The organism is Streptomyces hyaluromycini, assembly GCF_002217755.1.
GTDB lineage: Bacteria > Actinomycetota > Actinomycetes > Streptomycetales > Streptomycetaceae > Streptomyces > Streptomyces hyaluromycini.
In genome coordinates this window covers 989088-1044532 of record NZ_BCFL01000016.1, presented here as the reverse complement: position 1 = coordinate 1044532, position 55445 = coordinate 989088, and the positions used below count along the sequence as shown (strand labels likewise).

Here is a 55445-nt window from a genome sequence, read left to right as displayed (position 1 = left end):
TGACGAACTCGGTCTCGATCCAGCGGGTGTGGACCGTGAAGGGGTCCTCGGAGCCGGTGAGCTCGGGGGCGAACGCCGGGTCCCGGACGACGACGCGGTGGAACGGGATGGCCGTGGCCATGCCCTCCACCTGGAACTCGTCCAGGGCGCGGGCGGCCCGCTGCAGGGCCTCGGCGCGGGTGCGGCCGGTGACGATCAGCTTGGCCAGGAGGGAGTCCCAGGCGGGGCCGATGACCGAGCCGGCCTCCACGCCCGCGTCCAGGCGGACGCCGGGGCCGGAGGGGGCGTCGAAGCGGGTGACCGTGCCGGGGGCGGGCAGGAAGTTGCGGCCCGGGTCCTCGCCGTTGATGCGGAACTCGAACGAGTGACCGCGCAGCTCGGGGTCGCCGTAGCCGAGTTCCTCGCCGTCGGCGATCCGGAACATCTCGCGGACCAGGTCGATGCCGGCGACCTCCTCGGTCACCGGGTGCTCGACCTGGAGGCGGGTGTTGACCTCTAGGAAGGAGATCGTGCCGTCCTGGCCGACCAGGAACTCGCAGGTGCCGGCGCCGACGTAGCCGGCCTCCTTGAGGATGGCCTTGGAGGCGCGGTACAGCTCGGCGACCTGGGCCTCGGAGAGGAAGGGCGCGGGGGCCTCCTCGACCAGCTTCTGGTGGCGGCGCTGGAGCGAGCAGTCACGGGTGGAGACGACCACCACGTTGCCGTGGGTGTCGGCCAGGCACTGGGTCTCCACGTGCCGGGGGCGGTCCAGGTAGCGCTCCACGAAGCACTCGCCGCGGCCGAAGGCGGCCACCGCCTCACGGACGGCGGAGTCGTACAGCTCCGGGACCTCTTCGAGGGTGCGGGCGACCTTCAGGCCGCGTCCGCCGCCGCCGAAGGCCGCCTTGATGGCGATCGGCAGGCCGTGCTCCTCGGCGAAGGCCACGACCTCGTCGGCACCGGAGACCGGGTCCGGGGTGCCGGCCACCAGCGGGGCGCCGGCGCGCTGGGCGATGTGCCGGGCGGCCACCTTGTCGCCCAGGTCGCGGATCGCCTGCGGCGGCGGGCCGATCCAGGTCAGGCCCGCGTCCAGGACCGCCTGCGCGAACTCGGCGTTCTCGGAGAGGAAGCCGTAGCCCGGGTGGATGGCGTCCGCGCCTGCTTCGCGGGCGGCGTTGAGCACCTTCTGGATGTCCAGGTAGCTGGTGGCGGGGGTGTCACCGCCCAGGGCGAACGCCTCATCCGCGGCGCGGACATGCAGAGCGTCCCGGTCCGGGTCCGCGTAGACGGCCACGCTCGCGATCCCGGCGTCCCGGCAGGCCCGGGCCACGCGGACAGCGATTTCGCCACGGTTGGCGATGAGCACCTTGCGCACGATTGAGGCTCCCTCCTTGAAACAAGCCGAGTTTAGGGACTGCCGACACGGCACTTCGACCCGTCCCCGGTGGTGAGCTTGCCCACACGGAGCGTGATGCGAGGCTCACCCGACCCGCGAAATCCCTTGTCGCACCTCAGTACGCAGGACTCCTTCGGGAAACCCTAGCTCCGTCATGTGGTCAAGGTCTCTGTGAGAGCGTGCCGCGCCCCACTCCGTTTCTTTGTTGAGTCCCTACGAATGGCCCAACGTTTCTTTGCTGCCGACCGGACCCTTGTCCCGCGGTTTACCCGTTAGTAGCGTTCGCGATGTCTTGAACGTACTTCAAGTAACACCGGCTCGGTCGAGCCGTGATCGAAAGTGGGTGGGACCCGGTGGTGCGCAGACCGGTGGCGTGGGTCGTGGCGGTCATACTCTTCGTCGAGGCATTCGGGATCGCGGCACTCAACTGGTTCATGGGAGTGGTCGTCGACCGCCAGGACATGTCCCTGGCCGGCCTCGACCCGGACAGGATGTCGATGTCCGCGAAGGCGGGCGCCGTCGTCTTCGGGCTCTACTTCGCGTTGTGCGGCCTGGTGGCCCTGCTGGTCGCCGTACGCAACCGTGCGCCCGCCGGCCTGGGCCGGGTGCTCCTGGTCAGCGTCGCGGTCGTACACGGCCTGCTGGGCGCCTTTGCGTGGGGCCTGATCGGCTGGACCGCGTTCCTGTACATGGTGGTCGTCCTCGCGCTCGTGGTGCTGCTGCTGATGACGTACGACCAAGTGGCGGACGGGGCCGGTGGTGCCGGGGCGGCGGGCGGCGACGGGGGCGGGGCCGGTTCCGGCTCCGAGAGCGCCCCGGAACCGGAGCCCGAGCCGGAGGCGAAGAACGACACGCCGCCCGCGGCACCGTTCACTCCGCCGGCGCCCACAACTCCGTGATGCCGACGCCGAGCTCCGCCAGCAGCCGGCGGACCAGGGGCAGGCTGATGCCGATCACGTTGCCGTGGTCGCCGTCGATGCCCTCGATGAACGGCGCGCTGCGGCCGTCCAGGGTGAACGCTCCCGCGACGTAGAGGGGTTCGCCCGAGGCGACGTACGCGGCGATCTCCTCGTCGGTGGGCTCGCCGAACCGTACGACGGTGGACGCGGTCGCCGACACCCAGCGCTTGCTCGCCGTGTCCCACACGCAGTGCCCGGTCTGCAGGGTGCCGACCCGGCCGCGCATCGACTTCCAGCGGGCGGTGGCCTCCTCGGCGTCCGCCGGCTTGCCGATGGCCTGGCCGTCGAGGTCCAGCACCGAGTCGCAGCCGATCACGATCGCGCCCTGGACGTCGGGGCGGGCGGCGACGACGGACGCCTTCGCCTCCGCGAGGGCGAGGGCCAGGTCGGCCGGGGTGGGCGCGGTGACGGCCTCCTCGTCGACACCGCTGACGATCACCTCGGGAGCGAGGCCCGCCTGGCGCAGCAGGTTCAGCCGGGCGGGGGACTGGGAGGCGAGGACGAGTCTGCGCATGGGGGCAGCGTATCGGTGCGGGCCGACAGGGGGCCGCTCACCTCACGCCGAGCACGATCATCAGCACCACCATGACCAGGGCCAGGAAGATGCCGAGCCGCCGGAGGGTGTTCTGCATGTCCTGCAGGTCCTTCGGCGGCTCGTCTTCGGGGTCCGACCACAGCATGTCACTAGCGTGGGGCTTGGCCGGGGTGGGCGCCTGAGTAGGGGTACTCAGATTGGTGCCCGGGGTTCCGCTTGGGTGCGCCCACGCGGCGGAGCCGCATATCGATACAGCCCCGCGCCCCTGACTTTGTTGCCCTTAGGCCGGCCAGTAAGTGCGGGTCCATGCGCTCGGGCTCGGCTGGGGCAGCCGTTGGCGGGCGATGCGGCCCGGGTCGGACCAGGCGTCCTTCGCTGCGGGAGTGCCGTCGGGGACGGCCGCCACGGCCGCTGCGCGTGCCCTGACGACCGCCAGGGCGGCGGCCAGCTCCTCCGGGGTCGGGTTGCCCCGTATGACCTTGATCGTCACAGCGGCTCCTTACAGGGGGATGTTGCCGTGCTTCTTCGGGGGCAGGGACTCGCGCTTGGTGCGGAGCTGGCGCAGGCCCCGTACGACGTGGCGCCGGGTGTCCGACGGCATGATGACGGCGTCGATGTAGCCGCGTTCGGCCGCCGTGTAGGGGTTGAGGAGGGCGTCCTCGTACTCCTGGATGAGCTGGGCCCGGGTGGCCTCGCCGGTTCCGGCGGCCTCGGCCTCGGCGATGGTGCGGCGGTGCAGGATGTTGACGGCGCCCTGGGCGCCCATGACGGCGATCTGGGCGGTGGGCCAGGCGAGGTTGAGGTCGGCGCCCAGGTGCTTGGAGCCCATGACGTCGTAGGCGCCGCCGAAGGCCTTGCGGGTGATGACGGTGATGAGGGGGACGGTGGCCTCGGCGTAGGCGTAGATCAGCTTGGCGCCGCGGCGGATGATGCCGTCGTGCTCCTGGTCGACGCCGGGCAGGAAGCCGGGGACGTCGACGAAGGTGATGACCGGGACGTTGAAGGCGTCGCAGGTGCGGACGAAGCGGGAGGCCTTCTCGCTCGCCTTGATGTCGAGGCAGCCGGCGTACTGCATCGGCTGGTTGGCGACGATGCCGACCGGGTGGCCCTCCACGCGGCCGAAGCCGGTGACGATGTTCGGCGCGAACAGGGCCTGTGTCTCGAAGAACTCACCGTCGTCGAGGACGTGTTCGATCACCGTGTGGATGTCGTACGGCTGGTTCGCGCTGTCCGGGACCAGGGTGTCCAGCTCGCGGTCCTCGTCGGTGACGGCGAGGTCGGCCTCCTCGGGGAAGACCGGGGGCTCGGAGAGGTTGTTGGACGGCAGGTACGACAGCAGCTGCTTGACGTACTCGACGGCGTCCTTCTCGTCGCCGGCCATGTGGTGGGCCACGCCGGAGACGGAGTTGTGGGTCCGGGCGCCGCCCAGCTCCTCGAAGCCGACGTCCTCGCCGGTGACCGTCTTGATGACGTCCGGTCCTGTGATGAACATGTGGGACGTCTGGTCGACCATGACCGTGAAGTCGGTGATGGCGGGGGAGTAGACCGCGCCGCCGGCGCAGGGGCCGACGACGAGCGAGACTTGCGGGATCACGCCGGAGGCGTGGGTGTTGCGGCGGAAGATCTCGCCGTAGGCACCGAGGGAGGCGACCCCCTCCTGGATCCGGGCGCCGCCGGAGTCGTTGATGCCGATGACCGGGCAGCCGGTCTTCAGGGCGAAGTCCATCACCTTCACGATCTTCTGGCCGTAGACCTCGCCGAGGGCGCCGCCGAAGACGGTGAAGTCCTGCGAGAAGACGGCGACGGGACGGCCGTCGACCGTGCCGTACCCGGTGACCACGCCGTCCCCGTAGGGGCGGTTCTTGTCCAGGCCGAAGTTGGTGGAGCGGTGCCGGGCGAACTCGTCCAGCTCGATGAAGGAGCCCTCGTCGAGGAGCAGCTCGATCCGTTCACGGGCCGTCAGTTTGCCCTTGGAGTGCTGCTTTTCGACCGCGCGCTCCGAACCGGCGTGTGTCGCTTCGTGGACACGGCGCTGGAGATCCGCGAGCTTTCCCGCGGTCGTGTGAATGTCGATCTCTTCCGGCTCGGACATCGGGATGCGGCTCCCTGCCTGCTCAAAAGGGGGGACGGTTACTCATCCGTAGCGTAGTGGGGCGCCTACCAAACGGCAGTGCGGCGTACAACACACCTAGGGTGACTTGCATGACGTCCCGAGATGCAGCAGATGCGAACAACAATCGTTGGTCCGACCTGGACCGTCCACCGCTGAACGCGGCGGGGCTGGGCAAGGCCCTGGTGCGGGACGGCGGCAACGGGGGCCTGTACCGCGACATCGAGGTCGTGGACCGCACCGGCTCCACCAATTCCGACCTCGTGGCGCGGGCCGTCGCGGGAGGCGTCGACGAGGGTGTGGTGCTGGTCGCCGAGGAGCAGACGGCGGGGCGTGGCCGGCTGGACCGGCAGTGGACGGCGCCGCCGCGCTCGGGTCTGTTCTTCTCGGTGCTGCTGAAGCCGGCCGAGGTGCCGGTGGCCCGCTGGGGCTGGCTGCCGCTGCTCACGGGGGTGGCGGTGGCGACGGGGCTGGCGCGGGCGGCGGGCGTCGACACGGCGCTCAAGTGGCCGAACGACCTTCTGGTCACCGTGGGTGACACGGAGCGCAAGACCGGGGGCATCCTCGCGGAGCGGGCCGGCGAGGACGGTGTGGTGGTCGGCGTCGGCATCAACGTCACGCTCCGTGCGGCGGAGCTGCCGGTGCCGCAGGCGGGGTCGCTGGCGCTGGCCGGGGCGGTGAGCACGGACCGGGAGACGTTGCTGAGGGCGGTCCTGCGGTCCCTGGAGGACTGGTACGGGCGCTGGCGCGAGGCAGGCGGCGATCCGGCCGCGAGCGGGCTCCAGGAGGCGTACGCGGCGGGGTGCGCGACGCTGGGGCGCTCGGTGCGGGCGGAGCTGCCCGGGGACCGGTCGCTGGTCGGGGAGGCGGTGGCGATCGACGGCGACGGGAGGCTGGTGATCGCCACGGGCGAAGGGGTTCAGGAGCCGGTGGGGGCGGGGGACATCGTGCACTTGCGGTCGGCGTGAGGGTGGTGCGGGTGGGCTGGGGCCGGGGGCGGGTTCGCTCACCGGCGCTGGCAGGGTGCCTCCCCCAGAGGGGGGATCCCCAGCGCCCACCCGTGCCGCCCTGCGGCACGCCTGTCCGCAGCTATGTAGGACGCGGCTGGGCAGTGCCCCGTAAGGGGCGCGGGGAACTGCGCGGCCAGCCCCCGCCCACCCGCACCCGGAACTCGACCCTTCACCCCTGAAGTCGGCTTACCTCACGAAGTGAGCTACCGCACAGCTGCCGTAGAGTTGAGGCCGGTCGGTATGCGACCGCGGTAGATCGGAAGGGCAGCAGGCGTGACCGTCGACGACACGGGCTCCGGCGCGGGCGCGGACGCCGCCGACTCCGGCGAGGATCCTCTCGCGCTGCGTCTCGAAGGCCTGATCCTCGGGGCGGAGCGCCGCTACACCCCCTTCCAGGCGGCCCGCAGCGCCGGTGTCTCCATGGAGCTGGCGTCGAGGTTCTGGCGGGCGATGGGCTTCGCCGACATCGGGCAGGCCAAGGCGCTGACGGAGGCCGACGTGCTGGCCCTGCGCCGGCTCGCCGGCCTCGTCGAGGCGGGGCTGCTCAGCGAGGCCATGGCCGTGCAGGTGGCGCGGTCCACGGGACAGACCACCGCCCGTCTGGCCGAGTGGCAGATGGATTCCTTCCTGGAGGGCCTGACCGAGCCGCCCGAGCCGGGTATGACCCGCACCGAGGTCACGTACCCGATCGTCGAACTGCTCCTGCCCGAGCTGGAGGAGTTCCTCGTCTACGTCTGGCGCCGCCAGCTCGCCGCCTCGGCCGGCCGGGTCGTGCAGGCCACCGACGACGAGGAGATGGTCGACCGCCGGCTGGCCGTCGGCTTCGCCGACCTCGTGGGGTTCACCCGGCTGACCCGGCGCATGGAGGAGGAGGAGCTCGGCGAGCTGGTCGAGGCCTTCGAGACCACCGCCGCCGACCTGGTGGCGGCCCGCGGCGGCCGGCTCATCAAGACCCTGGGCGACGAGGTCCTGTACGCCGCCGACGACGCCGGTATCGCGGCCGACATCGCGCTGCGCCTGGTCGAGACCATGGCGAACGACGAGACGATGCCGGAGCTGCGCGTCGGCATGGCCTTCGGCACGGTGACCACCCGAATGGGCGATGTCTTCGGCACGACCGTGAACCTCGCCTCCCGCCTCACCTCGATAGCGCCGCGCGACGCCGTGCTCGTCGACAGCGCGTTCGCGGAGGAGCTGATCCGGGTGAGGGAGGCGCCGGCCTCGGAGGCGGCCGCCGCGGAGGAGGCGGCGACCGCCGAGAAGGAGGGCGAGGAGCCCCCGTCGTACCGCTTCGCGCTCCAGCCGATGTGGCAGCGCCCGGTGCGCGGCCTGGGGGTCGTGGAGCCGTGGCTGCTCACCCGGCGGGAGGCTCCGCCGACCGCCCCGTGACCTCCGCGAGGCCGTCGGCGACTTCCCGCACATCCGGCGAGGCGTGCCCGGCCGCCCGCCGCACCGGCGCGGCGAGCACCTCCCGTGCCCGCATCGCCTCCAGTGCCTGGGCGAGCCTGCGGTAGGTGTCGTCGGCGTGCTCGTCGTCGGCCAGGCCCCCGGGCCTTCGGTGAGTTCCGTGCCCGCGGTCGGCCCTAGGGGCCGACGCACAGGCCGATGACCGGGACGCAGAGGCCGGGGTGGGCGGGGGTGGAGGGCTGGGGTGTGGGGGTGGCGGGGGGTGTGGTGCGGGGTGGTGCCGGGTTCGGCCGTGGGGTGGTCGAGGGGGCCGGTGTGTTCGGGGACTCGGGAATGGTGGTCGTGCCCGGGGTGGCTTGTGCGGTGGCCGGGGGCGTGGCCGGCAGGGGTACGAGGGTGGCGGCCGTCGTCGGTGCCGTGCTCACCCCGCCCGTCACCGAGGCCGGCGAGGGGCTCACCCGGGGGATGGTGGTGGCGGTGGCGACCGTGACGGCGGCGGGGGCCGGCCGGTCCGTCCCGGTGCCCGCATCCAGCCGGGGTTCGGCCTCGGCGGCGCCGGGGCCGCCGACGCCCGGATGGACGCTCACCCGGACGAGGCTCAGGGCCCCAGCGGCCAGCGCGATACCGCCGGCGACGAGCAGGACCCTGCGGGGGCGGGGGCGACGATGCCGGCCGCGGTGGCGGGGGGTGAAGAGGCGCGGGCCGGTCTGGGCGGTGTCCGTGGCGGGCCGGGCCGTGGGCGCCGGGCCGGTCCGAGCCGTCGGCTGGGTGGTGTCCGTGGCCGGCGTCGTCGGTACCGGCCGTGTCGGCCGTGTCGGCTCTGCGGCCGTGAGGTCGGTGTCTCGCGTCGGCTGCGTCGACGTCTCGGTCATCACGATCCCTCCCCGATGCGCTCGCGCCCCCGATGCGCCGCGGCGAGGGCACGTTATGCGCTCCCTTGGGGCGTGCGCCGGGAGTCTCCCGGGATGTCACTCGAACGGGGGTGTCCAGGCGGGCCGGTGCCCCTTTCCCCGGCCTGCCCCGGCTGCGATGATCGGGGAGTTAACAGGCGTTAACTCGTAGGCGAGTCGAGCGGAGGGTGACATGAGCGGGAGCGAGGAGCGGTACGGGGAGTTCGTGCTGGTGAGGCGGCACGGACACGTCGCGGAGCTCGTGCTGGACCGGCCCAAGGCGATGAACGCGGTGTCGATGGCGATGGCCTGCTCGGTCATCGCCGCGTGCGCTGCGCTCGGCGGCGACCGGGACGCGCGCGTGGTGGTGGTGACCTCGTCGCACGAGCGGGCGTTCTGCGTGGGCGCCGACCTGAAGGAGCGCAACGGGATGAGCGACGCGGAGCTGCTCCGGTCCCGGCCGCTGTCGCGCGGCGCGTACACCGGCGTGCTGGAGCTGCCGATGCCGACGATCGCCGCCGTGCACGGCTACGCGCTCGGCGGGGGCTTCGAGCTGGCGCTGTCCTGCGATGTGATCGTGGCCGACGGTACGGCCGTGGTGGGCCTGCCCGAGGTGTCGGTGGGCGTGATTCCGGGAGGCGGCGGCACGCAGTTGCTGCCCCGCCGGGTCGGAGCGGCCCGCGCGGCCGAGCTGGTCTTCTCGGCGCGCCGGGTGGAGGCGCCGGAGGCGCGTGCACTGGGCCTGGTCGACGAGCTGGTGGAGGCGGGGCAGGACCGGGAGGCTGCGCTGGCGCTGGCGGCCCGGATGGCGGCGAACTCGCCGGTGGGGCTGCGGGCGGCGAAGCGGGCGTTGCGGCTGGGCCATGGGCTGGACCTGCGGACGGGGCTTGAGGTCGAGGACGCGGCGTGGCGGACGGTGGCGTTCTCCGGGGACCGGGCGGAGGGCGTGGCGGCGTTCAACGAGAAGCGGTCGCCGCAGTGGCCGGGGGAGTGAGGAGCGGGTGGGCCGGGGCGGGGGGTGGGGACGCTTACCGGCGCTGGCAGGGTGCCGCCGCGCCCACCCGTGCCGCCCTGCGGCACGCCTGCCCGCAGCTATGTAGGACGCGGCTGGGCAGCGCCCCGTAAGGGGCGCGGGGAACTGCGCGAGCAACCCCCACCGGGCCGCAGGCCGCGACGACACACTCGCCCCGCAACACCTGTTCGCCGCCCCAATGTTCCGAATGTGCAGAATAATCCCTAACCTGGAGTGATGGGTGAGGACAACCGGCTCGCTGCCGTCGTGGCGCTGGCGCAGGGCATGGCTGCGGCTCACACCCCACGTGAGTGCTGGCACGCCGCCGCGGCCGGCGCCTGCCGTGCGCTGGACGGCAGCTTCGCCGCGCTCTCCGTCTGGGAGCGCGAACTCGGCCGGCTGCGGGTCCTGGTGAACGTCGGGGAGCGCGCCCCGGGCGAGGAGGAGTTCCCGGAGGCCGAGGCCTATCCGGTGCACCAGTTCCCGGAGATCACCGAGTTCCTCCACGAACGCTGGGCGGGCGGCGGCGGCCCCAACGCCTGGGTCGAGACGGCCGAGGGCGCCGCCGCCGGCCGCCCTGGTTACTCCCACCAGCGCGTCGCCGCGCTGCGCCGCCGGGGCCGCGGCTGCTGCCTGGTCGCCCCGATCGTGCTGCACGGCAGGGCCTGGGGCGAGCTGTACGTGGCCCGCGCCGCCCAGGCCTGCGTCTTCGGCCGTGCCGACGCCGACTTCGCCACCGTCCTCGCCTCCGTCGTCGCCGCCGGGATCGCGCAGACCGAGCAGTTGGAGGAGGCCCGCCGGCTCGCGTACACCGACGCGCTGACCGGGCTCGCCAACCGCCGTGCCGTCGACGTACGCCTCGACGAGGCGGTCGAGCAGCACCGTGCGGACGGGGCCGTGGTCAGCCTCGTCGTCTGTGACCTCAACGGGCTCAAGAAGGTGAACGACACCCGCGGGCACGCCGTCGGCGACCGTCTTCTCGAACGCTTCGGCTCGGTGCTGTCGCTGTGCGGGGCGATGCTCCCGGGTGCGCTCGCCGCGCGGCTCGGCGGGGACGAGTTCTGTCTGCTGGCGGTCGGGCCGTCGGCCGACGACGTGGTCAAGGCGGCCGACGAACTCTGCCGCCGGGCAGGGGAGTTGGAGCTGGGCGAGGGGGTCGCGTGCGGGGTCGCCTCGACCGCGGACCCGATCGGGCCGGTGCGCTCGGCCCGCCGGCTGTTCCGGCTCGCCGACGCGGCCCAGTACCGGGCGAAGGCGCTGCGCGCGGACCGGCCGGTGGTGGCCGGGCGGGAGGGGCCGGACGATCCCGTCGTACGGCTGGCCGACGCGCCGCCACCGGAGCGGGCCGAGCGGCGGAGCTTCCGTGGGCGCCGGGGACTGTGACATGCGAGCTGTGACGTACAAGTAAGGGGCAACCCCGCACCCCGCTAGTGACAGCGGGCGCATTCACTGCGTACGCTCCTGAATATGGATATGCACACTGTGGTGGTGGGGACGTCCGGTGTCACCGCGTCCGACGTTCTCGCCGTGGCGCGCGGCGGCGCCCGGATCGAACTCTCGGCGGAGGCGGTCGCGGCGCTCGCCGCGGCCCGCGAGATCGTGGACGCGCTGGCGGCCAAGCCGGACCCGGTCTACGGCGTCAGCACCGGCTTCGGCGCCCTGGCGACCCGGCACATCAGCCAGGAGCTGCGGGCCCAGCTGCAGCGCAACATCGTCCGTTCGCACGCGGCCGGCATGGGGCCGCGGGTGGAGCGCGAGGTCGTACGGGCCCTGATGTTCCTGCGGCTGAAGACCGTCTGCTCCGGACACACCGGTGTGCGTCCCGAGGTCGCCCAGACCATGGCCGACGTGCTGAACGCCGGCATCACCCCGGGCGTGCACGAGTACGGCTCCCTCGGCTGCTCCGGGGACCTGGCCCCGCTCTCCCACTGCGCCCTCACGCTCATGGGCGAGGGGGACGCCGAGGGCCCCGACGGCGTCGTCCGGCCCGCCGGCGAGCTGCTCGCCGAGCACGGGATCGCCCCCGTCGAACTGCGCGAGAAGGAGGGGCTCGCGCTCCTCAACGGCACCGACGGCATGCTCGGCATGCTGGTCATGGCCCTCGCCGACCTGGACATGCTGTACAAGTCCGCCGATGTCACGGCCGCGTTGAGCCTTGAGGGGCTGCTCGGTACGGACAAGGTGCTCGCGCCCGAGCTGCACGCCATCCGCCCGCACCCGGGGCAGGGTGACAGCGCCGCCAACATGCTCGCCGTGCTCCAGGGCTCCCAGCTGACCGGGCACCACCAGGACGACGCGCCGCGCGTCCAGGACGCGTACTCGGTGCGGTGTGCTCCGCAGGTCGCCGGGGCCGGGCGGGACACGATGGCGCATGCGCGGCTGGTGGCCGAGCGGGAGCTGGCGTCGGCCGTCGACAACCCGGTTGTGCTGCCTGGGGGCACCTCCCAGGCTTTCGGCACTGGGGGAGGCAGGGTGGAGTCGAACGGCAACTTCCACGGTGCGCCGGTCGCCTACGTCCTCGACTTCCTCGCCATCGCCGTGGCCGACCTCGGGTCCATCGCCGAGCGGCGGACGGACCGGCTGCTGGACAAGAACCGCAGCCACGGTCTGCCGCCGTTCCTCGCGGACGACGCGGGTGTCGACTCGGGGCTGATGATCGCCCAGTACACGCAGGCGGCGCTGGTGAGCGAGCTGAAGCGGCTTGCCGTTCCGGCGTCGGCCGACTCGATTCCGTCCTCGGCGATGCAGGAGGACCACGTGTCGATGGGGTGGTCGGCGGCGCGCAAGCTGCGGACGGCGGTGGGCAATCTGGCGCGGGTCATCGCCGTCGAGCTGTATGCGGCCACCCGGGCCATCGAGTTGCGGGAGGGCCTGGCACCGGCGCCGGCCTCGCAGGCGGTGATCGACGCGGTGCGCTCCGCGGGGGTGCAGGGGCCTGGGCCCGACCGGTACTTGGCTCCTGACCTCGCTGCGGCGGAGGAGTTCGTGCGGGGCGGGGGCGTTGTCGCGGCGGCGGAGAAGGTGACCGGGGCGCTGCGGTAGTTCGTCGGCCGCGGGTGCGTGGGGGCTGGTCGCGCCCACGCGGCGGCAGCCGCATATCGATACAGCCCCGCGCCCCCTGGTTTCTCCTCGCGCCCTCCTTGGAAGCGCGGGGCACGTGGTGCTCCCCAAGATGCGCAGTTCCTCGCGCCCCTTGGGTTTCTCCCCGCGCCCCTGTTCAAGGGGCGCGGGGAACTGCGCGATCACCCCAGCTTTGCCGACTGGGCCTTGATCACCGCCGTCGGCACTGTGTACGTCTTCCCGGTCATCATCGCGCCGATGTTCATGGTGAAGTACGTCGCGACCGTGTTGCCGTAGCGGACCACCTCCGCGTGCAGGGAGCCCTTGTCGCCGTCCATGTCGGTGGTCGCGGTGAAGGCGACCGACTCGTCGCCCAGTCCCGACGCCTTCGTGGGCGTCACCCTGGTGACCTTCTGTTCGTCGCCGGAGGCGCCGCCGGTGAAGCCGGTCGGGCAGTTCCCGAGGGCTGTCGAGACGGCCCGGAGGGCCTCCTGGGCGCCGTTCCCGTCGTACGACGACAGGTCGAGGGAGGTGATGTCCAGGTTCAGGGAGTCCTTGAGCGCGTTCTCGAACTTGCCGTCGGCCATGTCGTCGAGGGAGGTCGCGTCGTCGGTGGGGTCCTTCTTGTCCTTCCGCACCGTGCGGCCGATCTCGGTGGCCGGGGCGGCCGGGGCGAGGCCGGTGAGGACGTAGGCCAGCGGGCGGCACTTCGCGTCGCTGGACTTGATGGTGCTCCGGGCCGGCGCGGCCTCGCCGACCGGGTTGACCTTGTAGCCGTCCACCTCGCCCTGCGCGAGGATCCGCTGCTTCAACTCCCCGGTGCTCAGCGCCCTGACGGTGGACGCCTCCCGCGCGGTGCCCGCGGTGTCCTCGGAACTCCCGCCGGAGCAGCCCGCGATGAGGGCGAGGGACAGCGCGCCGCCGACGGCGAGGGCGCGGTTCCGCACGCCCGGTGATCTCTTCATGAGGGGACTGTGAGCCCCGGGTCAAAGGGCGGTCAAGTTATTTAAAATTCCAGCCGTTCCCGGCGGACCGAATAGGCGACGAAGCCCGCGCCGACGGCGAGGAAAAGGGTGCCGCCGACGACGTACGGCGTGGTGTCCGGGCTGCCGGTGTCGGCGAGTTGGGTGGCGTCCCCGGTCGCCTCGGAGGTGGCCTCGGACAGCGCCCGGGCCTGCTGGGTGATACGGGTCGCCGTACCCTCCGACGTGCCGGTTCTCGCCGGGGCGTCCTGTGACGCGTTGGCGGACGGGACGAACCACAGCGCGCACAGGAGCGTGCCTGCGGCGGTGGCGGTCAGCAACGGGCGGCGAGCGGATGACACGGAATATCGATCCCCTTGTGGCGCTGGCGAATTGGCCGTGTGGGGCGATGTTAGTGAAAATCGCGGGTCACGGGAAAGTCACGGGACGATTCGGCCGTACGCTCCCGCCATGAGCACTCCAGAGACATCACGATTTGTGCGGCTTCGGGTGGAGCTGGTCCTTGAGGTCGAGGACGCCGACGAGGTCACCAAGGCCGCACTCAGCCGGATCGCCGGGGATCCCGAGCTGCCGGCCGACGAGCGGGCACAGGCCGAGGTGGCTGTGACGGAAGACACCGCCGAGGCCCTCGCCTATCTCGTCGATCCGTTCGACCTGGTCAGCGAGGTGCCCGGGATCGAGCTCCAGCAGGCTTCCTGGTCCAGCGAGCCGATTTCCTATGATCCGGATTCGCCGGACTGGGATCTCGACGAGGATGATGACCGGCGCGACGACGAAGAAGAGGGCGGCATCGGCTGAGCGATCCGGGGAACCGGTGACCCCGGGCGGCGACCGCCGCCCGGGGTTTCGTCGTCTCAGAGGGCGCGCGGGCCCTCCCCTCCCGCATCGGCCGCCCCTGTGGACGTGGTGTGCCCCACAGATCCGAAGAATGTGGAACGGCACGACGCGGCCGTAGCGTTGGGCTTTCTTGACGGGGACTCTCGGTGTGTTCGCGGACTCGGCAACGATGGAGAAGCGTGTGATGACGGACAGTAAGCGGCGCAAGGGTCTGATGGCCGCGTCCGCACTGCTCGGCGGTGTACTGGTGCTCACGGCGTGTTCCGGCAGCGACGACAAGGCGTCCGGCAGCGGTGAGAGCTCGCAGTCCCAGGCGGACGCGGCGGCGGCCAAGAAGTCGTCCCAGGCCGACATCACGATCACGCCCAAGGACGGCTCGGACAACGCGTCCATCAACAACTCGGCCGCCGTCACCGTCAGCAAGGGCACTCTCACCGGCGTGACCATGACCACCGCCGACGGCACCGCGGTCGCCGGCACGCTGTCCGCCGACAAGACGAGCTGGAAGCCCGACGCCCAGCTGGAGCGGTCCACCACCTACAAGGTCGCCGCCGAGGCCAAGGACTCCGCCGGCCTGGTCGCCAGCGAGAACGCCTCGTTCACCACGGTCTCACCGTCCAACAGCTTCATAGGCACCTTCACCCCGGAGGACGGCTCGACCGTCGGCGTCGGCATGCCCGTGTCGATCAACTTCGACAAGCAGATCACCGACAAGGCCGCCGTCCAGAAGGGCATCACGGTCACCTCCAGCAGCGGCCAGGAGGTCGTCTGCCACTGGTTCTCCACCCAGCGCATGGACTGCCGCCCCGAGGACTACTGGAAGGAGAACTCCACCGTCACACTGAAGCTCGCGCTCGACGGTGTCCAGGGCGCCTCCGGTGTCTACGGCGTCCAGCAGAAGACGGTCACCTTCCACATCGGCCGCAACCAGGTCTCCTACGTCGACGCCAAGACCAAGGAGATGAAGGTCACCGAGGACGGCAAGACCATCAAGACCATCCCGATCTCGGCCGGTTCGCCGGAGCACACGACGTACGAGGGCATCATGGTGATGTCCGAGAAGTACAAGCAGACGCGCATGAACGGCACGACCGTCGGCTTCACCGACAACGACGGCAAGGCCGAGTACGACATCAAGGACGTGCCGCACGCCATACGCCTCACCAGCTCCGGCACCTTCCTGCACGGCAACTACTGGGGCGCCAAGTCCGTCTTCGGCGCCGTGAACACCAGTCACGGCTGTGTCGGCCTGTCCGACACCAAGGGCGCCAACGACACCACCACGCCCGCCTACTGGATGTACACCCACTCGATCATCGGTGACGTCGTGGTCGTCTCCAACACCGGCGACAAGACCGTGGCCCCCGACAACGGCCTCAACGGCTGGAACATGAACTGGACGCAGTGGAAGGCCGGTTCGGCCGTCTGAGCCACCCGCATCCCACACGCCGCACGGAAGGCGGCCGCCCTCGGGGCGGCCGCCTTCCGCGTTCCGCGAGCAGGGCCGGGATGCCGTCGGCGGTGACACCGCTGCGCGGCGGCATGCGGCCGAGGCGGCGGTTCGTCAGGCCGTGGGCGTGGTCGCGTGCCTGGTGCGCCAGGTCTGCTTCTTGGCCTGGTTGCCGCAGGTCTCCATCGAGCACCAGCGGCGGTTCCCCGGGCGGGATGTGTCGAGGAACCAGGCGGCGCAGTGCGGTCCGGAGCAGGCCCGCACCCGGTCCAGGGCGGGCGAGGTCGCCAGCGCGAGCGCGTCCCGTGCGATGTCGGCGAGGACCGCGCCCACCGGATCCGCGGCGGTCCAGGCCACCGTGCCGTCCGCGGCGAGCACCGGAACCGGGGGAGCCGCGGCCGCGGCCCGGTTCAGCAACTCCCGCTCCCCGGACGGGCAGCCGGCCGGGCCGGCGGGCGAGCGGGCCGCCGTCAGCAGCGCGTACACCGCCTCCCGTACCGCCTGTGCCCCGCGGAGCACGTCAGGGGCCGGGGCCGGGACGGCCGTGCCGTCGGGATAGGGGCCCAGCTGGGCGACCCAGGCGGTCAGGGCCTCGGGGGTGTCCAGTTCCTCGGTGGCGCCGTCCATGCCGCGCAGCCGGAGCGTGCGCATGAAGTCCAGGCAGATCCGGCCCGCGCCGCTACGGAAGCGGGGGGCCGTGGGCGCGGGCGTGTCGGGCATGGCAACCACCCTACTGCGGAACCGGTTTTACTGGTACCGTCGATGAACCGGTTAAAGCGGTTCCCTGTGGAGTTCGCGGCTCCGCCCCTCTTCCCCGTCTCTGTCCCCTTCCTCGCCAGAGGTGTGCCGTGTCCGCTGGGCCTCTTTCCCCCTCGCCGCCGACGCTGAGCCGGCGCCTGATCCTGCTGCTCTCCGTCGCCTGCGGCGTCGCGGTGGCCGACATCTACTTCCCGCAGGCGATCAGCCCGCTCATCGCCGACGACCTGCACGTCTCCCCGGAGTCCGCGGCCGTCGTGGTCACCTGCGCCCAACTCGGTTACGCGGCCGGCATCTTCCTGCTGGTCCCGCTCGGCGACCGGCTGCGCCACCGCGGCCTGGTCACCGTCCTGCTGCTGGTGACCTGCGCCGGTCTGGTGCTCGCGGGCACCGCCACCGCCCTGCCGGTCCTCGCCGTCGCCGGCGCCCTGGTCGGTCTGACCACCGTGGTCCCGCAGATCCTCATCCCCATGGCGGCCGGCCTGACCGCGCCGGAGCGCCGCGGCGCGGTCACCGGCACCCTGCTGTCGGGCCTGATCGGCGGGATCCTGCTGGCCCGCGCCTTCTCCGGCACTCTCGGCGAGTGGCTGGGCTGGCGCGCCCCCTACCTGGTCGCCGCCGGCCTGGTGCTCGTCCTCGCCCTGGCCCTGGCTGTCGCGCTCCCCGCCACCACGCCGAGCACCGACCAGCCCTACCCGGCGCTGCTCGCGGCCTCCCTGCGCCTGCTGCGCACCGAGCCGCAGTTGCGCCGCTCGGCCCTCAACCAGGTGCTGGTGTTCGCCGCCTTCAGCGCCGCGTGGACCGCCCTCGCGCTGTACATCACCGGCCCGGCCTGCCACCTGGGCACCCCGGCCGTCGGCGTGCTCGCCCTGGTGGGCGCGGCCAGCATGTTCGCCACCCCGGTCGCCGGGCGCCGCACCGACCGTCAGGGCCCCGACGCCGTCAACCTGGTGTGCATGGTGGGCGCCATCGCCGCCGGCGCCCTGCTGCTGACCGGTCAGTTCGGCGGCCCCGTCGGCCTGGTGGGCCTGGGCGCGGGCATGCTCCTGCTCGACGTGGCCATGCAGTCCGGCCAGGTCGCCAACCAGGCGCGCATCTTCGCGCTCCGCCCCGAGGCCCGCGCCCGTCTCAACACCGCGTACATGACCTGCGCGTTCCTCGGCGGCAGCGCCGGTTCATGGCTGGGCGTGCGCGCGTACTCCGCCTTCGGCTGGAACGGCGTCTGCGGCCTGGTCATGATCCTGGCCGGTCTGGCCCTCCTCCGCCACGTGCTGCGCGCCCGTCCGACCGCGGCCGCGGCGCCGGAACAGGTCACCGCCGCCGGCTCCGCCCCCGCCGCCGGTCCGGACGGCGTGCCCGCCGCCCGCTGACAGCCCGGTGCGGGGCCATTCCTGGCCTCCGTACAGCCTTCTCATGCATCTCTTATTTAGGCCTTATCGAGCCATCACGGTGCGTCCCTACCTTGCGGTCATGTTCTTCACCTACCTGAGGCGCGAACTGCGCCGCCGCAGAAAGGCGGCTCTCGTCGTCGCCTCCGGCCTCGCGCTGGGCATCGCACTGGTCATCGTGGTCAACTCCGTGTCCAACGGCATGGGGAAGGCGCAGGACAAGGTCCTCCAGTCGCTGTACGGCCTGGGTACGGACATGACGGTCACCAAGGCCGCGTCGGCGTCCACGAGCGCCTCCCAGCGGCCCCGCTTCAACTTCGACGCGCAGAACAACGGCTCGTCGAGCACGCAGAGCAGTGACCGCGTCATGGTGCAGGGCTTCACCACCCTCGCCTCCACCACCGTCACCAAGGTCGGCGACCAGAAGGGCGTCGCGACCGCGGTCGGCGGGCTGAACCTCAACGTGGTCAAGATCAGTGGCCAGTTCACCCGGGGTCAGTTCCAGCAGAACCAGGGCTCCGGCAGCACCGGCGGCACCCGCGGCGGCGGTGGCACCGGAGCGCCGCAGGGTGAAGTCCAGGGCGGCGGCGCCAACTTCGACGTCAACTCGTACACGGTCTACGGCACCGACGTCACCCAGACCGCGGTCGGCCCGCTGACCTCGTCGAAGATCACCAGCGGCCGTACCTTCAAGACCACCGAGACGAACTCCAAGGTGCTGGTCGCCGACTCGGCGTACGCCAAGGAGAAGAAGTACAAGGTCGGTTCGACCGTCACCATCAACAAGGTCAAGTTCACGATCATCGGCATCGCGACGGCCGACAGCGGTGACGCGGCGGCCAACCTGTACATGCCGCTGAAGCAGGCGCAGACGCTGGCCGACGAGAAGAACAAGGTCACCACGATCTACGTCAAGGCGACCGACTCCAAGCAGATCTCCTCGGTGAAGAAGACCATCCAGAGCAACGTCTCGGGTACGACGGTCACCACCTCCGCCGACCTCGCGGACACCGTCTCCGGCTCGCTGTCCACGGCGTCCTCGCTCGCCACCAACGTCGGCAAGTGGCTGTCCATCGCGGTGCTCGTGGCCGCGTTCCTGGTCGCCGGCCTGCTCACCTCCTCGGCGGTCTCCCGCCGCGTCCGTGAGTTCGGCACGCTGAAGGCGCTGGGCTGGAAGTCCGGCCGGGTCACCCGGCAGGTCATCGGCGAGGCCATGGTCAACGGCCTGGTCGGCGGTGCGCTCGGGATCGGGCTCGGTCTGGTCGGCGCGTACGTGGTCACCGCGATCAGCCCCACGCTGGACGCCTCCGTCGGCAGCGGCGGTGGTGGCGGCACCGGTGGCGGCGGCTTCGGCGGCGGCGGTGGTGGCGGCGGCTTCGCCGGCGGTCCCGGCCGGCAGGCCGCGAAGACCCTGGAGGTCGCCCTCACGGCTCCGGTCAGCGTGACGACGATCGCGCTGGCGGTGGGCCTCGCGGTGGCCGGCGGCCTGATCGCGGGCGCGTTCGGCGGCTGGCGCGCATCAAGGTTGCGGCCGGCGGATGCACTTCGGCGCGTCGAGTAGCTGACGTCGGCTGTGGCTGGGGTGGGGGTGGGGACGCTCACCGGCGCTTGCCGGGTGCCGCCCGCGCCCACCCGTGCCGCCCCAGCGGCACGACTGCCCGCGGCTGTACGAGCCACGGCCACCCGACCGCCCCACCCCGAACACCCTCCAGGAGCCACCATGTACGAACTCAGAAACGTCACCAAGCTCTACACGCGCGGCAAGGACACCGTCCGGGCCCTCGACGGCATCGATCTCACCATCGCCGACGGTGACCGCCTGGTCATCCAGGGGCCCACGGGCGGCGGCAAGTCCACCCTCCTGCAGATGCTGGGCGGCCTGGACCGGCCGACGTCCGGTGAAGTCGTCCTGGACGGCACCGACCTGGCCAAGCTCTCCGAGAGCAAGCTGACCCGGGTCCGCAGCGAGAACATCGGCTTCGTCTTCCAGTCCTTCAACCTCATCCCGACGCTCACCGCCCAGGAGAACGTCGAGACCGCCCTCGTCCCGCTCGGCGTCAAGACCAAGGAACGGCGCGAACGCGCCGCCGAGGCGCTGACGTCGGTCGGTCTCGGCGAGCGCCTCGGCCACCTGCCCGGCGAGATGTCCGGCGGCCAGCAGCAGCGCGTCGCCATCGCCCGGGCCCTCGTCAAGCAGCCCAAGGTGCTGCTCGCCGACGAGCCCACCGGCAACCTCGACGAGGGCATGCGCGACGAGATCATGGACGTACTGGAGAGCATGTGGAAGGAGCACGGGCTGACCTTCATCATGGTCACCCACGACTCCGCGATCGCGAAGAAGGCCCCGCGCCTCGCGACCATCCGCAAGGGCAAGATCACCGTCAAGGAGAACGCCGGCGCATAACACCGGCGCGCCGTGTACAACCGCGCGGTTGTGTAACGGTGTTCACCCCGGCGCGTAACAGTTGGCCCGCACTCTTCTTACCGGCCTCTCATCTCTTGAGCCCGCTGATCACCCCCCGGCATACTCCGTATTCCGGGGGGTTGACGTATGTGCGTACGGGACTGCCCCCGGCCGGGTGAACGGGGAATTCGCCCGGCACATCGTCTCCTGGGGGAGTCTTGCGCAGACAAGTGAAAAGAGCTGCCGCGGCCACCGTGGCCACCGCAGCAGCCGTCGCGCTCGCCGCGGGCATGACCAGCCCGGCATCGGCGAAGCCGGAACAGCGCGCCGCCACGGCCGCCGCTGCCTCTTCGCTCACCGCCAAGCACCACGTCACCCTGATCACCGGCGACCGGGTCGCCCTGGACGCCAAGGGCCGCGTCGTCGGCCTGGAGCGGGCCAAGGGGCGCCAGCACATACCCTTCCGGATCAGCAAGGTCGACGGGCACACCCTCGTCGTCCCCGGTGACGCCGTCCAGCTGGTGGCCTCCGGCAAGCTGGACCAACGGCTCTTCGACGTCACCGAGTTGAACAAGGCCGCGACCCGCAAGGCGCAGAAGAACGGCCTCAAGGTCATCGTCGGCTACAGCGGTGCCGCCACGGCCACCAAGGCCGACGTCCGGGACGCGGGCACCCTGCGGCACAGCCTCAAGACGCTCAACGCCGACGCCGTGCAGACCCCGGTCAAGGACACGCCCGAGCTCTGGGACGCGGTCACCAACGGGGACAAGGCCGCCGCCGGCATCGCGCACGTCTGGCTCGACGGCGTCCGCAAGGCCAGCCTGGACAAGTCCGTGCCGCAGATCGGCGCGCCCACGGCCTGGAAGGCCGGCTACAACGGCAAGGGCGTCAAGATCGCCGTCCTGGACACCGGTGTCGACACGACCCACCCGGACCTCAAGGACCAGGTGATCGAGTCCAAGAACTTCAGCGCGGCCGCCGACGCCTCGGACCACTTCGGCCACGGCACGCACGTCGCGTCCATCGCGGCGGGCACCGGCGCCAAGTCGCACGGCAAGTACACGGGTGTCGCGCCCGGCGCGAAGATCCTCAACGGCAAGGTCCTGGACGACACCGGCTCCGGTGACGACTCCGGCATCCTCGCCGGCATGGAGTGGGCGGCGGCCGAGGGCGCCGACATCGTCAACCTCAGCCTCGGGGGCTTCGACACCCCCGAGATCGACCCGCTCGAAGCCGAGGTCAACAAGCTCTCCGAGCAGAAGGGCATCCTGTTCGCGATCGCCGCGGGCAACGAGGGCCCCGAGTCGATCGGTTCGCCGGGCAGCGCCGCCGACGCGCTCACCGTCGGCGCCGTCGACGGCAACGACAAGCTCGCCGACTTCTCCTCCACCGGCCCCGCCGCCGACGGCTCCATCAAGCCGGACGTCACCGCGCCCGGCGTCGACATCACCGCGGCCGCGGCCAAGGGCAGCGTCATCGACCAGGAGGTCGGCGAGAACCCGCCCGGCTACCTGACCATCTCCGGTACGTCGATGGCGACCCCGCACGTCGCGGGTGCCGCGGCGATCCTCAAGCAGGAGCACCCCGACTGGGGCTACCAGGATCTGAAGGCGGCCCTGACCGGCTCCGCGAAGGGCGGCAAGTACACGCCGTTCCAGCAGGGCTCGGGCCGGATCGCCGTCGACAAGGCCATCAAGCAGACCGTGCTCGCCGACCCGGTGTCGGTGAACTTCGGGGTGCAGCAGTGGCCGCACACCGACGACACCCCGGTCACCAAGCAGCTGACCTACCGCAACACCGGCACCAAGGACGTCACCCTCAGTCTCGCGGCGACCGCCACCGACCCCAAGGGCGCGGCGGCCCCGGCCGGCTTCTTCAAGCTCGGCGCGACCAAGGTGACCGTCCCGGCGGGCGGCACGGCCGCCGTCGACGTCACCGTCAACACCAAGCTGGGCGGCACCCTCGACGGCGCCTACTCGGCGTACGTCACGGCGACCGGCGGCGGACAGAGCATCCGCACGGCGGCCGCGGTCACGCGCGAGGTGCAGTCGTACACCGTCACCGTCAAGCACATCGGGCGCGACGGCAACCCGACCGGTGTCTACGCCACCGACCTCGCGGGCTACTCGGGCCTCGGCAACGGCCGCGACTACGTCGTGCCGGTCTCCGACTCCGGGACCGCCAGCTTCCGGGTGCCGAAGGGCACGTATCTGCTGGACGCCTGGATCGCCAAGGACTTCACCACCTTCGACGGCGGTCTGGACTGGCTGGTCAACCCGAAGCTGAGCGTCACCAAGGACCTCACGCTCACCATCGACGCCCGCACCACCAAGGCCGCCGACATCACCGTGCCGGACGCCCAGGCCACCCCGCACTCGGCGACCGTCGACTACATGTACGACCCGGCCGGCATCGGGTTCGGGGTCGGCTTCGACACCTTCGCCGACATCCGGCTCGCACCGCTCGGCGGTGAGGTCGCGAGCGGTCTGACCCAGACCTGGAGCGGCCAGTTCACCAAGGGCGCCGACGAGGAGTACGACGTCGCCACCAGCGCCCAGGTCAAGAAGATCCAGGGCGACAAGGTCCGGCACTTCAAGACCGGTGAGCTCGCCACGGTCAAGAACGCCGTCGGCGCCTCCGCCTCCAACAAGAGCGGCTCGGTCGCGCCGTGGGGTGTGGTCGGCGAGGACCTCGTCATGGGCGACGCGGTGGAGCAGAAGCTGCCCGGCACCCGCACCTTCCACGTCTCCACCGTGGACAACGCCCAGTGGGCCTTCGACGCCATGCAGTACTCCGGCCACGACCCCCAGGGCCTGCCGATCATCGACGCGTACTACACGCTGGGCAACCCGAGGACGTACAAGGCCGGCAACTCCTACCGGAACACCTTCAACACGGCGGTCTTCGGCCCGCACCTGACGTCCGAGTACGGCCTGTACCGCGACGGCAACCAGATCTTCGGCATCGTCCCGCTGTTCTCCGACGGCGCCAAGCACGCCGGATCCTCCGACTTCCTGTCCGTGAACACCACTCTGTACCGCAACGGCACCAAGGTGGGCTCCAACAAGGACCCGCTGTTCGGTGACGGCGTCTTCAACGTGCCGTCCGGTGACGCCGAGTACAAGCTGACCACCTCGGTCATCCGCTCGGTCAAGGTCGCCGCCGCCTCCACCCGGATCGACGCGAGCTGGACCTTCCACTCGAAGAAGCCGGGCAGCAGCACCGTGCTGGCCCAGCTCCCGGCCTCCACCGTCCACTTCGGCGCCAAGACCGGCCTGGACAGCCGCGTCGAGGCGGGCAAGAAGGTCACCTTCCCGGTCACCGTCGAGGGCGCGGCCGCCGGCCGCAACCTGAAGTCCCTCGCGGTCTGGGTGTCGTACGACTACGGCCAGACCTGGAAGAAGCTGACGGTCAGCCACGGCAAGATCACCGTCAAGAACCCGGCCAAGGGCAAGGCCATCTCGTTCCACGCCAAGATCGCCGACAAGAAGGGCAACAAGTCGACGATCTCCATCTACAACGCGTACTACGCCAAGTGAGCGCGTCGGTCGCCGAGTAGAACCCCAGCGAGCGGCCCGTCGGAAGCGCGGCTTCCGGCGGGCCGTTCTCCATGCGCGGGCTCAGGCGGCGGGCTCGGGCGGCGGGTTCAGGCGGTGGGGGCGACCCGGGTCGCGTCCGTGCCCCAGCTGGCCAGCAGGCGCAGCGCCTGGGCCGACGCCGAGCCCGGTTCCGCGTGGTACGTGACCAGGGCCTGGTCCTGGTCGCCGGGCATGCGGAACGACTCGTAGTTCAGGGACAGCTCACCCACCAGCGAGTGGTGCATCCGCTTCACCCCGTACGACTTCTCCTTGACGTCGTGGGTCGCCCACAGCCGGCGGAACTCCCCGCTCTTCACCGAGAGCTCGCCCACCAGCGCGGACAGCCGGGGGTCGTCCGGATAGCAGCCCGCGTCCATCCGCAGCTGGCACACGATGTCGGTCGCCTTCTGCTCCCAGTCGACGAAGAGCTCGCGGTAGTCGGGCCGCAGGAACGTCAGCCGGGCCCAGTTGCGTTCCGCCACCGGCAGCTCCGCCCAGTCACCGAAGAGCGCCGCCGCCATCCGGTTCCACGCCAGGATCTCCGAGCGCCGCCCCACGATGTACGCCGGCACGCCCTCCATCGACTCCAGCAGCTGCCCCAGCGACGCCCGCACCTGCTGTGGCCGCGCCGACGCCTTCTTCTTGTGCTGCTTGCCCTTGGCGAGATGCGCGAGATGCGCGTGCTCGGCGTCGGTGAGCCGCAGCGCACGGGCGATCGAGTCCAGCACCTCCGCCGACACGTTCCGCCCGTTGCCCTGCTCCAGGCGCGTGTAGTACGCCACCGACACCCCGGCCAGCTGCGCCAGCTCCTCGCGCCGCAGCCCCGGCACCCTGCGGTGCCGCCCGAAGTCCGGCAGCCCCACGTCGGAGGGGTGCAGCCGGGCCCGCCGGGTGCGCAGGAACTCGCTGAGCTCGGCACGCCGGTCCAGGGGCGGGGAGGAGGGCAGGGGGTGGTCTTCCATACATCCAGTATTCACGGTCGTACGCACCGGAACCTGACCCCGCCAGTGGTAGGCACGGCAGACGTACGCAGAGGCGGGGGCTGGGTGACGGACGTAGCGTGGAGGAGTCTGGATGCGTGCCCGGGACGGAAGAAGGCGACCGGGTGCGAAGACACCTCTAGGAGAACCCCCCTCATGACCACTGTTGCTGCTTACGCCGCGCCTGCCGCGAAGGCCCCGCTGGAGCGGACCACGATCGAGCGGCGCGCGGTCGGCGAGTTCGACGTCCTCATCGACATCCAGTTCGCCGGTATCTGTCACTCCGACATCCACCAGGCCCGGGAGGGCTGGGGTACGGCGATCTTCCCGATGGTGCCCGGTCACGAGATCGCGGGCGTCGTCTCGGAGGTCGGCCCGGGTGTCACGAAGTACGCGGTGGGGGACCGGGTGGGCGTCGGCTGCATGGTCGACTCCTGCCGTGAGTGCGACAACTGCAAGGCCGGGCTCCAGCAGTACTGCACCGGCGGCGGCCCGACCTGGACGTACAACGCCGTCGGCAAGGACGGGCAGCCCACCTACGGCGGCTACGCGCAGAAGGTAGTCGTCGACGAGAACTACGTCGTCCGCATCCCCGACGGTCTCCCCCTCGACGTGGCGGCCCCCCTGCTCTGCGCCGGCATCACCACGTACTCCCCGCTCAAGCACTGGAACGCCGGTCCCGGCAAGAAGGTCGCGGTCGTCGGCCTCGGCGGCCTGGGCCACATGGGCGTGAAGATCGCCGCCGCCCTGGGCGCGGAGGTCACCGTCCTGTCCCAGTCCCTCCGCAAGAAGGACGACGGCCTGAAGCTGGGCGCCACGCACTACCACGCGACCAGCGACCCGAAGACCTTCGAGGAGCTCAAGGGCACCTTCGACATCATCCTCAACACGGTGTCCGCCCCGCTCGACTTCGACGCGTACCTGTCGCTGCTGAAGACCGACGGCGCCATGGTGAACGTCGGCATCCCCGAGGAGCCCGTCCACATCCTCCTCTCCTCCGTCTTCGGCAACCGCCGCAGCCTGAGCAGCTCCGGCATCGGCGGTATCCCGGAGACCCAGGAGATGCTCGACTTCTGCGCCGAGCACCACCTGGGCGCCGAGATCGAGCTGATCAGCGCCGACCAGATCAACGAGGCGTACGAGCGGGTCGTGAACAGCGACGTCCGCTACCGCTTCGTGATCGACACGGCGACGATCTGAGTCAGTGCTTCGGCCTGCGGCCGAGGAGATAGAGCAGATAGGGGCCGCCGACCAGGGAGGTCAGCGCACCGACCGGGATCTCCAGCGGAGGGACCAGGGTGCGGGCCACCAGGTCGGCGGTCACCAGCACGAGTGCGCCCGTCAGCGCCGAGCAGACCAGCGGCAGCTGGGGGGTGCGGGTGAGCCGCCTGGCCAGCTGCGGCGCGGTCAGGGCGACGAACCCGATCGGCCCGGCGGCACCGGTCGCGGTGGCGGCGAGCACGACGCCGAGGGCGGTGAGACCGAGCCGGGCCCGGTCGACCCGGAGGCCGAGCGCGGCGGCGGTGTCGGCGTCGAGCCCGAGCGGCCGCGCCGCCCGGGCCGCCCACACCAGCCCCGGCAGGGCGAGGACGAGGACGACGGCGAGCGGCCCGGCCTGCTCCCACCCGCGCCCGTTCAGACTCCCGGTCAGCCACAGCTTGACCTGCTCGGCGGCGTCCAGCTCGCTGTCGGTGAGATACAGCTGGACGACGGCGGACAGGGCGACGCCGACACCGACGCCGGTGAGCACGAAACGGCTGGGCTGCATGCCGTGCCGCCAGGCGAGCACGTACACGAGGGCGGCGGCACCGAGGCCGCCGGCCACGGACACGGCGGGCATCGCGGAGGGCGCTGCGACGGCCCCCGTGGCCAGCGCGAGCACGGTCGCGGCGGCGGCGCCGTGCCCGACGCCGATGACGTCCGGGCTGGCCAGCGGATTCCGGGTGACGGTCTGCACCAGCGCCCCGGCGAGCCCGAGTGAGCAGCCGACGAGAGCACCGAGCACGATGCGCGGCACGCGCAGTTCGTTGACGACCAGGTCGTAGGGGGTGGGGGCGCCGCGGAGGGTGCGCCAGACGTCGGCGGGGGAGATGTAGGTCTGGCCGAGGGAGGCGGAGGCGGTCATGGCGACGGCGAGGAGGCCGAGAAGCGCGAGGGCGACGAGAATCGAACGTTTGTGGAGGACGAGGGAGAAGCGGGGGTGGGGCCGTAGTACGACGACTGCGGGCCGGCGGGGGCTGATCGCGCAGTTCCCCGCGCCCCTGAAGGGGCGCCTCAGCCGCGGGCGCCTTGTCAGCTGACCCAGCCTGCGGGCAGTCGTGCCGCTTGGGGCGGCACGGGTGGGCGCTGGGGGTCCCCCCTCTGGGGGAGGCACCCGGCCAGCGCCGGTAAGCGAAACCCCCCGCCCCCGGCCCCCACCCCGGGTACGCCTCACGACACGGCCCCTTTCCTCCGTACCAGGGCCACCAGCACCGGTACCCCCACCAACGCCGTCATCACCCCGGCCGGCACCTCCGCAGGAGCCCGCACCACCCGCCCCAGCACATCCGCGGCCACCAACAACCCCGCTCCCAGCAGCGCCGACAGCGGCAGTACACGGCCGTACCCGCCGCCCCTGACCAACCGCCTCGCCAGATGCGGCACCACCAGCCCCACGAACGCGATCGGTCCGGCCGCCGCCACCGCGGACGCGGTCAGCAGGGTCGCCCCCAGTGCCGCGCACCCCCGTACGACATGGACCCGGTGCCCGAGCGCACGCGCCGTCTCGTCGCCGAGGGCCAGCGCGTCCAGCCCCCGGGCACAGGACAGCACCAGCACGGCGCCCGCCGCCAGGAACGGCAGCATCCGTACGACCGTCCCCGCGTCCCGCCCGCTGAGCGCCCCCACCTGCCAGAACCGGAACTGGTCGAGGGTGGCGGAGCTGGAGGTGAGGACGACCGTCGTGGCGCCCGCGGTCATCGCGGACAGGGCCGTGCCGGCCAGCGCGAGCTTCACCGGGGACGCCCCGCCCCGTCCCCGCGCCGCGATGCCGTACACCAGGCACGCGGCGACGACGGCGCCGGTGAAGGCGTACCAGACGTAGGCCCCGAAGCCGTACCCGGTGCCGCCGAGGACGATGGCGAGCACGACCCCGGCCGCCGCCCCCTGGCTCAGACCGAGGATGCCGGGGTCGGCGAGCGGGTTGCGGGTGACCGCCTGGAGTGCGGCGCCGGCGAGGCCCAGCGCGGCGCCCGCGGTGAGGCCGACCTCGGTGCGGGGCAGGCGGAGGGAGCGGACGACGAGCGCGTCGGGTGACGTCCCGCCGTGCAGCAGGGCGTCGAACACGGCGGCCGGCGGTACGGCACGGGTGCCGACGGCGAGGCTGAGCACGGCGACGACGGCCACCACGAGGGCGGCCGTCGGCCAGACGAGGGCGCGGCGCACTTACCGGAGGTGTTCGGCGAGCTGTCGTACGACCAGACGCGCCGCCGTGGGACCGGCGTTGAGGTACCAGGGGTCGTCGTCGACCTGCACGGCGTGCCCGGCCCCGACCGCCTTCATGGACTTCCACAGCGGTCCGGCGAGCACGGTCGCCGCGTCCGTCTTCGCCGCGTCGCCCTGCACGGAGTAGAAGATCCAGTCACCGTCGGCGGTGTCGACCTTCTCCGCGCTGATGTCCTGCGAAATGGCGTTGAATTCTTGTGACTTGGGGCGGGACAGGCCCATGTCGACGGCTATCGAGCCGGTGAAGGAGGACACCCCGAACATCCGGGTGCGGTCGGGCGTGAAGCGGACCATGGACACGGTGGCCGAGCCGTTCAGGGCGGACCCGCTGGCCTTCGCGTTGTCGACGATGTCGGCGAGCAGTTCCTGCGCCTTCTGTCCTTCGCCGACCGCGTCCCCGACCAGCAGCAGGTCCCGCTTCCAGTTGATGCCCTGGCCCGCGGTGACCACGGTGGGCGCGATCTTCGACAGCTGCGGGTAGAGGTCGCCGAGCGAGTCGTTGACCAGGATCAGGTCGGGCCTGGCGGCGGCCAGGGACTCCAGGTTGGGGGACTGGCGGGTGCCCGCGTCGGTCATCGCGGCGAGCTTCTTCTTGTACTGCGGGAAGGCGTCGGCGAGGTAGTCGGGGACCAGTCCGGCGTTCTCCGCGCGGGTGCCGGCGGTCGGGACGATGCCGAGGGTGAGCAGGTCGTCGAGCTGCCCGGTGCTGAGCACCGCGATCCTCTTCGGCTCGGCCTTGATGGTGGTCCTGCCCTCGAAGTGGGTGACCGTGCGCGGGAAGACGCCGTCGGTGTCGGTGTCGGAGCCCATCCCGTCGGCGAGGGCGCTCGGCGCGGCGGAGGGGCCCTCGGAGGCGCCGGCGACCTTGTTCACGGTGCCGTCGCCGTGCGCGGTACCGGCGTCGTCGCCACCGCCGGACGACGAGCAGCCGGCCAGCAGACCGCCCACGACGGACACGGCGGACACGGCCAGGACGGTCCTCAACCTCAACGCGCGCACGACTAGCTCTTCCGATCGGTGACTAAGGCGAGCCTTACCTTAGCTGGTGCCGGGAGTACGTTGGACAGGAGGAGGTCCCACGATGACCGTGAACCTGAACCACACCATCGTCGCCGCACACGACAAGCACGCGTCGGCCCGGTTCCTCGCCGACATCCTCGGACTGCAAGTCAGCCCGGACTACGGCCCGTTCGTCCCGGTCGCGCTGCCGAACGGCGTCACCCTCGACTTCATGGACACCCCGGGGGACATCCCGCCGCAGCACTACGCCTTCCTGGTCTCCGAGGACGACTTCGACGAGATCTTCACTCGCGTCAGGGCGGCCGGCATCGGTTACTGGGCCGACCCGCACCACAGCCGTCCCGGCGAGATCAACTCCAACGACGGCGGCCGCGGCACCTACTTCGACGACCCCGACGGCCACCGTCTGGAGATCCTCACCCGCCCCTACGGCAGCGGCGGCTGACCCAGCGGGACGGACTCACCGGGCGCGTACGACCGTACGACCGCTCCCGCCGCGGCACCGGTATCCGCGTCGCCGGTATCCGCAGGGCGCACGACATGGACGCGCCCGCGCCCGCCGACCCGGCCCGTCGCGCCGGTCGCCTCCAGCACGGTGTTCTCGTCGATCGCCACGCCGTACGGCACCGACCCCCGCGACACGGCCGCCACCAGCCGCCCCAGCGTGCCCCACTGGGCCGCGTGCACGTCCACCGCGAAGGGCACAAGACCCAGCCCCGGCCGTACCTCGACCTCTTCGAGATCCTCGGCGGTGTCCGGCGGGCAGACCGGAACACCGTCCGCCAGCCAGCCGCCGACCACGGCCCGCCGGGCGGCGAGCACGGCACCGGCGGAGAACCCGGCGTAGGGGATGCCGCGTTCGGCGAGCAGCCCGGTCAGCCGGCCGGCACACTCCGCGAACGCGTCCTGGTACGCGGGCGTGAGCCCACCGCACACCAGCAGCCCGTCCAGACCGTCCTTCAGCAGCCCGTCCTTCAGCAGAGAGTCCGGCTCGAAGCGTCCCCCGAGCGGCACCAGCAGCGGTACCGCCGCCTCCGCGCCCGCCCCCGCGCTCCGCAACGCTTCCGCGTACCGCGCGAACTGCTCCTCGCCGTCCCCCTCGTCGAGGATCACGCACCCGATACGGCCGCCCCCCGAGGCCCGCAGCAACGGCCCGTACACCTCGGGCGCGTCCCAGCCGCCACCGATCAGAAAAGTCCCGCCACCCACGAAGAGGTCCCTCCCGTGCCCTGCGTCCCGGTCAGGCCCGCAGACCCTTGAGCCCGTCCTGGGCGGCCATGATCAGCTCGATGCCCCGGTTGTCGGCGGCGGGTTCGCGCATCTGGTTCGTCACGTACGCGATCGCCAGCCGCTCGTCGGGGTCGGCCCAGACCAGCGCGCCGCCCCAGCCGCCCCAGCCGAGGGCGCTGCCGAAGAGGCCGTAGCCGAGGCCGTACCGGGTCGGCATGCCGAGGACGCGGTCCTCGCCGTCGAACTGCAACTCCCGGGCCCGCGCGCACCCTTCCGGGGACAGCACCCGCACCCCGCCGACGGTTCCGCCGCAGGCGAGCAGCGACTGGACGAGGGCGACCGAGCGGGCGTTGCCGTAGCCGCTCGCCGCGGGGATCTGCGCGCGGCGCCAGGCGAGGCTGTTGCCGTCCCGGACGCGGATGGGGGTGGCGGCGGTGGGTGCGGTGGGTGCGGGCGCGTCGCGGCCCGGTGCGCTGGCCGTGTAGTCCTCGTCCTTGCCCGGCGGCGGCACGGTCGGCGCCACCCGCGGGTCGTGCTCGGGGCCGAGGCCGATGTGGAAGTCCGCGCCCAGCGGACCGGCCACCTCCGCGGCGAAGAACTCGCCCACGCTCCGCCCGGTGATCCGGCGCAGCACCTCACCCACCAGGAACCCCTGGGTGAGCGAGTGATACCCGGCCGCCGTCCCCGGTTCCCACTGCGGGGCCTGCCCGGCGAGCCGGGCCGTGGCGGCCGTCCAGTCGTACAGCTCCTCGACCGGCCCCTCCCAGTCGGGCAGCCCGGCGGTGTGCGACAGCAGATGCCGCACCAGCACGTGACGCTTGCCGGCCGCGGCGAACTCGGGCCAGTACCGGGCGACGGGCGCGTCCGGATCCAGCCTGCCCCGGTCGATCAGGACGAGCGCGCACAGCGCGGTCATCGTCTTGGTCACGGAGAACACGTTGACGATCGTGTCCCGCTCCCAGGCCCGGGTCCGGCCGGCATCGGCGAAGCCGGCCCACACGTCCACCACGGGCTCCCCGTCGACGAAGACGGCCACGGCACCTCCCACGTCGCCGTCGTCGATCAGTCCGGCGAGTGTGGTGGGCACGGCGGTGAACAGCTCGTCGTACGAGCCTTGGATGTCGGCCATGTACGCCATTGAGCCCGCGGGAGCGCCGCTCCGGCAACCGAATATCCGTGCACCGGCTCTAATGCATCAACCCGACGAACATCGTCCGGTGCAGGGTCTCCACGTGGCGGCGTGCGATGTCGGCCGCCCGGGCCGCGTCACCCGCGCGGAGCGCGGCCACCAGGGCCCGGTGCTCGTCGTTGGACTCGCGCAGGGCGGCGAGGGGGTAGGGGAGGTAGTACGCGTAGAGCCGGCGCAGCACGGTCCCGTAGGTCTGCACGCTCGCGTCGAGGCCGGTGGCGTGGGCCACGGCGAGGTGGAACCGCTCGTCGCAGGAGTGGAACTCCGCCCAGCTCTCCGCCCGGTCCATGGCCACGACCAGCAGGTCGAGCTCGTCGAGGGCGGCGGGGGACGCGGCGCCGGTCGCGAGATGGGCGATCCCGCACTCCAGGACGGTCCGCTCGTCGATCAGGCGGTGCACCTCCGCGGTCTGCCCGTGGTACGCCTCGGCCGCGTCGACGACCCCCCGGGTCGGCTGCTCGGCGACGAGGGTGCCGCCGTTGCGGCCGCGCCTGCGCTCCAGGACGCCGTCCGTGCACAGGGAGCTCAGCGCCCGGCGCACGGTGATCTCCCCGACGCCGAGCGCCTCGGCTATGGCGTCGGTCTGGGGCAGCCGCTCGCCGGGGGAGAGCAGCCCGAGGTCGACCGCCATGGCGATCCGGGCGCGCACCGTGTCCAGCGCGGTGAGCCGGCGGATCCCGTTCAGCTTGGGCGAGTTGAGGGCGAGGACGGTCCCCTCGGGGTGCGCGGGTGCGGATCCGTTCGGGGTGCCGGTCATGCCCTCAATGTAGCGGCCATTAAAACTGCTCATAATGAGACCATTGTATAAGGACTCATATTGAGTTAATTTCCTGGCCATGTCCCGACCCCTCCCCGTCGCCCTGGTCCAGGCCCCTCCCCGCCTGGCCACGGACCCGCTGTCCGGCTTCGCCGAAGACGTCGCGGGAGTGCTGGCGCGCTTCCCGCAGACCCGCCTCGTCGCCTACCCGGAGCTGCACCTGTGCGGCACCGACGGCCCGCCCGCCGAGTCGGAGAGCCGGCTGCGGGACGCGGCCGAGCCGCTCGACGGCCCCCGCGTGCGACAGCTCGCCGAACTCGCGGGCGACCTGGGTGTATGGCTGTTCCCGGGCACCGTCTGCGAGCGCGGTCCGGCCGGCGAGCTCTTCAACACCGCCCTCGCCTTCTCCCCGCAGGGGCGGCTCGCCGCCCACTACCGCAAGGTCTTCCCGTGGCGGCCCTTCGAGCCGTACGCCCCCGGCGACCGCTTCGTCGTCCTGGACCTCCCGGACACCGGCCGCGTCGGCTTCGCCATCTGCTACGACGCCTGGTTCCCGGAAGTGGCCAGGCACCTGGCCTGGATGGGCGCCGAGGTCATCGTCAACCCGGTCATGACCACCTCCGCGGACCGCGCCCAGGAACTCGTCCTCGCCCGCGCCAACGCCATCGTCAACCAGGTCTACGTGGTCAGCGTGAACACCGCGGGCCCCCTCGGTACCGGGCGCAGCCTGGTGGTCGACCCCGAAGGACGCGTCCGCGTCCAGGCCGCCGACTCCGCGCCCACCGTGCTGACCGACGTCCTCGACCTGGACGACGTCACCCGCGTACGGACCTTCGGCACCGCCGGCCTCAACCGCATGTGGAACCAGTTCACCGAGGCCGACGCCCCCATCGACCTCCCGCTCTACGACGGCCGCCTGGACCCCCGCCGCTGGCGGATCGCCGACAACTGAGCCTCCGCCTGCCTGTTCTCCCCCCTGTTCTCCCCCCTCTCCCCGTCCCCTCGGCACAAGGAACGCCATGTCCGCTCCCGCCTCTCCGCCCACCCTCTCCCGCACCCTGACCCTCAGATCCGTCGTGCTCTTCGGGCTCGCCTACATGGCCCCGATCATCGTCCTGGGCACCTACGGCGTCGTCGCCGACAGCACCCACGGCTCCGTCCCGACGGCCTACCTGCTGGCCCTCGGCGCCATGCTCTTCACCGCGCACAGCTACGGGAAGATGGCCGCGGCCCACCCCGTCGCCGGGTCCGCCTACACCTACGTGCGGCGCTCCATAGACTCCCGGATCGGCTTCCTCGTCGGCTGGGCCACCCTGCTGGACTACTTCTTCCTGCCCATGGTCATCTGGCTCATCGGCGGGGCCTATCTCCAGGCCGAGTACCCCTCGGTGCCGTTCTGGGTGTGGATCATCGCGTTCATCACCGTCACCACCGCGCTCAACATCCGGGGCATCAAGACCGCGGAGCGGGTGAACGACCTGCTGATGGTCTTCCAGGTCCTGGTCGTCGCGATCTTCGCGCTGCTCTGTCTGCGGCACGTCTTCCAGCACCAGGGAGCGGCGGGACTCGTCAGCGGCACACCGTTCACGAACCACGCGACCAGCCTCGCGGGCATCTCCGCGGGCGCCGCCATCGCCGCCTACTCCTTCCTCGGGTTCGACGCCGTCACCACGCTGACCGAGGAGACCGTCGAACCGCAGCGCACCATCCCCCGCGCCATCATGCTGACCGCGCTGCTCGGCGGCGGCATCTTCGTCGTCGTCGCCTACGCCACCCAGCTGGCACACCCCGGGTACGCGTTCACCGACTCCAGCTCCGCCGCGTTCGAGATCGCCAAGGCGATCGGCGGCGACGTGTTCTCCTCCGTGTTCCTGGCCGGCCTGATCGTCGCCCAGTTCGCCTCCGGGATCGCGGCGCAGGCCAGCACGGCACGGCTGCTCTACGCGATGGGCCGCGACTCGGTACTGCCCAAGAAGGTCTTCGGCAGCATCCACCCCAAGTACCACACCCCCGCCCTGAACATCCTCCTCGCCGGAGCGGTCGGCCTGATCGCGCTGCACCTGAACGTCGCCACGTCCACCTCCTTCATCAACTTCGGCGCCTTCACCGCCTTCACCTTCGTCAACCTCTCCGTCATCGCGACCTACGTCCGGGAGCGCCGCGCGGGCCGCCGTCCCGCCGTGTGGTCGTACGTCCTGCTCCCGGCGATCGGCGCCGTCGTCGACGTGTGGCTGCTGTGCCACCTCGACGACAAGGCCCGCACCCTCGGTCTGATCTGGCTGGCCATCGGCGTCTGCTACCTCGCCTACCTCACCAGGGGCTTCCGCAAGGCCCCGCCGGAGATGACCTTCGACGAGGACCCGGCCCCGGCGGCCGATCCGCAGCCGGCCCACTGACCCCGACCGCGCCCCGCTCCTGCGGACAGGAGCGGGGCGCGGAATCGACGGGAACCCTCCTGCGTTGTGGAGGGTGGGCATCGGACGCCGGTGGTGTGCGAGCCGGGTAGCCCGAATGACCAGGCCGACGAGTATTGGAGGGGCCGCGATGACTGTGCAGACGCAGAGGGCCGTGCTGGCGGGCGGATGTTTCTGGGGGATGCAGGATCTGATCCGCAGGCAGCCGGGCGTGACGGCGACCCGGGTCGGCTACACCGGGGGTGACGTGCCGAACGCGACGTACCGCAACCACGGCACGCACGCGGAGGCCATCGAGATCCTCTTCGACCCCACGAAGACCGACTACCGGGCGCTCCTGGAGTTCTTCTTCCAGATCCACGACCCGAGCACCAGGAACCGCCAGGGCAACGACATCGGCCTCAGCTACCGCTCGGCGATCTACTACGTGGACGACGAGCAGAAGCGGATCGCCGAGGACACCATCGCGGACGTGAACGCCTCCAAGCTGTGGCCGGGCGAGGTCGTCACCGAGGTGGAGCCGGTCGGCCCGTTCTGGGAGGCCGAGCCCGAGCACCAGGACTACCTGGAGCGCTACCCGGACGGCTACACCTGCCACTTCCCCCGACCCGGCTGGAAGCTGCCCGCCCGCGCGCAGGGCTGACCAGGCAGGTCCGACGGCGGGCCGGCCGAGACCGACCGTCCCGTTCGGCGGACGTGGCGAGGACCACGTCCGCCCCGTCGCCGTCATGTGACCCCTGTCGGACGATACGGGTGCCAGGGCTTCAGGACTTCAGGACTTCAGGGCTTCAGGACTTGTGGACGGGAGCCGGACCCACCCAGCGGTGATAGGCGTCCACGTCCACGTTGCTGCCGCACACGACGGTGACCACGTGCCGGCCGGCGAAGCGGGCGCGGTCCTCGAGGATCGCCGCGACGCCGAGCGCCGCCGACGGCTCCACGACGAGGCCGGCGTGGTCGAGGAGCATCCGCATTCCGGCGACGATCGACTCCTCCCGGACCAGGACGACGTCGTCGGCGACCAGGAGAAGGTCGTCCAGGACGGCCGCGATGGGATACCGGCCGGCGACGCCGTCGGCGATGGTGTCGGCCGATTCGGTGGTGACGACGCGCCGCCGGCGCCACGAGTACGTCATCGCCGGTGCGCCCAGCGGCTGGACGCAGATCACCTCGACTCCGGGTGCCAGCGCCTTCATCACATGACCCACGCCGGTGGCCAGCGCCCCGCCACCGAGAGCGATCAGGACGGTGTCGAACGACGGCGCGCTGTCCACCAGCTCCAGACCGATGGTCGCCGCGCCCTCGCAGGTCTCGATGTCCAGGCTGTCCTCGACCAGCCGGATGCCGCCGTCCCGGGCGAGGGCCGCCGCCCGCTCGCGAGCCATCTCGTGGTCGCCGTCCACCAGTTCCAGCCTGGCGCCCAGCGCGCGGATGCGATCGAGCTTGGCCGCGGTCGCGAAGCGGGAGGCCACGACGGTCACGTCGAGCCCCCGGCCGCGACCGGACCAGGCGAGGGCCTGGCCGAGGTTGCCCGAGCTCGCGCACACCACGGCCGGCGCCCCGTGCCCGGCGAGCAGGCTCGTGACCACCTCGGTGCCGCGGGCCTTGAAGCTGCGGACCGGGTTCGCCGTTTCGAGCTTGATGCTCACCGCGCACCCGAGGCCGGGTTCCAGGGCCTCGCAGCGGTACAGCGGCGTGTCGCGGAAAACCGGGTCGATCACCCGGTGAGCCGCCTGGATACGAGCAGTGTCGAGGCGCGTCTCCTGCATGACACGGCAGCGTAGCGGCGCCGGCTCAGCGCCCTGGTCTGTCTCCGAGCCTGTGGAGGTCCGCGGTCATGCGGGCGGCAGCGGCTGCTCCGTCCAGACGGTCTTGCCGTCGTGGGTGTAGCGCGTGCCCCACCGCTCCGTGAGCTGTGCGACCAGGAAGAGCCCACGGCCGCCCTCGTCCGTGCTGAGGGCGCGCCGGAGGTGCGGGGAGGTGTGGCTGGTGTCGGACACCTCGCAGATCAGGCAGTGCGTACGGATGAGGCGCAGGGTGGCGGGGCCGGTCGCGTACCGGTAGGCGTTGGTGACGAGCTCGCTGGCGACCAGCTCGGTGGTGAAGGCCAGTTCGGGCAGCCCCCATTCGGTCAGCTGCGCCGTGGTCAGCTCCCTGGCACGGGCGGCGGCGGTGGCTTCCAGGGGCAGCTGCCACGAGGCGACGTTCTGCGGCCGCAGCACCCGGGTACGGGCGATGAGCAGCGCGATGTCGTCGATGGGCCGGTGGTCCTTGGGCAGCAGCGTTTCGACCACGGTGTGGCAGGTCTGCTCCAGCGGGTCGGTGACCTGGGCCAGACATGCGTGCAGGTCCTTCAGCGCGGCGTCGATGTCGCCGTTGCGTGCCTCCAGCAGACCGTTGGTGTAGAGCGTGAGCAGGCTGCCCTCGGGGAGGTCGAGATCGAACGTCTCGAACGGCAGTCCGCCCAGGCCCAGCGGCGGCCCCGCGGGCAGATCGAGCACGGTCACCTCGCCGTCCGGGGTGGACACCAACGGCGCCGGGTGGCCGGCGCGGGCCAGCGAGCAGTGCTGGGAGACCGGGTCGTAGACCGCGTAGAGGCAGGTGGCCCCGAGCACCTGCTCGATCGCCGAGTGGTTGCCTTCGGCGTTCGCCTCCAGCTCGGTGGCCAGCAGGCTGACCAGATCGTCCAGCCGCGCCACCACCTCGTCCGGTTCCAGGTCGAGGCTGGCCAGGGTGCGCGCGGAGGCCCGCAGCCGGCCCATCGAGGCCGCGGCGTGGATCCCGTGGCCGACCACGTCCCCCACCACGAGGGCGACCCGGGCCCCTGACAGCGGGATCACGTCGTACCAGTCGCCGCCGATGCCCGGTTCACCGCTGGCGGGAAGGTACCGGCAGGCCACCTCCACGGCCGGCAGGTCGGACGCCACGCTCGGCAGCAGACTGCGCTGGAGCGTCAGAGCGGCGCTCTGCTGCTGGGTGAAGCGGCGCGCGTTGTCGATGGAGACGGCCGCCCGCGAGGAGAGTTCCTGGGCCACCGCGGCGTCGCCGTCCTCGAAGGGCTCCGAATTGCGCGACCGCCACAGGCTGACCACGCCCAGCACGAGCCCGCGCGCGACCAGGGGCACCGCGATCAGCGAATGAACGCCGAGACCCGTGGCGATCTCGATCCGCCGCCGGTCCATGGCGTACCACTCGGGGCGCAGGGACAGCAGCCCTTCGAGGATCGGGCGACGCTCGGCCAGGCACCGCGCCTGCGGGGATTCCGGCAGCAGCGGGACCACATCGCCCTCCTGGAACGGGACCCGGCGCTCCGGTGGCGCGAGGGCGGCCCGGAGCAGCGGACCTGCCGTGCCGGAAACCGGTTCGTCGCCGAGCGTCACCGGTTCGAGGAGGTCCACCGAGCAGTAGTCGGCGAGGCCCTGCACGGCCACCCCGGCCAGTTCCCGGGCGGTCTGCGTCACGTCCAGCGAGGTTCCGATCAGGGCGCTCGCCTCGTTCAGCAGGGCGAGCCTGCGCTGCGCCCGGTGCCGGTCGGTCACGTCCTCGATCGTCTCCGCCACGCCGAGAACCCGGCCCTCGGGGTCTTCCATCCGGAACGCCGACACGGACACGATCCGTTCCCGGCCCGGATCGTGGCGCGACCGGGCGGACTGCTCGGTGAAGATCAACGGCTCGCCGGTCTCCAGCACGTGCCGTACCCGCTCGTCGGCCGGGCCGGCGTCCTCGTCGACCATGAATTCGCGGGGACGATGGCCCACCGGCGCCTCGGCCGGGACGCCGCTCGCCTTCTCGACCGCACGGTTGACCCGGATCACCGCCCGGTCCGGGCCGTACGTGACCAGACCGATCGGGGAGCGGCGGTACAGGCCGTCCAGCAGCGCGCGGTCCCGCTGCCAGGCGATGACCTCCGCGGCCGGAGCACCGACCAGGAGCCACTCCCGACCGCCCCCCTCCCGGGCGATCGCACGGGCCCGGAAACCCATCTCCACACGGCGTCCGTCACGGCGCCGGACAGGCAGGACACCGAACCAGCCCCCCGCCTTCACGGCGGCCACGACGACGGACCGCACGACAGGCAGGTCACCGGCGTCCACCAGGAGGTCCTGCCACGCCCGGCCGAGCACCTTCCCGGCCGGATAGCCCAGCAACTCCTGCGCACGTACGCTCCAGCCGACCACGGTGCCGCGATTGTCGAGCACCGCCGAGGCCGCACGCCCGAGGGCGAACGGATCCTCGGGACTCTCGCTGAAATGCGTCGACGGCGTCCCCATAGCCACCACCTTGCTTGCCTCCGTGCCTTCCAGGTTCCTCCCCGCGCTCTCCGTCCGCGACTCTCCCGTTCCTCCCGGCCCGGAGCCTCGGCGCGCCGGCGGCCGGGTCAGGCCGGCTGTGGGGTCAGGCCGACTGCGGGGTCGGCGGCAGCAGTGCCCGTAGCGGGCCGGTGTCGGGGCGGTCGGCCAGCGCGGCCGTCACCGCGGCGTGCAGCGCGGCCTCCGTGCCCGACTCGCCGTCGAGGTCGGAGGCGGAACCGGGCAGCCGTACCGCCGCCGGCCGCGACCAGGAGAACTCCCAGTGCAGCAGCGACCGCGCACTGAACTCGGCCAGCACCATGCTCTGCAGCGCGTCCCGCAGCACCGGCCGTACGGCCTCCCGGAACTCCCGGTCCCGCCCGGCCGTCGCCAGGTCCGGCGGTGGCAGCCGCCGGGCCAGCTGCCACAGCCGGCCCTCGTCGATCACCGCGAGCAGCGCGGGCAGTGTCGGCAGGCCCTCCGTGTAGCAGGCGAGCGCCCGGTGCAGCGGGGTGTCGAGCGAGGCCAGCCCCACGGCCATCGACGAGCTCAGCAGCTGTCCCCACTCCCCGGCGCGCTCGAACTGCCCCACCTCGTCGCTCAGTACCGCGTCCTCCAGCGCGGCCAGCGTCCGGGCCGGGTCGGCCAGCAGTGCGAGGGCCGGGCCGCCGTCCTCCGAGCCGCGCCCGTCGGCGGGCAGTGCCTCGATCCGCCGCACCCGGTCGGCGATCGGCGGATGCGAGTCGTACGGCGATCCCGGCTCCGAAGGCAGTTCCTCCCGCAGCCCCGCAAGCTCCGTCTCACGCGCCGTGAGCATCCGGCCGAAGCCGCCGAAGAACTGCCCGCGCGGCGGCAGTTGCCGGGCGGGCAGGCCGAGCGTCGCGTACGAGCCGAGGTAGAAGTCGTGGGCGGCGGACAGGACGGGGATCTCGCGGAGCGCCGTCGCCGTCGCGTCCCGGCCCGCGATCCGCGCGGCGGCCAGGTCGGCGGCGTACTCCTGCGCGCGGGCCATCGGCAGCGTGGCCCGCATGCAGAGCCTCGCGTACGCCGTGTAGACCGCCGCCGTCAGCCGGTACATGATCCCGGCCCCGACGGTGTCGATCTCCTCGACCCGCCTGCCCTTCGCGATCCGCTCGGCGGCGGCCTTCTCCTGCCGGGCACGCTCGGCCGCCTCCTCGCCGTCGGCCCGCCCGTGGCAGTGCCCGACCGTCCGCCCGATCTGCACCCGGCCGCGCACGGCGAGCGCCGACAGCCGGGTGTCACCGCCGGTGAAGTGCCCGTACTCATGGGCGAGTACGGCCTTCAGCCCGGCCTCGGTCAACCCGGTCAGCAGCGGCACGCCCAGGTACAGGCGGCGGGGTCCGGGATGGAGGCCGGGCAGCCGGGGCTCCTCGCTGACCGCCGCGTCGACGTCACCGGTGAGCACGACGGCGTCCGGCGCGCGCGTGCCCGTGGCCGCCGCGAGCTCCCGCACCAGCGCCCACAGCCGGGGCTCGTCGGCCTCCGTCACCGGGAGACCGGGCGGGCCCTCACCCCTGGGCGCCCGGAGCATGGACATGCCCCTCACCACCGGGATCGCCAGCAGGACGAGGCTCAGCAGATGGAAACCACAGAGCAGAACAAGGGCGCGCAGCGCCCGCAGAGTTGCGCCCATCGGGCAGATCCCCCCACCGGACCCCGGGAAACAGGGCCGACTACGACACGGAGAACGAACGGGAAGGTGGGGGTTGCGGAGCCGGTCAAGCGTCCTCGACGTCCGTGCCCCGAAAGGGGCGCGGGGAACTGCGCGACCGGCCCCCACCGGCCCGCAGCCGACACACGACGTGTCTTTTCGTCGGCCCCCTCAGCTGTGCAGCGTCGCCGGGCTCCCGCCGTTCGCCTCGTACCCCGCCACCGCCAGCGCACGGTAGAGGGCGAACTCGGCGGCCGGGTCCGCGGACAGCGTCCACGGCAGAGCCCCCACATGCCCGTCGACGCGTATCAGCTCGCCCATGGCCTCCGCCCAGCGCTCCGAGCGCACCAGGAAGAAGACCAGCAGATGACGGACGTGCGCGAGCATCGGATCGTCCTGGCGGGCCGAGTGCACCGCGTGCAGCGCGCCGTGGACGGCCTTGGTGACGACCTCGCTCTGGTAGAAGCTCGCCACCAGGTTCACCTCGGGCAGGTGCTCGAAGACCGCGAACAGCGGCATCGCGGCCAGCAGCGAGCCCCGCGGGGCACGGGCGGCGGCGGCCTCGGCGAAGGAGTACGCCAGCTCGCGCGAGCCGTGCCACTTCTCGCACCAGTAGTGCAGCGCCGCCAGATGCGCCCCCATGTGCGCGGGCGCGCGATCCAGGATCTTCAGCCACAACTGCTCGAACTCGGACTGCGCGTAGTTCAGCCCGCGCGCCACCGACAGCTCGATGACGTACGGCACCGGGTCCCCGGGGGAGAGCAGCGCCGCCTGCCCGCAGGCGTCCCTCGCCTCCTCCATGATGATCCGGAAGTCGTCGGTGCCCGGCGTCGACGTCCGCCACGCCTGCTGGACCAGGAACTCCGCGTGCACGGCCGCGCCGCCGGCGTCCTTGGGCTGCTCGGCCCGCCAGACCCGCAGCCACTGCCCGCCCGGCGTCTCACTGACCCCGCCCGGCCGCCGCTGGAGCTCCAGCGCCGCCGCGCCGGCGAAGGCCTGCACGCGCTGCCAGCGCAGCTCGCCCGCGATCTCCGTGCCCGCGAGCAGCTGCGAGGCCGCGCGGTGGTCCTGGGTGCGCTGCACGACGTCGAGGACGTCCAGCAGGTCCTGGTCGGGGCCCGGCATGCGGATGTCCAGGTCCTCCTCGCGCACGAAGCCGTAGTCCGCCGGGTCGGCGGCGTCCGGGTGGCCCGGGTGGACCTGCTCGATCATGCCGCGCCGCCGCCGCAGGACGGGGAGCAGCGCGAAGCTCAGCAGGAGCGCCGCCATCAGGGCCCAGAGAATCGCCATGCGTCAAGCGAACCAGACGGCGCCGACAATTGGCCAACCGGTGCCCTGACCTGTGGACAACCGCTGCCCCGGCCTGTGGACGACGCACGGGGCCCGTCGGAGCACTAGGCTCGTCAACCATGAGCGACAGGCACCACATCAGTCAGCACTTCGAGACGCTCGCCATCCACGCGGGCAACACGGCGGACCCCCTCACCGGTGCGGTCGTGCCGCCGATCTACCAGGTCTCGACCTACAAGCAGGACGGCGTCGGCGGCCTGCGCGGCGGCTACGAGTACAGCCGTAGCGCCAACCCCACCAGGACCGCGCTGGAGGAGAACCTCGCCGCCCTGGAAGGCGGCCGGCGCGGCCTCGCGTTCGCGTCCGGGCTGGCGGCCGAGGACGCCCTGCTGCGCACGCTGCTCAGCCCCGGTGACCACGTGGTCATCCCGAACGACGCCTACGGCGGCACGTTCCGGCTGTTCGCGAAGGTCGTCTCCCGGTGGGGCGTGGAGTGGTCCGTCGCCGACACCAGCGACCCGTCCGCCGTGCGTGCCGCGATCACCCCGAAGACCAAGGCGGTGTGGGTGGAGACCCCCTCCAACCCGCTGCTCGGCATCACCGACATCGCCGCCGTCGCCCAGGTCGCCCACGACGCGGGCGCCCGGCTCGTCGTCGACAACACCTTCGCCACGCCCTACCTCCAGCAGCCGCTCTCGCTCGGCGCGGACGTCGTCGTGCACTCGCTGACGAAGTACATGGGCGGTCACTCGGACGTGGTCGGCGGCGCGTTGATCGTGTCGGACCAGACGCTCGGCGAGGAACTGGCGTACCACCAGAACGCGATGGGCGCGGTCGCCGGGCCGTTCGACTCGTGGCTGGTGCTGCGCGGCACCAAGACGCTCGCGGTGCGCATGGACCGCCACAGTGAGAACGCCACGAAGATCGCCGACATGCTGAGCCGGCACGCGCGCGTGACCCGGGTCCTGTACCCGGGCCTGCCCGAGCACCCGGGGCACGAGACCGCCGCCAAGCAGATGAAGGCGTTCGGCGGCATGGTGTCCTTCCAGGTCACGGGCGGCGAGGAAGCGGCCGTCGAGGTCTGCAACCGCGCGAAGGTGTTCACGCTCGGCGAGTCCCTGGGCGGCGTCGAGTCCCTGATCGAGCACCCGGGGCGGATGACGCACGCCTCGGCGGCCGGTTCCGCCCTGGAGGTGCCCGCCGACCTGGTGCGCCTGTCCGTGGGCATCGAGAACGTCGACGACCTGCTGGAAGACCTCCAGCAGGCGCTCGGCTGATCGTTTCACCAGCCGACGATGGGCGGAGTCGTCGTGGACGGCGGCTCCACCCACGGATGCACCGTCGCCGCCCAGACCGCGAACGCCACCGCCGCCGCGCCGAGCAGCAGCCACAGCAGGCGGCGCGCCCGGCGCCGGCGCCGCAGCATCCGGCCGCCCCGGCGCAGCACCTCGCCGTAGAGGTCGGGCGGTACCGGGGGCGGTGCCTGCTCCATGATCCGCCGGGCCGCGGCCTCGCGTTCCACGCGGTTCACGACGGTGCCACCTTCGCCACCGGCACCGGGGGCGCCGCCTTGCGCGGCGGATGCAGCAGGGTGGCCGTCGCCCGGTCGCAGAGGGCGTGCACGCGCTCCGTCGGCAGGCCGAGCAGCGCCGCCGTCTGCTCCTCGGCGACCCCCTCGTACAGCCGCAGCACCAGGATCAGGCGTTCCCGGGGCGTGAGCACGGCCAGGGCGCTGCGGGGGTGCGGGCGGGTGCGGCTGAGCGGGCCGCCGTACTGGTGCCACGCGGAGTTCGCGAAGCGCAGGGCGAGGTACTGACGGGCCCGGTCGTACGGATCCTCGCCGCGCAGCCGGTCCCAGCACGCGTACGTGTGCGCGAGCGCGAGGGCCAGCAGGCGTCGCGCGCGGGGGTTGGCGTCCGGCGCCTCGGCGGTCAGCAGGGTGGCGGCATGCAGCAGCCGTCCTGCCGCGCCCGCGACGAACGCCTCGAACTCCCGGGCCCGGCGGGCGTCCTGCGACACCTGCCGATCGCGCACCGTGCCTCCCCGACTGCGGGCCCCGGACACGGGTACGACGGGGCCCGGTCTCATATGAGGCCAGGGGCGGGCCCACGGTCAAGAGTCGCGCGGCACCCGCGCGTGGCCGATGCGGACGGTCAGGAGGCCGGCGGGACGTCCGTGCCCGGCGGCACGGCCATCCGCGCGGACAGCGCGCTGTTGAAGCGGGTGAGCAGCGCGCAGAACGTCTCGCGCTCCGCCGGCTCCCAGTCCTGCGTCAACTCCGCCATCAACTGGCGCCGGGACGAACGCACTTCCTCCAGCCGCGACAGCCCGCGCGGGGACAGCTGGAGCACCACGGCCCGGCCGTCCTCGGGGTGCGAGGTGCGCTTGACGAGCCCGGTGTCGACGAGCGGAGCCACCTGCCGGGTGACCGTCGACGAGTCGATCCCCATGCTCGCGGCGAGCGCCTTGACCCCCATGGGGCCTTCCTTGTCGAGGCGGTTGAGCAGCAGATACGCGGCGCGGTCCATGGAGTTGCGCACCTGCCCGACGCCGCCTAGCCGGGTCTGTTCGGCACGGCGGGCGAACACCGCCACCTCGTGCTGCAGCGTGTCGAGAAGACCGCTGTCACCGACGGTCGTCATGTCCATCGACATTTCAGGTGTTGTGGGCATGGCCGGGGGCTCACTTCATGAAAGGAGTGCTGATGTGGGGGACAGAGTACGCGGACAGGGGGCGAGCCGTACCGGCGCTGCGCAAACCGGTCTCGGAGCTTGGTCACACCCGCGCCTTCGGCCTGTGAACTGCGAGACTTGAGTCATGAGCTACAGCACGGCTGACTCCTTGCGCCCCGTCACCCTCGACGACGTACGCGGCGCCCAGAAGATGCTCACGGGCGTGGCGCGGGTGACCGCGATGGAAAGCAGCAGGCATCTGTCCCAGCTGGTCGGCTCGCCGGTGCACCTCAAGTGCGAGAACCTCCAGCGGACCGGTTCCTTCAAGCTGCGCGGCGCCTACGTCCGGATCGCCGGGCTGCTGCCCGAGGAGCGCGCCGCCGGAGTCGTGGCCGCGAGCGCCGGGAACCACGCGCAGGGCGTGGCGCTGGCCTCGTCGCTGCTCGGGGTGCACGCGACGGTGTTCATGCCCAAGGGCGCCCCGCTGCCCAAGATCAGCGCCACCCGGGAGTACGGCGCGGAGGTGCGGCTGCACGGTCAGGTGGTCGACGAGACGCTGGCCGCCGCCCAGGAGTACGCGGCCGAGACGGGTGCGGTGTTCATCCACCCCTTCGACCACCCGGACATCATCGCAGGTCAGGGCACGGTCGGGCTGGAGATCCTGGACCAGTGCCCCGAGGTCGGCACGATCGTCGTCGGTATCGGCGGCGGCGGGCTCGCGGCGGGGATCGCGGTCGCCGTGAAGGCGGTCAGGCCGGACGTGCGGATCGTCGGCGTCCAGGCGGAGGGCGCGGCCGCGTATCCGCCCTCGCTGGCGGCCGGGCGCCCGGTCACGGTGGCGAACCCGGCGACGATGGCCGACGGCATCAAGGTCGGACGGCCGGGTGACGTGCCGTTCGCGCTCGTCGAGGAACTGGTCGACGAGGTCCGCACGGTCAGCGAGGACCAGCTGTCCGCCGCGCTGCTGCTGTGCCTGGAGCGGGCCAAGATGGTCGTGGAACCGGCCGGGGCCAGCCCGGTCGCGGCGCTGCTGGGCGAACCCGGCGCCTTCCCCGGCCCCGTCGTCGCCGTGCTGTCCGGCGGCAACGTCGACCCGGTGCTGCTGCAGCGGGTGCTGCGGCACGGCATGGCCGCGCAGGGCCGCTACCTGGCCGTACGGCTGCGGCTGACCGACCGCCCCGGCGCCCTCGCCACGCTCCTCGGGGTGCTGTCGGTGGCGGACGCCAACGTCCTCGACGTGGGCCACGTCAGGACCGACCCCCGGCTCGGGCTCACCGAGGCGGAGGTGGAGCTGCTCCTGGAGACCAAGGGCCCGGAGCACTGCGTCGAGGTCCAGCAGGCTCTGCGCGAGGCCGGTTACACGGTCATCGACTGAGGGGCGGCAGGGGGCGGCCGCACCGCCGACGGTGTCGGCGGCTCCCGCTCGCGGCGGTGAACGTCCAGGTCAGCCGCTGTTCATTCACTCGTTCGGGAAAACCTGTGAAAACCTGTCGACGGACGCGATACATCGCGTTATGGTGTGTCGCGTGGTCACGGCTGCCCCGCCTCGCCTGCCGTCGCGCAGGCGGAAAACCATAGGCGGGCCGAGGGCCGCATATCTACCCTTCTTCGCAGAATCCCCGACGACGTGGAGACCCATATGCCAGGCGCCATCTATGCCGAAGGCCTGGTCAAGACCTTCGGTGACGTAAGGGCTTTGGACGGCGTCGACCTCGACGTCCCCGAAGGCACGGTCCTCGGACTGCTCGGGCCGAACGGCGCGGGCAAGACGACGGCCGTCCGTTGCCTGACGACCCTGCTCCGCCCCGACAGCGGCCGGGCCGTCGTCGCGGGCATAGACGTGCTCGGGCAACCGGACGCGGTACGCCGCTCCATCGGCCTGTCCGGACAGTTCGCGGCGGTCGACGAATACCTCACCGGCCGCGAGAACCTGCAGATGGTCGGCCAGCTCTACCAGATGCGGGCCAAGCAGGCGAAGGCCCGCGCGGTCGAGCTGCTGGAGCAGTTCAACCTCACCGACGCCGCCGACCGCCCCACCAAGACCTACTCCGGCGGCATGCGCCGCCGCCTCGACCTCGCCGCCGCCCTCGTCGTCTCCCCGCCGGTCATGTTCATGGACGAGCCGACCACCGGCCTCGACCCCCGCAACCGCCAGCAGCTGTGGGAGGTCATCCAGCAACTGGTCTCCGGCGGCACGACCCTGCTGCTCACCACCCAGTACCTGGAAGAGGCGGACCACCTCGCCCACGACATCGCGGTGGTCGACCACGGCAAGGTCATCGCCCAGGGCACCTCCGACGAGCTCAAGGCCCGCACCGGCGGCGAGCGCGTCGAGGTCGTGGTGCACGAGCGCGGGCACATGGGGACCGCGGCGGAGGTGCTGCGCGGCTTCGGCAAGGGCGACACCACCGTCGAGGACCACACCCGCAGGCTCACCGTGCCCGTCACCGGCGGCGCCAAGCTGCTCGCCGAGGTCATCCGCGAGCTGGACTCCCGGGGCATCGAGATCGACGACATCGCCCTGCGCCGCCCCACCCTCGACGACGTCTTCCTGTCCCTGACCGGACACGTGGCCGAGGAGAAGCCCGAGGGCAATGGCGAGCAGGGACGCAGGAAGAACACCCGCAAGGAGGCCGTGAAGTGAGTGCCGTCAGCGACACCGCGCGGGTGCCGGCCGCCCCCGGCAACGCCGTGACCCAGTCGTTCCGCGACTCGATGGTGGTCGCAAAACGCAACCTGATCCGCATGTCCCGGATCCCCGAGATGATCATCTACGGGCTGATCCAGCCCATCATGTTCGTGGTGCTGTTCACCTACGTCTTCGGCGGTTCCATGCAGATCGGCGGCAGCACCAGCGCCACCGACTACAAGAACTTCCTGATGGCCGGCATCTTCGCGCAGACCGTCACCTTCGCGACGGCCAGCTCCGGAGCCGGCATCGCCGACGACATGCACAAGGGCCTCATCGACCGCTTCCGCTCCCTGCCCATGGCGCGCGGTGCGGTGCTGACCGGGCGCACGCTCGCCGACCTGGTGCAGACGGCGCTGACCCTGGTGGTCCTCGCCGTGGTCGCCCTGATCGTCGGCTGGAGGGTGGGAACGAACGGCGACACCAACGCCGGCAAGGTCCTCGCCGCCTTCGCCCTGCTGCTCCTGCTCGGCTACGCGTTCACCTGGATCGGCGCCCTGATCGGCATGTCCGTCCGCACCCCCGAGGCGGCCACCTCCAGCGGACTGATCTGGCTGTTCCCGGTCACCTTCATCTCGAACGCGTTCGTGGACACCAGCCATATGACCCCGTGGCTGCGGCACATCGCCGAGTGGAACCCGTTCAGCGCCACCGTGCAGGCCGCCCGGGTGCTCTTCGGCAACCCCGGCCAGTCCCTGTCGGGCGCCTGGCCGATGCAGCACCCGGTGTGGGCGTCGCTGATCTACTCGGTCCTGATCATCGCGATATTCCGGACGCTGGCGGTCCGCAAGTACCGCTCCGCCACCGCCTGACGCACGGCACGACAAAGCCCCCGGCGTCCCGCGGACGCCGGGGGCCTGTCCTTGTTCGCGTCAGCCCGAGTAGGGCTCGGCCTTCAGGATCTTCACCGAGGCCTTCTTGCCGTTGGGCAGCTCGTACTCCGCGTTCTCGCCCACCTTGTGGCCGATCACCCCGGTGCCCAGGGGCGACTGCGGGGAGTAGGTCTCGATGTCGGCGCTGGCGTACTCGCGGGAGGCGAGGAGGAACGTCATGGTGTCGTCCTCGTCGCCGTCGAAGGCGATGGTCACCACCATGCCGGGCGCGACGGCGCCGTCCGCAGACGCCGGGGCCTCGCCGACCTTGGCGGTCTCCAGAAGCTGGGTCAGCTGGCGCACACGGAGCTCCTGCTTGCCCTGCTCCTCCTTGGCCGCGTGGTACCCGCCGTTCTCGCGCAGGTCGCCCTCCTCGCGCGCGGCCGCGATCTTGGCGACGACCTCAGCGCGCGCGGGACCAGACAGGTACTCCAGCTCGGCCTTGAGCTGGTTGTACGCCTCCTGGGTCAGCCAGGTGACGTTCTCGCTGGTCTGGGTCACAGGTGCTCCTCGTCGGTACTGGGAATACAAAGCATCGCCCTACCCAGAAGCATGTTCCTTCATGGAAGGGCGAAACCACGAGCCTAACAATTCAACGGCGGAAGGGGGAGGACATAAGCCATCAGAATTACGTCAACGCAGGTCAGCGCCTACGTATTGTGGCTGACGTCAGTCGGCGTGGCAGCCGAGCAGCTCCGCCGTGGTGCCCCGGGCCGTCGTACGGAGCGTGACGACCCTGTCGATCTCGGTCGCGGAACCCGTGAAGTGGAAGTCCGCCCGGCCCACCTCGGAGCCGTCCGCCGCCTGGGAGCGCAGCGTGCAGTAGCCGGAGGCGCCGGAGTCCTTGTGGACCTCCAGATGCACCTGGACCGCGTCGGCAGAGGCGTCGAAGGTGACGACCTGGGCGCTGATCTTGTTCTGTACGACGTAGTGGTAGGCCCAGTAGCCGACCAGCACGAGCAGCAGCGCACCCAGGACCGCACCGGCGACCTTGAGTCTGCGGTCGGCGCGCTCGTCCGAGGAGCTGCCGTAACGGCCCTCGGGCAGACGCGTGCTCGCGGTACTCATGATCGTCCTCCGGACCCCGGAATTATTCGCCTCCCGATTCGGTCACTATAGAAGCCGCCGATTGCCCCCGAGCTACCGGGGCGCCGACTTACCAAGGATTGAGTCTTGACTGACCAGCTGCGACTGATGGCCGTCCATGCCCACCCCGACGACGAGTCGAGCAAGGGCGCGGCCACCATGGCGAAGTACGTGTCCGAGGGGGTGGACGTGCTGGTCGTGACCTGCACGGGCGGGGAGCGCGGCTCCATCCTCAATCCCAAGCTGCAGGGCGACAAGTACATCGAGGAGCACATCCACGAGGTACGCAAGAAGGAGATGGACGAGGCCCGCGAGATCCTCGGCGTCAAGCAGGAGTGGCTCGGCTTCGTCGACTCCGGCCTGCCCGAGGGCGACCCGCTGCCGCCGCTGCCCGAGGGCTGCTTCGCCCTGGAGGACGTCGACAAGGCGGCCGGCGAGCTGGTCCGCAAGATCCGCGCGTTCCGCCCGCAGGTGATCACCACCTACGACGAGAACGGCGGCTACCCGCACCCCGACCACATCATGACCCACAAGATCTCGATGGTGGCCTTCGAGGGCGCGGCGGACGCCGAGAAGTACCCCGAGGCCGAGTTCGGGCCGGTCTTCCAGCCGCAGAAGCTGTACTACAACCAGGGCTTCAACCGTCCGCGCACCGAGGCGCTGCACAACGCCATGCTGGACCGCGGCCTGGAGTCGCCGTACGGGGACTGGCTGAAGCGGTGGAACGAGTTCGAGCGCACCGAGCGCACCCTGACCACGCACATCCCGTGCGCGGACTTCTTCGAGATCCGTGACAAGGCGCTGATCGCGCACGCCACGCAGATCGACCCGGACGGCGGCTGGTTCAAGGTGCCCATGGACCTCCAGAGGAAGGTCTGGCCGACCGAGGAGTACGAGCTCGCGAAGTCCCTCGTCGATACCTCCCTCCCCGAGGACGATCTCTTTGCGGGCATCCGCGACAATGCCTGACATGAGCGCAAGCCTGGCACTGACGCACCTCGTCCCCCTCGCCAAGGAGGTCGACGAGAACAAGGTCACCCCCGGAGTCCTCGGCTTCATCGTCTTCGCGGTGATGGCCGTGGCGGTCTGGGGCCTGATGAAGTCCATGAACAAGCACATGCAGAAGGTCGACTTCAAGGAGTCCGCCCAGACCGGGGCGGACTCCAAGGCGCCGGCGGCCGATCCCAAGAGCTGACCGGCGTCACGCCCCGGCCGGCACCGGCACGCCCATCACCTCGCGGGCGTGGCGGCTGGGCACCATGCCCAGCCGCCAGGCCTGCCAGCCCGACTCCAGCTGGACCCCGCGCTCCAGGAGCAGGCCGTACGCCGTGACGTACTCGGTCAGCTTCTCGTCGCGCAGCGGGTGGGCGGTGCGGGCCAGCTGGGCCAGCTCCTCCTGGGCGACGGCGGTCCCCACCTCCACGCCGCCGGGCGCGGCGTAGGGGAGCAGGGTGCAGCGCAGGAAGCGGGCCCAGTCCTCGCCGCGCCGGTCACCGTACGACGTGAACAGGGCAACCGCCTCGTCGCACAGGGCGAGGGCCTGCTGGGCGCGGGCGTTGCCGGCGTCGACGACGGCCAGCTCCAGGCAGGTCCAGGCCTCGCCGTGGACCACGCCCATGCGCTGGAAGTCGGCGCGGGCGTCGACGAGGAGCTGGCGGGCGAAACCCGAGTTGCGCAGCGAGCCCGTCTGCGCCGCCCTCTGGTCGCGGGTGACGCGGGCCGAGTGGTGGCGGGCGCAGGCCAGGCCGTAGACGTCCCGCATCCGGGAGAACATCGTGCGCGAGCGCTCCAGTTCGCGGACCGCCTGGTCCAGGGTGCCGGTCTCCTCCAGGGCCTGGCCCAGGTAGTACACCGTCCAGGCCTCGCCGCGCGCGTCCTCGTTCTCCCGGTGCCGGGCCGCCGCCGCCCGCAGGCCGTCGACCGCCGGGGACGCGTCGCCGTCCACCAGCCGGGCCCGGGCCAGCTGGGTCAGCGCCCAGGCCTCGCCACGGGCGTCGCGCGTACGGCCGTAGCGATCCAGCGCCGCCCGCAGCTCCCGCTCCGCCTGCGGTACGTCGCCCATGCGCAGCGCCAGCTGGCCGAGCTGGAAGTGCGCCCAGGCCTCGCCGTGCACCGAACCGCCCTCCCGGTGCAGCACGAGCGAGCGGGTGAGCAGGTCGAGGGCCTCCGACAGCCGGGCCCGGTCGCGCTGCACCGCCGCCAGTGCGTGCATCGTCCACGCCCGGTCGGTGGCCAGCTCGGGGGGAGCCTGCAGGTCCAGGGCCTCCTGGAGCCTGGCCGCCGCCTCGGTGAGGTTGCCCTGGTGGTGCAGGGTGATCCCGAGCGAACACAGCGCGCGGGCCGCACCGGCGTCGTGATGCGCCTCCAGGTAGAGGTCGACGACCGAGGTGAGGGTGGTGCGGGCCTTGTCCAGCTCGCCCAGCTGACGGGCCGCGATACCGGTACGCCACTGCACCGAGCGCACAAGGAGGCCCTGGTCCACCGCCTGCGCCAGCTCGCTGATCTCGCCGAGCCGGTAGAGGTCGCCGCGCAGCAGGCAGTAGTCGCACAGCGCGCCCAGCAGGTTCTGCACGGCCGCCTGGTCGACGCCCTCCGCGTGCCGCAGGGCCGCCGTGATGAAGCTCGACTCGTCGTCCAGCCAGCGCAGCGCCTCGTCGAGCGAGGTGAAGCCGTGCGGGCTGAACCGGTCCGAGCGGGTCGACATGTTCCCGTCGACCAGACGCAGCACCGAGTCGGCGAGCTCCCCGTAGTTCACGATCAGCCGCTCCTGCGCCGCCGTGCGGTCGGCCGGGGTCTCCTCGTCCAGGAGACGGGACTGGGCGAAGGAGCGGACCAGGTCGTGCAGGCGGTAGCGGCTGCCGCGGACATGGTCGATCAGACCGGCCTGGGCGAGCGTGACCAGATGCCGGGTCGCCTCCACCTCGTCGGCGCCCAGCAGGGCGGCCGCGGCCGCCGCGCCCATCGAGGCCCGGCCCGCCAGCGCCAGCCTTCTCAGCAGCCGGCGCCCGGTCTCCGACTGGTCGGTGTACCGCAACCACAGCACCCGCTCCACCGGCCCGACCGGACCGTACGCGCCCAGGTCCGTGGCGAGTTGGAGCGGCGAACGCGGGCCCAGCGACGAACCCGCCACCCGCAGCGCCAGCGGCAGCCCGCCGCACAGCTCCCGGATCCGGTCCGCGGACTGCGCGTCGTACGGCCCCGACGCGTCCTGGGCCGACGCGTCCAGCAGCTCCTCCGCGCCGGCCGCGTCCAGCGCCGTGACCGGCAGCCGGTGCACCCAGGCCGGCAGGTCGGCGGGCAGGTCCAGCTGGTCCCGGGCGGTGACCAGGACCAGGCTGTCGGAACGCTCCGGCACCAGGGTGCGCACCTGCTCGGGGTCCGAGGCGTCGTCCAGCACGATCGTCACCGGAAGACCCGTCAGGTGCTGGTGGTACAGCTCGCTCAGCCGCTTGACCTGCTGGTCGGCGGAGGAACGCTCACGGAACAGCAGCTGCTCACGCGGCGCGCCCAGCCGGTTGAGCAGATGCAGCAGGGCGTCCCGGGTGGGCAGCGGCGGCTCCTCCTGGCTGTCGCCGCGCAGATCCACGACGACCGCACCCCGGAAGAAGTCCCTCAGCTCATGGGTGGCCCGGACCGCGAGCGCGGTCCGGCCGGAACCGGGCTCCCCGTGCAGGACCACGACCGTCGGACGGGTCTCGGTGGCCGCCCGGGCCGCCTGCGCCCACTGCCGGATCCGCGCCAGCTCCTGCTGCCGGCCGGCGAACGGGCCGTCCGGAGTGGGCAGTTGGCCGAACGACTGCTGCAGCACCGTACGCCTGCGGGCCGCCGCGCTCTTGTCCGCGCCGCGCAGCCCCGGACCCTGCTTCTTCGGTCCGGTGGAGGCGCTGAGCACCCGCTGCTGGTCGAGGAACGGCCGGATGCCCCGCACCTCCAGCGCGGTCAGCCACTGCAGCCGCAGCTGCTCGGGACCGCCGGGCTGACCGGCCGCGCCGGCGTGGTGATGGGCGGCGGGCAGATGGGAACCGGCGACCTTGACGACCGTGGCGGCCGCGCCGACCACCCCCGCGGCCACGCCCGCGCCGAGAGCGGTGGCCGCCCCGGTGCCCAGGGAGAGGTCGGCGACGGTGGCGGCGACCGCCGCGACGGCCGCGACCAGCAGGGGAGTTCCGGAGCCCTCCTTGGCGTAGCGCCGGCCGAAGCTCGGCCGGCCCGCCTCCGTCTCGTCGAGGGCGACGGTGTACGCCGCGTACTCCTCGGCGGCCGTCCGCTCCATCTCCTCCAGCCCGCCGCGCGCGCGGGACAGCAGCACCTGTCCGTCGACACGGCCGCCCGAACGGCGGACCTCCTCCTCGACGGCCCGCACCAGCAGCCGATCGGCTTCCGCCCGGTGGGCGTCCCGCATGTCCCGTCCCCCTCCAGCGGCAACTCCATTGTCTACAAGTGTCCTTGCGAAGGGTCGCGATGGCGAGGGGGCGACGATCAGGCGATCGGTGAGGGTTCGGTGGTGGTCCCGGCTACTGGACGGCCCGGCCCGGCTGGGGAGCCATCCGGCCCCACCCCTTCGACAGGGCCAGGTACACGCAGGCCGCCGCCAGCCCCGCCTCCGCCACGGCGCTGCCCAGCGCCTCCAGCAGTGCCGTGCCCATCGGCGACGTCGTTATGTCGAACCACGCGTCCAGGACCGCGACCGATGCCGTCGCGGAGGCGGTGAGGCGGGCCCGGGCGTCGCCGCGCAGGCCCAGCACCGCCGTGGCCGCGCAGCCCGCCGCCATCAGGACGTCCAGCCCGATCCAGGCCAGCGACCAGTTGTGCACCTCGGTCCTGGTGGGCAGCGTCTGTGCCAGCACCACCATCCACGGTACGAGCAGCACGGCGGACGATCCGAGAAGGATCAGTGCCCACCGCTTCAGCCGCCTCATCCGCCTCGTCCTTCGGGTCTGCATCGCCGTTAAGCGGTCCAACATCTGATCCCCCTCGTCTTGTTCCGGATCCGTGGCTGTGGAACCTGTGAATCGCCCGGCACTTCCGCCATGCCCCCACGCTAGACCGCAGAGAAATTTCTGCAAAGAAAATTCGGCAGACATCAGGGAGGGGTCCGGGGAAGGGTCAGGGATGTCTCAGGGTTCTCGGGGCCGGGGTTACCGTGGCCGCATGACCGACGGCACGCCCCCGACGGCCGGAGCACCCGAGCCCGCCGCAGACCCCGAGACGCCCGCCGCACCCGCCGAGCTGACCAGCCTGGAGCGCACCGCCCTCTACAAGTCCCTCGGCAACCCCCTGCGCCGCCGGATCCTCGACTACCTCGGCCGGCACGGCGAGGCGAACTCCACCGTGCTCGCCCGCGAACTCGGCGAGAGTTCCGGCACCACCAGCTACCACCTGCGCAAACTCGCCGAGCAGAAGCTCATCGAGGAGATCCCGGAGAAGTCGGGCGGCCGGGAGCGCTGGTGGCGGAGCCTGCCCTTCAGCCACACCGCACCCGACCCTGCGACGATGACGACGGAGGAGTTCGAGGCCGCCAGGCACCTCGCCCTGCTGAAGATCGACATCGACACCCGGCTGTTCCGTCGCGCCCACGAGGAGTACCGCGGCCCGGACGGCTGGGCTCATGTCCAGCGCCACGGCACCTGGCTGACCAGGGACGAGCTCACCGCGTTCATGCGTGAGTACCGCGCCCTGCTCGACCACTACGGGCACTCGCGCGAGACCGCCCCCGAAGGGGCGCGCCCCGTCAACATGCGTTTCTACGCCGTGGCCGAGCCCATGGGAGAGTGGAACGGTGAACCGACTGGCCCATGAGACGTCCCCGTACCTCCTCCAGCACGCCGACAACCCCGTCGACTGGTGGCCCTGGTCGGCCGAAGCCTTCGAGGCCGCGCGGACCGCGAACAAGCCCGTACTGCTGAGCGTCGGGTACAGCTCTTGCCACTGGTGTCATGTGATGGCCCACGAGTCCTTCGAGGACGAGGCCACCGCCGGCTACCTCAACGAGCACTTCGTCAGCGTCAAGGTCGACCGTGAGGAGCGGCCGGACGTCGACGCCGTCTA

Annotated in this window: 52 protein-coding genes (2 of these 52 cut by a window edge); 25 read left to right on the top strand and 27 right to left on the bottom strand. The window is 71.8% G+C overall.

Annotated features, from left to right (window positions below):
* A protein-coding gene (locus tag SSP29_RS04760; RefSeq protein WP_089099174.1) for an acetyl/propionyl/methylcrotonyl-CoA carboxylase subunit alpha crosses the window boundary here: on the bottom strand, positions 1 to 1354 show its 5' portion. It extends 419 nt beyond the left edge of the window; the window shows 1354 of its 1773 coding nt (coding positions 1-1354); it begins with the start codon at positions 1352 to 1354; the stop codon falls past the left edge of the window.
* 374 nt (positions 1355 to 1728) lie between these two features.
* Between SSP29_RS04760 and SSP29_RS04755 the strand changes: the two genes are divergently transcribed.
* Complete coding sequence (locus SSP29_RS04755; RefSeq protein ID WP_089099173.1) at positions 1729 to 2274, top strand: hypothetical protein; 546 nt, start codon at positions 1729 to 1731, stop codon at positions 2272 to 2274.
* On the opposite strand, the gene SSP29_RS04750 is transcribed toward SSP29_RS04755, so the two are convergent.
* The 4 genes from SSP29_RS04750 to SSP29_RS04735 form a co-directional block, all read right to left on the bottom strand.
* Entirely contained in the window at positions 2246 to 2848 is a 603-nt protein-coding gene (locus tag SSP29_RS04750; protein WP_089099172.1) for a Maf family protein, read from the bottom strand. The genes SSP29_RS04755 and SSP29_RS04750 overlap by 29 nt on opposite strands.
* Before the next feature lie 37 nt (positions 2849 to 2885).
* Entirely contained in the window at positions 2886 to 3014 is a 129-nt protein-coding gene (mmpB, locus tag SSP29_RS60865) for a morphogenic membrane protein MmpB (protein WP_089099171.1), read from the bottom strand.
* 135 nt (positions 3015 to 3149) lie between these two features.
* A complete protein-coding gene (locus SSP29_RS04740; RefSeq protein WP_089099170.1) occupies positions 3150 to 3359 on the bottom strand; it encodes an acyl-CoA carboxylase epsilon subunit in 210 nt (69 codons plus the stop codon).
* A 9-nt stretch (positions 3360 to 3368) separates the two neighbouring features.
* Entirely contained in the window at positions 3369 to 4961 is a 1593-nt protein-coding gene (locus SSP29_RS04735; RefSeq protein WP_089099169.1) for an acyl-CoA carboxylase subunit beta, read from the bottom strand.
* A gap of 110 nt (positions 4962 to 5071) precedes the next feature.
* Here SSP29_RS04735 and SSP29_RS04730 point away from each other — a divergent pair, with 110 nt between their 5' ends.
* Together SSP29_RS04730 and SSP29_RS04725 are read left to right on the top strand one after the other, a co-directional pair.
* Positions 5072 to 5947 carry a biotin--[acetyl-CoA-carboxylase] ligase gene (locus SSP29_RS04730; protein WP_089099168.1) on the top strand — a complete coding sequence of 292 codons (876 nt, stop codon included), beginning with the start codon at positions 5072 to 5074 and terminating at the stop codon, positions 5945 to 5947.
* A gap of 315 nt (positions 5948 to 6262) precedes the next feature.
* On the top strand, positions 6263 to 7378 hold the full coding sequence (locus SSP29_RS04725; RefSeq protein WP_089099167.1) for an adenylate/guanylate cyclase domain-containing protein: 1116 nt from the start codon (positions 6263 to 6265) through the stop codon (positions 7376 to 7378).
* Positions 7379 to 7572: 194 nt separating this feature from the next.
* Here SSP29_RS04725 and SSP29_RS04720 read toward each other — a convergent pair whose 3' ends face one another.
* Positions 7573 to 8268 carry a hypothetical protein gene (locus SSP29_RS04720; RefSeq protein ID WP_150133551.1) on the bottom strand — a complete coding sequence of 232 codons (696 nt, stop codon included), beginning with the start codon at positions 8266 to 8268 and terminating at the stop codon, positions 7573 to 7575.
* Between the two features lie 211 nt (positions 8269 to 8479).
* On the opposite strand from SSP29_RS04720, the gene SSP29_RS04715 reads away from it, so the two are divergent.
* The 3 genes from SSP29_RS04715 (at position 8480) to hutH (ending at position 12340) form a co-directional block, all read left to right on the top strand.
* Entirely contained in the window at positions 8480 to 9280 is an 801-nt protein-coding gene (locus SSP29_RS04715) for an enoyl-CoA hydratase/isomerase family protein (RefSeq protein ID WP_089099166.1), read from the top strand.
* 255 nt (positions 9281 to 9535) lie between these two features.
* Positions 9536 to 10681, top strand: a complete 1146-nt coding sequence (locus SSP29_RS04710; RefSeq protein ID WP_089099165.1) for a GGDEF domain-containing protein — start codon at positions 9536 to 9538, stop codon at positions 10679 to 10681.
* Positions 10682 to 10771: 90 nt separating this feature from the next.
* Complete coding sequence (hutH, locus tag SSP29_RS04705; protein WP_089099164.1) at positions 10772 to 12340, top strand: histidine ammonia-lyase; 1569 nt, start codon at positions 10772 to 10774, stop codon at positions 12338 to 12340.
* A gap of 200 nt (positions 12341 to 12540) precedes the next feature.
* Here hutH and SSP29_RS04700 read toward each other — a convergent pair whose 3' ends face one another.
* Entirely contained in the window at positions 12541 to 13323 is a 783-nt protein-coding gene (locus tag SSP29_RS04700; RefSeq protein WP_089099163.1) for a hypothetical protein, read from the bottom strand.
* A 41-nt stretch (positions 13324 to 13364) separates the two neighbouring features.
* Positions 13365 to 13682: an LAETG motif-containing sortase-dependent surface protein gene (locus SSP29_RS04695; protein WP_089099162.1), complete on the bottom strand. Its 318-nt coding sequence runs from the start codon at positions 13680 to 13682 to the stop codon at positions 13365 to 13367.
* 109 nt (positions 13683 to 13791) lie between these two features.
* On the opposite strand from SSP29_RS04695, the gene SSP29_RS04690 reads away from it, so the two are divergent.
* Positions 13792 to 14139, top strand: coding sequence for a hypothetical protein (locus SSP29_RS04690; RefSeq protein ID WP_150133549.1), 348 nt, complete (start codon positions 13792 to 13794; stop codon positions 14137 to 14139).
* A 223-nt stretch (positions 14140 to 14362) separates the two neighbouring features.
* On the top strand, positions 14363 to 15607 hold the full coding sequence (locus SSP29_RS04685; RefSeq protein WP_245883012.1) for a L,D-transpeptidase: 1245 nt from the start codon (positions 14363 to 14365) through the stop codon (positions 15605 to 15607).
* A 135-nt stretch (positions 15608 to 15742) separates the two neighbouring features.
* On the opposite strand, the gene SSP29_RS04680 is transcribed toward SSP29_RS04685, so the two are convergent.
* A complete protein-coding gene (locus tag SSP29_RS04680) occupies positions 15743 to 16348 on the bottom strand; it encodes a CGNR zinc finger domain-containing protein (RefSeq protein ID WP_089099160.1) in 606 nt (201 codons plus the stop codon).
* 128 nt (positions 16349 to 16476) lie between these two features.
* Here SSP29_RS04680 and SSP29_RS04675 point away from each other — a divergent pair, with 128 nt between their 5' ends.
* The 4 genes from SSP29_RS04675 (at position 16477) to SSP29_RS04655 (ending at position 23715) form a co-directional block, all read left to right on the top strand.
* Positions 16477 to 17754: an MFS transporter gene (locus SSP29_RS04675; protein WP_150133547.1), complete on the top strand. Its 1278-nt coding sequence runs from the start codon at positions 16477 to 16479 to the stop codon at positions 17752 to 17754.
* A gap of 100 nt (positions 17755 to 17854) precedes the next feature.
* Positions 17855 to 19333, top strand: a complete 1479-nt coding sequence (locus SSP29_RS04670; protein ID WP_089099159.1) for an ABC transporter permease — start codon at positions 17855 to 17857, stop codon at positions 19331 to 19333.
* Between the two features lie 159 nt (positions 19334 to 19492).
* Positions 19493 to 20176, top strand: a complete 684-nt coding sequence (locus SSP29_RS04665) for an ABC transporter ATP-binding protein (protein WP_089099158.1) — start codon at positions 19493 to 19495, stop codon at positions 20174 to 20176.
* A gap of 290 nt (positions 20177 to 20466) precedes the next feature.
* Positions 20467 to 23715 (top strand): S8 family peptidase, encoded by a 3249-nt coding sequence (locus SSP29_RS04655; RefSeq protein WP_089099157.1) that lies wholly within the window; start codon positions 20467 to 20469, stop codon positions 23713 to 23715.
* Positions 23716 to 23822: 107 nt separating this feature from the next.
* Here SSP29_RS04655 and SSP29_RS04650 read toward each other — a convergent pair whose 3' ends face one another.
* Entirely contained in the window at positions 23823 to 24716 is an 894-nt protein-coding gene (locus SSP29_RS04650; RefSeq protein WP_089099156.1) for a helix-turn-helix domain-containing protein, read from the bottom strand.
* A 174-nt stretch (positions 24717 to 24890) separates the two neighbouring features.
* On the opposite strand from SSP29_RS04650, the gene SSP29_RS04645 reads away from it, so the two are divergent.
* Positions 24891 to 25934 (top strand): NAD(P)-dependent alcohol dehydrogenase, encoded by a 1044-nt coding sequence (locus SSP29_RS04645; protein WP_089099155.1) that lies wholly within the window; start codon positions 24891 to 24893, stop codon positions 25932 to 25934.
* Between the two features lies 1 nt (position 25935).
* Here SSP29_RS04645 and SSP29_RS04640 read toward each other — a convergent pair whose 3' ends face one another.
* From SSP29_RS04640 to SSP29_RS04630, 3 genes are all read right to left on the bottom strand, one after another.
* Entirely contained in the window at positions 25936 to 26976 is a 1041-nt protein-coding gene (locus tag SSP29_RS04640) for a FecCD family ABC transporter permease (RefSeq protein ID WP_089099804.1), read from the bottom strand.
* 188 nt (positions 26977 to 27164) lie between these two features.
* Positions 27165 to 28157 carry a FecCD family ABC transporter permease gene (locus SSP29_RS04635; RefSeq protein WP_089099154.1) on the bottom strand — a complete coding sequence of 331 codons (993 nt, stop codon included), beginning with the start codon at positions 28155 to 28157 and terminating at the stop codon, positions 27165 to 27167.
* Complete coding sequence (locus tag SSP29_RS04630; protein WP_150133543.1) at positions 28158 to 29183, bottom strand: ABC transporter substrate-binding protein; 1026 nt, start codon at positions 29181 to 29183, stop codon at positions 28158 to 28160.
* Positions 29184 to 29298: 115 nt separating this feature from the next.
* On the opposite strand from SSP29_RS04630, the gene SSP29_RS04625 reads away from it, so the two are divergent.
* The gene (locus tag SSP29_RS04625; protein ID WP_089099153.1) at positions 29299 to 29682 is read left to right on the top strand and encodes a VOC family protein; all 384 of its coding nucleotides are present in this window, start codon (positions 29299 to 29301) and stop codon (positions 29680 to 29682) included.
* Here SSP29_RS04625 and SSP29_RS04620 read toward each other — a convergent pair.
* The 3 genes from SSP29_RS04620 to SSP29_RS04610 are packed head-to-tail and all read right to left on the bottom strand — an operon-like array spanning position 29664 to position 32413.
* The gene (locus tag SSP29_RS04620) at positions 29664 to 30446 is read right to left on the bottom strand and encodes a type 1 glutamine amidotransferase family protein (protein WP_089099152.1); all 783 of its coding nucleotides are present in this window, start codon (positions 30444 to 30446) and stop codon (positions 29664 to 29666) included. The two genes, SSP29_RS04625 and SSP29_RS04620, sit on opposite strands and share 19 nt — an antisense overlap.
* 31 nt (positions 30447 to 30477) lie before the next feature.
* Complete coding sequence (locus tag SSP29_RS04615) at positions 30478 to 31596, bottom strand: serine hydrolase domain-containing protein (protein ID WP_089099802.1); 1119 nt, start codon at positions 31594 to 31596, stop codon at positions 30478 to 30480.
* 58 nt (positions 31597 to 31654) lie between these two features.
* A complete protein-coding gene (locus tag SSP29_RS04610) occupies positions 31655 to 32413 on the bottom strand; it encodes a FadR/GntR family transcriptional regulator (protein ID WP_245883011.1) in 759 nt (252 codons plus the stop codon).
* 79 nt (positions 32414 to 32492) lie between these two features.
* Here SSP29_RS04610 and SSP29_RS04605 point away from each other — a divergent pair, with 79 nt between their 5' ends.
* From SSP29_RS04605 to msrA, 3 genes are all read left to right on the top strand, one after another.
* Positions 32493 to 33365: a carbon-nitrogen hydrolase family protein gene (locus SSP29_RS04605; protein ID WP_089099150.1), complete on the top strand. Its 873-nt coding sequence runs from the start codon at positions 32493 to 32495 to the stop codon at positions 33363 to 33365.
* A 67-nt stretch (positions 33366 to 33432) separates the two neighbouring features.
* Positions 33433 to 34809 (top strand): APC family permease, encoded by a 1377-nt coding sequence (locus SSP29_RS04600; RefSeq protein WP_089099149.1) that lies wholly within the window; start codon positions 33433 to 33435, stop codon positions 34807 to 34809.
* Between the two features lie 148 nt (positions 34810 to 34957).
* Positions 34958 to 35470 (top strand): peptide-methionine (S)-S-oxide reductase MsrA, encoded by a 513-nt coding sequence (gene msrA / locus SSP29_RS04595; protein ID WP_089099148.1) that lies wholly within the window; start codon positions 34958 to 34960, stop codon positions 35468 to 35470.
* A gap of 145 nt (positions 35471 to 35615) precedes the next feature.
* On the opposite strand, the gene SSP29_RS04590 is transcribed toward msrA, so the two are convergent.
* The 4 genes from SSP29_RS04590 to SSP29_RS04575 form a co-directional block, all read right to left on the bottom strand.
* Complete coding sequence (locus SSP29_RS04590; protein ID WP_089099147.1) at positions 35616 to 36596, bottom strand: threonine ammonia-lyase; 981 nt, start codon at positions 36594 to 36596, stop codon at positions 35616 to 35618.
* A gap of 66 nt (positions 36597 to 36662) precedes the next feature.
* The gene (locus tag SSP29_RS04585; RefSeq protein WP_089099146.1) at positions 36663 to 39098 is read right to left on the bottom strand and encodes a SpoIIE family protein phosphatase; all 2436 of its coding nucleotides are present in this window, start codon (positions 39096 to 39098) and stop codon (positions 36663 to 36665) included.
* Between the two features lie 124 nt (positions 39099 to 39222).
* A complete protein-coding gene (locus SSP29_RS04580) occupies positions 39223 to 40770 on the bottom strand; it encodes a M48 family metallopeptidase (RefSeq protein ID WP_089099145.1) in 1548 nt (515 codons plus the stop codon).
* Positions 40771 to 40959: 189 nt separating this feature from the next.
* On the bottom strand, positions 40960 to 42078 hold the full coding sequence (locus SSP29_RS04575; protein WP_089099144.1) for a hypothetical protein: 1119 nt from the start codon (positions 42076 to 42078) through the stop codon (positions 40960 to 40962).
* A 119-nt stretch (positions 42079 to 42197) separates the two neighbouring features.
* Between SSP29_RS04575 and SSP29_RS04570 the strand changes: the two genes are divergently transcribed.
* Complete coding sequence (locus SSP29_RS04570) at positions 42198 to 43355, top strand: cystathionine gamma-synthase (protein WP_089099143.1); 1158 nt, start codon at positions 42198 to 42200, stop codon at positions 43353 to 43355.
* Positions 43356 to 43360: 5 nt separating this feature from the next.
* Here the strand turns inward: SSP29_RS04570 and SSP29_RS59550 are convergent, their stop codons facing one another.
* From SSP29_RS59550 to SSP29_RS04560, 3 genes are all read right to left on the bottom strand, one after another.
* A complete protein-coding gene (locus SSP29_RS59550) occupies positions 43361 to 43609 on the bottom strand; it encodes a hypothetical protein (protein ID WP_150133539.1) in 249 nt (82 codons plus the stop codon).
* Entirely contained in the window at positions 43606 to 44112 is a 507-nt protein-coding gene (locus tag SSP29_RS59545) for a sigma factor-like helix-turn-helix DNA-binding protein (protein WP_245883010.1), read from the bottom strand. The genes SSP29_RS59550 and SSP29_RS59545 overlap by 4 nt, the downstream gene beginning before the upstream one ends.
* A 119-nt stretch (positions 44113 to 44231) precedes the next feature.
* Positions 44232 to 44732, bottom strand: a complete 501-nt coding sequence (locus tag SSP29_RS04560) for a MarR family winged helix-turn-helix transcriptional regulator (protein WP_174855920.1) — start codon at positions 44730 to 44732, stop codon at positions 44232 to 44234.
* A 163-nt stretch (positions 44733 to 44895) separates the two neighbouring features.
* Between SSP29_RS04560 and ilvA the strand changes: the two genes are divergently transcribed.
* The 3 genes from ilvA (at position 44896) to SSP29_RS04545 (ending at position 48251) form a co-directional block, all read left to right on the top strand.
* Positions 44896 to 46125 (top strand): threonine ammonia-lyase, encoded by a 1230-nt coding sequence (gene ilvA, locus SSP29_RS04555; RefSeq protein WP_089099142.1) that lies wholly within the window; start codon positions 44896 to 44898, stop codon positions 46123 to 46125.
* A gap of 264 nt (positions 46126 to 46389) precedes the next feature.
* Positions 46390 to 47394 carry an ATP-binding cassette domain-containing protein gene (locus SSP29_RS04550; protein ID WP_089099141.1) on the top strand — a complete coding sequence of 335 codons (1005 nt, stop codon included), beginning with the start codon at positions 46390 to 46392 and terminating at the stop codon, positions 47392 to 47394.
* Positions 47391 to 48251, top strand: coding sequence for an ABC transporter permease (locus tag SSP29_RS04545; RefSeq protein WP_089099140.1), 861 nt, complete (start codon positions 47391 to 47393; stop codon positions 48249 to 48251). Before SSP29_RS04550 ends, SSP29_RS04545 begins: the two co-directional genes overlap by 4 nt.
* 60 nt (positions 48252 to 48311) lie before the next feature.
* Here SSP29_RS04545 and greA read toward each other — a convergent pair whose 3' ends face one another.
* Both greA and SSP29_RS04535 read right to left on the bottom strand, forming a co-directional pair.
* Positions 48312 to 48812: a transcription elongation factor GreA gene (gene greA / locus SSP29_RS04540; protein WP_089099139.1), complete on the bottom strand. Its 501-nt coding sequence runs from the start codon at positions 48810 to 48812 to the stop codon at positions 48312 to 48314.
* A 168-nt stretch (positions 48813 to 48980) separates the two neighbouring features.
* Positions 48981 to 49379: a DUF4307 domain-containing protein gene (locus SSP29_RS04535; RefSeq protein ID WP_089099138.1), complete on the bottom strand. Its 399-nt coding sequence runs from the start codon at positions 49377 to 49379 to the stop codon at positions 48981 to 48983.
* Between the two features lie 105 nt (positions 49380 to 49484).
* On the opposite strand from SSP29_RS04535, the gene mca reads away from it, so the two are divergent.
* Positions 49485 to 50366, top strand: a complete 882-nt coding sequence (mca, locus tag SSP29_RS04530; RefSeq protein ID WP_089099137.1) for a mycothiol conjugate amidase Mca — start codon at positions 49485 to 49487, stop codon at positions 50364 to 50366.
* Entirely contained in the window at positions 50359 to 50592 is a 234-nt protein-coding gene (locus tag SSP29_RS04525; protein ID WP_174855919.1) for a hypothetical protein, read from the top strand. Before mca ends, SSP29_RS04525 begins: the two co-directional genes overlap by 8 nt.
* A 6-nt stretch (positions 50593 to 50598) precedes the next feature.
* Here SSP29_RS04525 and SSP29_RS04520 read toward each other — a convergent pair whose 3' ends face one another.
* Both SSP29_RS04520 and SSP29_RS04515 read right to left on the bottom strand, forming a co-directional pair.
* On the bottom strand, positions 50599 to 53799 hold the full coding sequence (locus SSP29_RS04520) for a tetratricopeptide repeat protein (protein ID WP_089099135.1): 3201 nt from the start codon (positions 53797 to 53799) through the stop codon (positions 50599 to 50601).
* Between the two features lie 112 nt (positions 53800 to 53911).
* Entirely contained in the window at positions 53912 to 54316 is a 405-nt protein-coding gene (locus tag SSP29_RS04515; RefSeq protein WP_089099134.1) for a hypothetical protein, read from the bottom strand.
* A gap of 232 nt (positions 54317 to 54548) precedes the next feature.
* Between SSP29_RS04515 and SSP29_RS04510 the strand changes: the two genes are divergently transcribed.
* Entirely contained in the window at positions 54549 to 55196 is a 648-nt protein-coding gene (locus SSP29_RS04510) for an ArsR/SmtB family transcription factor (RefSeq protein ID WP_167449850.1), read from the top strand.
* Positions 55177 to 55445, top strand: the beginning of a protein-coding gene (locus tag SSP29_RS04505; RefSeq protein ID WP_089099132.1) for a thioredoxin domain-containing protein. 1771 nt of this gene lie beyond the right edge of the window; only the first 269 of its 2040 coding nucleotides appear in the window; the start codon lies at positions 55177 to 55179; the stop codon falls past the right edge of the window. The genes SSP29_RS04510 and SSP29_RS04505 overlap by 20 nt, the downstream gene beginning before the upstream one ends.

Coding starts and splice junctions, on each gene's coding strand:
- SSP29_RS04750 (WP_089099172.1), bottom strand. CDS start 2,848: ATGCGCAGACTCGTCCTCGCCTCCCAGTCCCCCGCCCGGCTGAACCTG.
- mmpB (WP_089099171.1), bottom strand. CDS start 3,014: ATGCTGTGGTCGGACCCCGAAGACGAGCCGCCGAAGGACCTGCAGGAC.
- SSP29_RS04735 (WP_089099169.1), bottom strand. CDS start 4,961: ATGTCCGAGCCGGAAGAGATCGACATTCACACGACCGCGGGAAAGCTC.
- SSP29_RS04730 (WP_089099168.1), top strand. CDS start 5,072: ATGACGTCCCGAGATGCAGCAGATGCGAACAACAATCGTTGGTCCGAC.
- SSP29_RS04720 (WP_150133551.1), bottom strand. CDS start 8,268: ATGACCGAGACGTCGACGCAGCCGACGCGAGACACCGACCTCACGGCC.
- SSP29_RS04715 (WP_089099166.1), top strand. CDS start 8,480: ATGAGCGGGAGCGAGGAGCGGTACGGGGAGTTCGTGCTGGTGAGGCGG.
- SSP29_RS04710 (WP_089099165.1), top strand. CDS start 9,536: ATGGGTGAGGACAACCGGCTCGCTGCCGTCGTGGCGCTGGCGCAGGGC.
- hutH (WP_089099164.1), top strand. CDS start 10,772: ATGCACACTGTGGTGGTGGGGACGTCCGGTGTCACCGCGTCCGACGTT.
- SSP29_RS04700 (WP_089099163.1), bottom strand. CDS start 13,323: ATGAAGAGATCACCGGGCGTGCGGAACCGCGCCCTCGCCGTCGGCGGC.
- SSP29_RS04690 (WP_150133549.1), top strand. CDS start 13,792: ATGAGCACTCCAGAGACATCACGATTTGTGCGGCTTCGGGTGGAGCTG.
- SSP29_RS04685 (WP_245883012.1), top strand. CDS start 14,363: ATGACGGACAGTAAGCGGCGCAAGGGTCTGATGGCCGCGTCCGCACTG.
- SSP29_RS04680 (WP_089099160.1), bottom strand. CDS start 16,348: ATGCCCGACACGCCCGCGCCCACGGCCCCCCGCTTCCGTAGCGGCGCG.
- SSP29_RS04670 (WP_089099159.1), top strand. CDS start 17,855: ATGTTCTTCACCTACCTGAGGCGCGAACTGCGCCGCCGCAGAAAGGCG.
- SSP29_RS04665 (WP_089099158.1), top strand. CDS start 19,493: ATGTACGAACTCAGAAACGTCACCAAGCTCTACACGCGCGGCAAGGAC.
- SSP29_RS04655 (WP_089099157.1), top strand. CDS start 20,467: ATGACCAGCCCGGCATCGGCGAAGCCGGAACAGCGCGCCGCCACGGCC.
- SSP29_RS04650 (WP_089099156.1), bottom strand. CDS start 24,716: ATGGAAGACCACCCCCTGCCCTCCTCCCCGCCCCTGGACCGGCGTGCC.
- SSP29_RS04645 (WP_089099155.1), top strand. CDS start 24,891: ATGACCACTGTTGCTGCTTACGCCGCGCCTGCCGCGAAGGCCCCGCTG.
- SSP29_RS04625 (WP_089099153.1), top strand. CDS start 29,299: ATGACCGTGAACCTGAACCACACCATCGTCGCCGCACACGACAAGCAC.
- SSP29_RS04615 (WP_089099802.1), bottom strand. CDS start 31,596: ATGGCCGACATCCAAGGCTCGTACGACGAGCTGTTCACCGCCGTGCCC.
- SSP29_RS04610 (WP_245883011.1), bottom strand. CDS start 32,413: ATGACCGGCACCCCGAACGGATCCGCACCCGCGCACCCCGAGGGGACC.
- SSP29_RS04605 (WP_089099150.1), top strand. CDS start 32,493: ATGTCCCGACCCCTCCCCGTCGCCCTGGTCCAGGCCCCTCCCCGCCTG.
- SSP29_RS04600 (WP_089099149.1), top strand. CDS start 33,433: ATGTCCGCTCCCGCCTCTCCGCCCACCCTCTCCCGCACCCTGACCCTC.
- msrA (WP_089099148.1), top strand. CDS start 34,958: ATGACTGTGCAGACGCAGAGGGCCGTGCTGGCGGGCGGATGTTTCTGG.
- SSP29_RS04590 (WP_089099147.1), bottom strand. CDS start 36,596: ATGCAGGAGACGCGCCTCGACACTGCTCGTATCCAGGCGGCTCACCGG.
- SSP29_RS04585 (WP_089099146.1), bottom strand. CDS start 39,098: ATGGGGACGCCGTCGACGCATTTCAGCGAGAGTCCCGAGGATCCGTTC.
- SSP29_RS04580 (WP_089099145.1), bottom strand. CDS start 40,770: ATGGGCGCAACTCTGCGGGCGCTGCGCGCCCTTGTTCTGCTCTGTGGT.
- SSP29_RS04575 (WP_089099144.1), bottom strand. CDS start 42,078: ATGGCGATTCTCTGGGCCCTGATGGCGGCGCTCCTGCTGAGCTTCGCG.
- SSP29_RS04570 (WP_089099143.1), top strand. CDS start 42,198: ATGAGCGACAGGCACCACATCAGTCAGCACTTCGAGACGCTCGCCATC.
- SSP29_RS04560 (WP_174855920.1), bottom strand. CDS start 44,732: ATGTCGATGGACATGACGACCGTCGGTGACAGCGGTCTTCTCGACACG.
- ilvA (WP_089099142.1), top strand. CDS start 44,896: ATGAGCTACAGCACGGCTGACTCCTTGCGCCCCGTCACCCTCGACGAC.
- SSP29_RS04550 (WP_089099141.1), top strand. CDS start 46,390: ATGCCAGGCGCCATCTATGCCGAAGGCCTGGTCAAGACCTTCGGTGAC.
- SSP29_RS04535 (WP_089099138.1), bottom strand. CDS start 49,379: ATGAGTACCGCGAGCACGCGTCTGCCCGAGGGCCGTTACGGCAGCTCC.
- SSP29_RS04525 (WP_174855919.1), top strand. CDS start 50,359: ATGCCTGACATGAGCGCAAGCCTGGCACTGACGCACCTCGTCCCCCTC.
- SSP29_RS04520 (WP_089099135.1), bottom strand. CDS start 53,799: ATGCGGGACGCCCACCGGGCGGAAGCCGATCGGCTGCTGGTGCGGGCC.
- SSP29_RS04515 (WP_089099134.1), bottom strand. CDS start 54,316: ATGAGGCGGCTGAAGCGGTGGGCACTGATCCTTCTCGGATCGTCCGCC.
- SSP29_RS04510 (WP_167449850.1), top strand. CDS start 54,549: ATGACCGACGGCACGCCCCCGACGGCCGGAGCACCCGAGCCCGCCGCA.